The organism is Arthrobacter sp. 05T410 (genome assembly GCF_056396505.1).
This window is the reverse complement of sequence record NZ_JBFTLP010000006.1, coordinates 113253-169501: the sequence shown is the minus strand read 5'-3', so window position 1 is coordinate 169501 and position 56249 is coordinate 113253. Positions and strand designations below refer to the sequence as shown.

The 56249-nt window shown below is 68.0% G+C and carries 56 protein-coding genes and 1 tRNA gene (2 of these 57 cut by a window edge); 33 read left to right on the top strand and 24 right to left on the bottom strand.

The features are described from left to right. A protein-coding gene (locus AC1DFR_RS10980) for an MDR family MFS transporter (RefSeq protein WP_476873313.1) crosses the window boundary here: on the top strand, positions 1–1029 show its 3' portion. Its footprint begins 471 nt before the window's first position; only the last 1029 of its 1500 coding nucleotides appear in the window; the start codon falls outside the window, past its left edge; it ends in the stop codon at positions 1027–1029. A gap of 116 nt (positions 1030–1145) precedes the next feature. Here AC1DFR_RS10980 and AC1DFR_RS10975 read toward each other — a convergent pair whose 3' ends face one another. From AC1DFR_RS10975 to AC1DFR_RS10965, 3 genes are all read right to left on the bottom strand, one after another. Next, complete coding sequence (locus tag AC1DFR_RS10975; protein WP_028276921.1) at positions 1146–1979, bottom strand: alpha/beta fold hydrolase; 834 nt, start codon at positions 1977–1979, stop codon at positions 1146–1148. 138 nt (positions 1980–2117) lie between these two features. Then, complete coding sequence (locus tag AC1DFR_RS10970) at positions 2118–2744, bottom strand: thymidine kinase (protein WP_028276920.1); 627 nt, start codon at positions 2742–2744, stop codon at positions 2118–2120. 56 nt (positions 2745–2800) lie between these two features. Next, complete coding sequence (locus AC1DFR_RS10965) at positions 2801–3778, bottom strand: alpha/beta fold hydrolase (protein WP_476873312.1); 978 nt, start codon at positions 3776–3778, stop codon at positions 2801–2803. 100 nt (positions 3779–3878) lie between these two features. Here AC1DFR_RS10965 and lysS point away from each other — a divergent pair, with 100 nt between their 5' ends. The 10 genes from lysS (at position 3879) to dhaM (ending at position 15075) form a co-directional block, all read left to right on the top strand. Continuing rightward, positions 3879–5411: a lysine--tRNA ligase gene (gene lysS, locus AC1DFR_RS10960; RefSeq protein ID WP_223914694.1), complete on the top strand. Its 1533-nt coding sequence runs from the start codon at positions 3879–3881 to the stop codon at positions 5409–5411. A gap of 2 nt (positions 5412–5413) precedes the next feature. Next, the gene (locus AC1DFR_RS10955; RefSeq protein ID WP_223914693.1) at positions 5414–5584 is read left to right on the top strand and encodes a hypothetical protein; all 171 of its coding nucleotides are present in this window, start codon (positions 5414–5416) and stop codon (positions 5582–5584) included. 152 nt (positions 5585–5736) lie between these two features. Next, the gene (locus AC1DFR_RS10950) at positions 5737–6063 is read left to right on the top strand and encodes a histone-like nucleoid-structuring protein Lsr2 (RefSeq protein WP_028276918.1); all 327 of its coding nucleotides are present in this window, start codon (positions 5737–5739) and stop codon (positions 6061–6063) included. Between the two features lie 590 nt (positions 6064–6653). Continuing rightward, the gene (locus AC1DFR_RS10945; protein ID WP_476856120.1) at positions 6654–9146 is read left to right on the top strand and encodes an ATP-dependent Clp protease ATP-binding subunit; all 2493 of its coding nucleotides are present in this window, start codon (positions 6654–6656) and stop codon (positions 9144–9146) included. 255 nt (positions 9147–9401) lie between these two features. After that, entirely contained in the window at positions 9402–11525 is a 2124-nt protein-coding gene (locus AC1DFR_RS10940; RefSeq protein ID WP_476873311.1) for a S9 family peptidase, read from the top strand. A gap of 60 nt (positions 11526–11585) precedes the next feature. After that, positions 11586–12119: an amino-acid N-acetyltransferase gene (locus AC1DFR_RS10935; RefSeq protein WP_476856122.1), complete on the top strand. Its 534-nt coding sequence runs from the start codon at positions 11586–11588 to the stop codon at positions 12117–12119. 212 nt (positions 12120–12331) lie between these two features. Beyond that, positions 12332–12613 (top strand): hypothetical protein, encoded by a 282-nt coding sequence (locus AC1DFR_RS10930; RefSeq protein ID WP_476849902.1) that lies wholly within the window; start codon positions 12332–12334, stop codon positions 12611–12613. Positions 12614–12770: 157 nt separating this feature from the next. Further along, positions 12771–13772 carry a dihydroxyacetone kinase subunit DhaK gene (gene dhaK, locus AC1DFR_RS10925; RefSeq protein ID WP_476849901.1) on the top strand — a complete coding sequence of 334 codons (1002 nt, stop codon included), beginning with the start codon at positions 12771–12773 and terminating at the stop codon, positions 13770–13772. A gap of 2 nt (positions 13773–13774) precedes the next feature. Further along, a complete protein-coding gene (gene dhaL / locus AC1DFR_RS10920; RefSeq protein WP_223914688.1) occupies positions 13775–14407 on the top strand; it encodes a dihydroxyacetone kinase subunit DhaL in 633 nt (210 codons plus the stop codon). Further along, a complete protein-coding gene (gene dhaM / locus AC1DFR_RS10915) occupies positions 14404–15075 on the top strand; it encodes a dihydroxyacetone kinase phosphoryl donor subunit DhaM (protein ID WP_476849900.1) in 672 nt (223 codons plus the stop codon). Before dhaL ends, dhaM begins: the two co-directional genes overlap by 4 nt. 3 nt (positions 15076–15078) lie before the next feature. On the opposite strand, the gene AC1DFR_RS10910 is transcribed toward dhaM, so the two are convergent. Further along, positions 15079–15576 (bottom strand): hypothetical protein, encoded by a 498-nt coding sequence (locus AC1DFR_RS10910; RefSeq protein ID WP_476873310.1) that lies wholly within the window; start codon positions 15574–15576, stop codon positions 15079–15081. A gap of 16 nt (positions 15577–15592) precedes the next feature. Beyond that, a complete protein-coding gene (locus tag AC1DFR_RS10905) occupies positions 15593–16429 on the bottom strand; it encodes an HhH-GPD family protein (protein WP_476873309.1) in 837 nt (278 codons plus the stop codon). Positions 16430–16704: 275 nt separating this feature from the next. Here AC1DFR_RS10905 and AC1DFR_RS10900 point away from each other — a divergent pair, with 275 nt between their 5' ends. Continuing rightward, on the top strand, positions 16705–17421 hold the full coding sequence (locus AC1DFR_RS10900) for a hypothetical protein (protein WP_476873308.1): 717 nt from the start codon (positions 16705–16707) through the stop codon (positions 17419–17421). Positions 17422–17476: 55 nt separating this feature from the next. On the opposite strand, the gene disA is transcribed toward AC1DFR_RS10900, so the two are convergent. Continuing rightward, on the bottom strand, positions 17477–18553 hold the full coding sequence (disA, locus tag AC1DFR_RS10895) for a DNA integrity scanning diadenylate cyclase DisA (protein ID WP_018774911.1): 1077 nt from the start codon (positions 18551–18553) through the stop codon (positions 17477–17479). Positions 18554–18929: 376 nt separating this feature from the next. Here disA and AC1DFR_RS10890 point away from each other — a divergent pair, with 376 nt between their 5' ends. Together AC1DFR_RS10890 and AC1DFR_RS10885 are read left to right on the top strand one after the other, a co-directional pair. Beyond that, complete coding sequence (locus tag AC1DFR_RS10890) at positions 18930–20543, top strand: peptide chain release factor 3 (RefSeq protein WP_028276909.1); 1614 nt, start codon at positions 18930–18932, stop codon at positions 20541–20543. A gap of 172 nt (positions 20544–20715) precedes the next feature. Next, positions 20716–22074: a protein kinase domain-containing protein gene (locus AC1DFR_RS10885; protein ID WP_476873307.1), complete on the top strand. Its 1359-nt coding sequence runs from the start codon at positions 20716–20718 to the stop codon at positions 22072–22074. Positions 22075–22100: 26 nt separating this feature from the next. On the opposite strand, the gene AC1DFR_RS10880 is transcribed toward AC1DFR_RS10885, so the two are convergent. Further along, on the bottom strand, positions 22101–23309 hold the full coding sequence (locus AC1DFR_RS10880) for a PucR family transcriptional regulator (RefSeq protein WP_476849894.1): 1209 nt from the start codon (positions 23307–23309) through the stop codon (positions 22101–22103). A gap of 97 nt (positions 23310–23406) precedes the next feature. Here AC1DFR_RS10880 and AC1DFR_RS10875 point away from each other — a divergent pair, with 97 nt between their 5' ends. Continuing rightward, a complete protein-coding gene (locus tag AC1DFR_RS10875) occupies positions 23407–24486 on the top strand; it encodes a ferredoxin reductase (RefSeq protein ID WP_028276907.1) in 1080 nt (359 codons plus the stop codon). 13 nt (positions 24487–24499) lie between these two features. Beyond that, positions 24500–25711, top strand: a complete 1212-nt coding sequence (locus AC1DFR_RS10870; protein ID WP_243178328.1) for a fatty acid desaturase family protein — start codon at positions 24500–24502, stop codon at positions 25709–25711. 89 nt (positions 25712–25800) lie between these two features. Here the strand turns inward: AC1DFR_RS10870 and AC1DFR_RS10865 are convergent, their stop codons facing one another. The 4 genes from AC1DFR_RS10865 to AC1DFR_RS10850 form a co-directional block, all read right to left on the bottom strand. After that, a complete protein-coding gene (locus tag AC1DFR_RS10865; protein WP_476849893.1) occupies positions 25801–26436 on the bottom strand; it encodes a class I SAM-dependent methyltransferase in 636 nt (211 codons plus the stop codon). A gap of 16 nt (positions 26437–26452) precedes the next feature. After that, positions 26453–28579, bottom strand: coding sequence for a copper-translocating P-type ATPase (locus tag AC1DFR_RS10860; RefSeq protein ID WP_476873306.1), 2127 nt, complete (start codon positions 28577–28579; stop codon positions 26453–26455). Positions 28580–28736: 157 nt separating this feature from the next. Next, positions 28737–30110, bottom strand: a complete 1374-nt coding sequence (gene radA / locus AC1DFR_RS10855; protein WP_223914678.1) for a DNA repair protein RadA — start codon at positions 30108–30110, stop codon at positions 28737–28739. An 86-nt stretch (positions 30111–30196) separates the two neighbouring features. Next, positions 30197–31324: an FUSC family protein gene (locus AC1DFR_RS10850; protein WP_230007454.1), complete on the bottom strand. Its 1128-nt coding sequence runs from the start codon at positions 31322–31324 to the stop codon at positions 30197–30199. 275 nt (positions 31325–31599) lie between these two features. On the opposite strand from AC1DFR_RS10850, the gene pstS reads away from it, so the two are divergent. The 4 genes from pstS to pstB all read left to right on the top strand — a co-directional run bounded on the left by pstS (position 31600) and on the right by pstB (position 35800). After that, positions 31600–32721 carry a phosphate ABC transporter substrate-binding protein PstS gene (pstS, locus tag AC1DFR_RS10845; RefSeq protein ID WP_476873305.1) on the top strand — a complete coding sequence of 374 codons (1122 nt, stop codon included), beginning with the start codon at positions 31600–31602 and terminating at the stop codon, positions 32719–32721. Positions 32722–32931: 210 nt separating this feature from the next. Further along, entirely contained in the window at positions 32932–33864 is a 933-nt protein-coding gene (gene pstC, locus AC1DFR_RS10840) for a phosphate ABC transporter permease subunit PstC (RefSeq protein ID WP_476873304.1), read from the top strand. Continuing rightward, positions 33865–34974, top strand: coding sequence for a phosphate ABC transporter permease PstA (gene pstA, locus AC1DFR_RS10835; RefSeq protein WP_476849889.1), 1110 nt, complete (start codon positions 33865–33867; stop codon positions 34972–34974). 46 nt (positions 34975–35020) lie between these two features. After that, a complete protein-coding gene (pstB, locus tag AC1DFR_RS10830) occupies positions 35021–35800 on the top strand; it encodes a phosphate ABC transporter ATP-binding protein PstB (protein WP_018774898.1) in 780 nt (259 codons plus the stop codon). Positions 35801–35811: 11 nt separating this feature from the next. On the opposite strand, the gene AC1DFR_RS10825 is transcribed toward pstB, so the two are convergent. The 3 genes from AC1DFR_RS10825 to AC1DFR_RS10815 form a co-directional block, all read right to left on the bottom strand. Then, positions 35812–36828: an inorganic phosphate transporter gene (locus tag AC1DFR_RS10825; protein WP_230008137.1), complete on the bottom strand. Its 1017-nt coding sequence runs from the start codon at positions 36826–36828 to the stop codon at positions 35812–35814. A 1-nt stretch (position 36829) separates the two neighbouring features. Next, the gene (locus AC1DFR_RS10820; RefSeq protein ID WP_028276610.1) at positions 36830–37447 is read right to left on the bottom strand and encodes a DUF47 domain-containing protein; all 618 of its coding nucleotides are present in this window, start codon (positions 37445–37447) and stop codon (positions 36830–36832) included. A 373-nt stretch (positions 37448–37820) separates the two neighbouring features. Then, positions 37821–38474 (bottom strand): hypothetical protein, encoded by a 654-nt coding sequence (locus AC1DFR_RS10815; protein WP_018774895.1) that lies wholly within the window; start codon positions 38472–38474, stop codon positions 37821–37823. A gap of 202 nt (positions 38475–38676) precedes the next feature. Here AC1DFR_RS10815 and AC1DFR_RS10810 point away from each other — a divergent pair. Further along, positions 38677–38749: transfer RNA gene (locus tag AC1DFR_RS10810), tRNA-Lys, on the top strand. 259 nt (positions 38750–39008) lie between these two features. Here AC1DFR_RS10810 and AC1DFR_RS10805 read toward each other — a convergent pair. Together AC1DFR_RS10805 and AC1DFR_RS10800 are read right to left on the bottom strand one after the other, a co-directional pair. Continuing rightward, positions 39009–39365 carry a hypothetical protein gene (locus AC1DFR_RS10805; RefSeq protein WP_476873303.1) on the bottom strand — a complete coding sequence of 119 codons (357 nt, stop codon included), beginning with the start codon at positions 39363–39365 and terminating at the stop codon, positions 39009–39011. Between the two features lie 50 nt (positions 39366–39415). Beyond that, on the bottom strand, positions 39416–39682 hold the full coding sequence (locus AC1DFR_RS10800; RefSeq protein WP_476870193.1) for a hypothetical protein: 267 nt from the start codon (positions 39680–39682) through the stop codon (positions 39416–39418). A 143-nt stretch (positions 39683–39825) separates the two neighbouring features. On the opposite strand from AC1DFR_RS10800, the gene AC1DFR_RS10795 reads away from it, so the two are divergent. Then, positions 39826–40320 (top strand): MarR family winged helix-turn-helix transcriptional regulator, encoded by a 495-nt coding sequence (locus AC1DFR_RS10795; RefSeq protein WP_028276609.1) that lies wholly within the window; start codon positions 39826–39828, stop codon positions 40318–40320. 64 nt (positions 40321–40384) lie between these two features. Next, positions 40385–40732 (top strand): hypothetical protein, encoded by a 348-nt coding sequence (locus tag AC1DFR_RS10790; protein WP_476849886.1) that lies wholly within the window; start codon positions 40385–40387, stop codon positions 40730–40732. A 51-nt stretch (positions 40733–40783) separates the two neighbouring features. Here the strand turns inward: AC1DFR_RS10790 and AC1DFR_RS10785 are convergent, their stop codons facing one another. After that, on the bottom strand, positions 40784–41884 hold the full coding sequence (locus tag AC1DFR_RS10785) for a lactonase family protein (protein ID WP_476873302.1): 1101 nt from the start codon (positions 41882–41884) through the stop codon (positions 40784–40786). Between the two features lie 267 nt (positions 41885–42151). Here AC1DFR_RS10785 and AC1DFR_RS10780 point away from each other — a divergent pair, with 267 nt between their 5' ends. Then, a complete protein-coding gene (locus AC1DFR_RS10780; protein WP_230009174.1) occupies positions 42152–42982 on the top strand; it encodes a putative protein N(5)-glutamine methyltransferase in 831 nt (276 codons plus the stop codon). Positions 42983–43020: 38 nt separating this feature from the next. Here AC1DFR_RS10780 and AC1DFR_RS10775 read toward each other — a convergent pair whose 3' ends face one another. From AC1DFR_RS10775 to AC1DFR_RS10755, 5 genes are all read right to left on the bottom strand, one after another. After that, entirely contained in the window at positions 43021–43476 is a 456-nt protein-coding gene (locus AC1DFR_RS10775) for a hypothetical protein (RefSeq protein ID WP_476873301.1), read from the bottom strand. Between the two features lie 169 nt (positions 43477–43645). Beyond that, positions 43646–43909, bottom strand: a complete 264-nt coding sequence (locus AC1DFR_RS10770) for a GlsB/YeaQ/YmgE family stress response membrane protein (RefSeq protein WP_018774889.1) — start codon at positions 43907–43909, stop codon at positions 43646–43648. A gap of 149 nt (positions 43910–44058) precedes the next feature. Beyond that, positions 44059–45030 carry an aldo/keto reductase gene (locus AC1DFR_RS10765; protein WP_476873300.1) on the bottom strand — a complete coding sequence of 324 codons (972 nt, stop codon included), beginning with the start codon at positions 45028–45030 and terminating at the stop codon, positions 44059–44061. Between the two features lie 96 nt (positions 45031–45126). After that, the gene (locus AC1DFR_RS10760; protein WP_223914666.1) at positions 45127–45336 is read right to left on the bottom strand and encodes a dodecin; all 210 of its coding nucleotides are present in this window, start codon (positions 45334–45336) and stop codon (positions 45127–45129) included. A gap of 52 nt (positions 45337–45388) precedes the next feature. Then, entirely contained in the window at positions 45389–46351 is a 963-nt protein-coding gene (locus AC1DFR_RS10755) for an SGNH/GDSL hydrolase family protein (protein ID WP_476849881.1), read from the bottom strand. Positions 46352–46484: 133 nt separating this feature from the next. Here AC1DFR_RS10755 and AC1DFR_RS10750 point away from each other — a divergent pair, with 133 nt between their 5' ends. Then, complete coding sequence (locus AC1DFR_RS10750) at positions 46485–46742, top strand: metal-sensitive transcriptional regulator (protein ID WP_018774886.1); 258 nt, start codon at positions 46485–46487, stop codon at positions 46740–46742. A gap of 31 nt (positions 46743–46773) precedes the next feature. Here AC1DFR_RS10750 and AC1DFR_RS10745 read toward each other — a convergent pair whose 3' ends face one another. Further along, entirely contained in the window at positions 46774–47484 is a 711-nt protein-coding gene (locus AC1DFR_RS10745; protein ID WP_223914664.1) for a FadR/GntR family transcriptional regulator, read from the bottom strand. Between the two features lie 190 nt (positions 47485–47674). Here AC1DFR_RS10745 and AC1DFR_RS10740 point away from each other — a divergent pair, with 190 nt between their 5' ends. The 8 genes from AC1DFR_RS10740 to AC1DFR_RS10705 all read left to right on the top strand — a co-directional run bounded on the left by AC1DFR_RS10740 (position 47675) and on the right by AC1DFR_RS10705 (position 56107). After that, entirely contained in the window at positions 47675–49162 is a 1488-nt protein-coding gene (locus AC1DFR_RS10740) for a four-carbon acid sugar kinase family protein (RefSeq protein WP_476849880.1), read from the top strand. Positions 49163–49250: 88 nt separating this feature from the next. Beyond that, positions 49251–50150 (top strand): NAD(P)-dependent oxidoreductase, encoded by a 900-nt coding sequence (locus AC1DFR_RS10735; RefSeq protein WP_476849879.1) that lies wholly within the window; start codon positions 49251–49253, stop codon positions 50148–50150. 118 nt (positions 50151–50268) lie between these two features. Further along, positions 50269–51735, top strand: coding sequence for a GntP family transporter (locus tag AC1DFR_RS10730; RefSeq protein WP_223914661.1), 1467 nt, complete (start codon positions 50269–50271; stop codon positions 51733–51735). Further along, positions 51735–52619 carry a class II fructose-bisphosphate aldolase gene (locus tag AC1DFR_RS10725; protein WP_476849877.1) on the top strand — a complete coding sequence of 295 codons (885 nt, stop codon included), beginning with the start codon at positions 51735–51737 and terminating at the stop codon, positions 52617–52619. Before AC1DFR_RS10730 ends, AC1DFR_RS10725 begins: the two co-directional genes overlap by 1 nt. A 122-nt stretch (positions 52620–52741) precedes the next feature. Further along, on the top strand, positions 52742–54082 hold the full coding sequence (locus AC1DFR_RS10720; protein WP_476849876.1) for an acyltransferase family protein: 1341 nt from the start codon (positions 52742–52744) through the stop codon (positions 54080–54082). Next, positions 54079–54423: a GNAT family N-acetyltransferase gene (locus AC1DFR_RS10715; protein ID WP_028276599.1), complete on the top strand. Its 345-nt coding sequence runs from the start codon at positions 54079–54081 to the stop codon at positions 54421–54423. Before AC1DFR_RS10720 ends, AC1DFR_RS10715 begins: the two co-directional genes overlap by 4 nt. A gap of 123 nt (positions 54424–54546) precedes the next feature. After that, complete coding sequence (locus AC1DFR_RS10710; RefSeq protein ID WP_476873299.1) at positions 54547–55299, top strand: hypothetical protein; 753 nt, start codon at positions 54547–54549, stop codon at positions 55297–55299. Between the two features lie 25 nt (positions 55300–55324). Then, on the top strand, positions 55325–56107 hold the full coding sequence (locus tag AC1DFR_RS10705) for an SDR family NAD(P)-dependent oxidoreductase (RefSeq protein ID WP_476873298.1): 783 nt from the start codon (positions 55325–55327) through the stop codon (positions 56105–56107). A 12-nt stretch (positions 56108–56119) separates the two neighbouring features. On the opposite strand, the gene AC1DFR_RS10700 is transcribed toward AC1DFR_RS10705, so the two are convergent. Next, positions 56120–56249, bottom strand: the final stretch of a protein-coding gene (locus AC1DFR_RS10700; protein WP_476873297.1) for an FUSC family protein. 923 nt of this gene lie beyond the right edge of the window; the window shows 130 of its 1053 coding nt (coding positions 924–1053); its start codon lies off the right edge, out of view — the gene reads right to left on this strand; it ends in the stop codon at positions 56120–56122.

The following is a 56249-nucleotide window of genomic DNA, read 5'->3' as shown; positions in this document are numbered from 1 at the left end:
ATCCTTACGCTCGTGCCGCTGGAGCGCCGCGGCGCCGTCATGGGCAACGTCAGCATCGCCATTTCGGTTGCGCCGGCACTGGGCCCGACAGTTTCCGGCCTGATCCTCCAGCATTTTTCCTGGCGGTTCATGTTCGTCTTCGTGCTGCCGATCGCCCTCGCCGCGCTGGCCATCGGGGCCAGGTACCTGACCAACATCGGTGAGACCGAGAAAACCCGGCTCGATGCCCTCTCCGTGGTGCTCACGGTCCCCGCCTTCGGCGGCCTGGTGTACGGCCTGAGCCAGATCGGCGGCGGCCAGGCCGGCTCCCGCACCCCCGCCGTGGTGGCGCTGGCCGTCGGTGTGCTGGCCCTGGCAGCGTTCGTCCTGCGCCAGCTGAAGCTGCAGAAGACCGGCGGCCCCCTGCTGGACCTGCGCGCCTTCACGTTCCGGATGTTCACCGTTTCGGTGCTGCTGCTGGTCGTGGCCATGATCGCGCTCTTCGGCGCGGTGATCCTGCTGCCGTTGTACCTGCAGGAAATCCGCGGCCTGACGTCCCTCGAGACCGGTCTGGTGCTGCTGCCCGGCGGCCTCGCCATGGGCCTGCTGGGGCCCTTCATCGGCCGCGTATTCGACAGGGTCGGGCCCCTGCCGCTGACAGTGACGGGCTCGATCATGATGGTGCTGTCCCTCTGGCAGTTCTCCATGCTGGACGCCACGTCGCCGCTGGGGTGGATCATCGCCCTGCACGTGGCACTGAGCCTGGGCCTGGCGCTGCTGTTCACCCCCGCCTTCACGACCGGGCTGAACCCGCTGCCGCCGCACCTGTACTCCCACGGCTCGGCCATCATGAGCACACTGCAGCAGGTGGCCGGTGCAGCCGGCACGGCGCTGCTGGTCTCGATCTACGCTTTCGTGGCCGTTGCCTCGGGCATGGTCGCCGGCATGCATGCTGCCTTCCTGACGGCGGCCGTCATAGCCATCGCCGCCGTCGTGCTGTCCACCATGATGCGCAAAACCGAAGGCGCGGCACACCCGGCCGCCCACTAGCTGCAATTAACAAACAACGCGGGGTCACTTAGCGCCGGTCTGGACCTCCGGAATGGGCGCTACGTGACCCCGCGTTGCTTGTAGGGCGTTGCTTGTAGGGCGTTGCGTGTTGCGGGTCAGCCTGCGTAAAACGCGCTGAGCTCGGCGATCAGCTTGTCCGGCGCCTTGTTGACACCGTCATGGCCCATGCCCGGCAGGATCGTATAGCTGGAGCCGGAGAGCACATCGTGGATCTGGGCGCAGGCCACGCCGAAATAGGCCGGGCTCTTCTCGCCCACGATGATCAGCGTTTCCAGCGGCAGTTCCAGGAAGGGTTCGGCCGGCATGTCCGCGGCGATGATCGCCTTAATCTCGCGGACGCCGGTCTGCATGAGGTCGCGCAGCTGCTTGCCGATCGGGGTGCCCGCCGAAAGCTTGTTCGCCAGCGTCAGCATGGACAGCGGCATCCGGGACAGGGCGCTGCCGGTCTCCAGGCCCTTGAGCAGGACGGCGAGGGCGCGGTCGTCGTCGCCGGCTGCGGTCGCCCGCTCGTATTCGGGCGTCCAGTCCGCCGTGACGCTGTGGTTGACGGACACGGCGGGGTCGTACACGGCCAGCCGTTCCACCGGCAGGGTGCGGGCCGCGTGCAGGGCCACTGCCCCGCCGAAGCTGTGGCCGAAGACGTCCGTGCTGGCGGTGTGCTTCATGACGGCGTCGAGGTCGTGGATGTCCACGTCGAGGGTGTAATCCTCAGGCTGCGGGGAGGACGAGCCGCGGCCGCGACGGTTGAAGGTGTGCACCGGCCGCCCCAGTGACGCGCTGAGTTTCTGCGCGAAACGGGTGTAGTCGGCGGCCGTCACCATCGAGGCCGGCACGACGACGATGCCCGAACCCGCCGAGGCGAGCTCGGCGCCCGTGCTCAAAAGCTCGATCGTTCCGCCGTTGGGGGTTCTGATGTTCTCGCGGGTCATGCTCCGAGCCTAGCCGAGGCCACGCCCCAGTGCAGTAAGCCGCGGTGCACTATGGCGCCAGTCAAGTAGGGTGCAGTCCACTATGACCGCAGTTCAGTTGTGGTCCCGTCGCAGCGGCGCTGCATGATCGCGCCGGCGCTAGTTGCCCAGCCGGCCGCCGGAGACCTCGAGGTAGCAGGCGCCGCAGAGCGACTCGTACCAGACGTCCTGGCCATCGATCGCAACCTGGTTCCCGTCGAACACCACGTGGTCCCCGATCCGGCGCGTGTTGAAGATGGCCTTCCGTCCGCAGCGGCAGATGGTCTTGAGCTCTTCGAGGGTGTGCGCGATCTCCAGCAGGCGCAGGGAACCGGGGAACGCGCGGGTCCGGAAGTCGGTACGGATGCCGTAGGCGAGGACGGGGACGTTGTCCAGGACCGCGATGCGGAAGAGGTCGTCCACCTGCTCCGGTTCCAGGAACTGGGCCTCGTCCACCAGCAGGCAGGCCACCGGCGGGGTGTCCACGTGCTGCAGCAAGGCGTCGGGATCGTCGCCGTGGGCCTGGGCGGTGAACAGGTCGCGGGCCGACGCGCCGGCGGGGATCAGGAAGTCCACCGAACGGGTCATGCCCAGGCGGGACACGACGTCGGAGTCGCCCTTGGTGTCCACGTCCGGCTTGGCCAGCAGGACCCGCTGGCCGCGTTCCTCATAGTTGAAGGCCGCCTGCAGAAGCCCCGTAGATTTGCCGGAGTTCATGGCGCCGTAGCGGAAGTAGAGCTTGGCCAAGGGGGTCCTTTCGAAAGGGTCGCCCCCGATTCTAGCGGTCGGTCGCGTCGCGGCCCTCAGCGGCCGGGCCCACTGCGCCGCCACCGGGCCGGCACGCCCGCGGCTGCAAGGCTGCCGGCCAGGCTGACGGGCGGCGGGGTCGCTGCCCCGGGCCCGCCGTAGAGGAACCGGGCCGTGCGGAGGGCCAGCCGGCTTCCCGGCCGGATGGGGCCTTCGTGGAGCTGCCCGGGGACCACGGCGAAGCTGACCGCGGGGACGGCATCGGCAAGCTGGTGGCTCGTGTCGGCGAAGTAGCCGGGGCTCCAGCCGCCGCTGAGCATGAGGGTGGGGGTGGTGATGGCGGCAAAATCCTCGAGTTCGGCGTCGGCATCCAGCACGGCGCGCATCTCGGCGACGGCCGTGGGCAGCAGTTGCCGCATTTCGGCGCCGAGCCTGGTCCGGGCCGAGAGGATGCTGAGCATGCGCAGCGCGCCCAGGGGCAGCATGGACACCGGGCCGGCCGTCTCCAGGCCCTGCACCAAATGCGCCCAGGCGTGGTCGAGTTCGCCGGCAGCCACGGACCTTTCCAGTTCGGGCCGCCAGCGCTGGGTGAGGTTCCCGGAGAGGCTCACGGCGGCGTCGTAAGTCACCATCCTGCGGATCGGCAGTCGCCGGGCGGCCTCGAGGGCCACGAACCCGCCATAGCTGTGGGCCACGACGTCGCTGGCGCCGGTCTCGCGGAGCACGGTTGCCAGGTCGGCCACCTCGGTGGCGGCGGAATAGTCGGCCGGCTGGTGCGAGGAACCTGCGCGTCCGCGGCGGTTGTAGCAGTGCACCGGCTGGTCCAGCAGCCGGCAAAGTTTTCGGGCAAAGGACCGGTAGAGCGCATCGGTGATCAGGGTCCCGTGCACGACGACGACGCCGGATCCTTCGCCGCGGGACGCCACGGCGGCGTCGGACGCGGCTGTTCTGCCCGGTGCGTGCCCCGCCGGGCGGATGGTGTGCAGCTCAAGGTGTCCCTTGCCGTCGTCGGTCCTCACTGTCCATGTCTCCACAACTTCGAGTCTATTCCCGCACCCCGTCCGCCTGGCTGCCGCCCGGGCAGAACCGGGCCGGGACCTTCCCGGACGCAAATCGACGGTAAACTTGGGGATTGTGACTTCCCAAAACACCCCCACCCCGAACAACGCCGCCGAGCCGCATGATGCCAGCGAACAGACCCGCATCCGCATGGAGAAGCGCGCCAAGCTGATCGAACGCGGCGTCGAGGCATATCCGGTGGGTGTCGAACGCACGCACTCGCTCACGGAAATCCGGGAGAAATACGCCTACCTGCAGGCCGATGAAACCACTGGCGACGCCGTTGGCGTGACCGGCCGCATCGTCTTCATCCGCAACACGGGCAAACTCTGCTTCGCCACCCTCCAGGAGGGCGGCCTGGACGGGAAGGCCGTGCGGCTGCAGGTCATGCTGAGCCTGGCCAACATCGGTGAGGAGGCGCTCGCGGAGTGGAAGTCTCTCGTGGACCTCGGCGATCACGTCTTCATCAAGGGCGAGGTCATTTCCTCACGCCGCGGCGAACTCTCCGTCATGGCGGATTCCTGGACCATGGCCTCGAAGGCGCTGCGCCCGCTGCCCGTGCTGCACGCCGGGCTGAACGAAGAAACGCGTGTCCGCCAGCGCTACGTGGACCTCATTGTCCGAGACGAAGCCCGCGAGATGGTGTACACCCGCGCCGCGATCACCCGCTCCATCCGCGAAACCCTGCACCGCCAGGGCTACGTTGAGGTGGAAACCCCCATGCTGCAGCTGGTTCACGGCGGCGCCACGGCCCGTCCCTTCGAGACGCACATGAACGCCTTCGACCAGAAGATGACGCTGCGCATCGCTACCGAGCTCTACCTCAAGCGCACGGTGGTCGGCGGGATCGACCGCGTCTACGACATGGGCCGGGTCTTCCGCAACGAGGGCGTGGACTCCACGCACAGCCCCGAGTTCACCACCCTGGAGTCCTACGAGGCGTGGGCGGACCAGTTCGTCATGGCGGACCGGATCAAGGAGATCATCCTGGACGCCGCCGACGCCGCCGGTGTGGGCCGCGTGCTGCAGACCGAAGCCGGGGAGATCAACCTCGACGGCGAATGGACCTGGCTGGCGGTCTACCCGGGACTGTCCGACTTCGTGGGCCAGGAAGTAACCCCCGACACCCCGGTTGCCGAGCTGCTGGAGCTGGCTGCCAAGCACGAGGTCAAGGTCGACGCCGCCTGGGAAGCCGAGAAGCTCGTCGTCGAACTCTTCGGTGAACTGGTGGAGCCGACGTTGCTCAACCCCACGTTCGTCTACGACTATCCGCCGTCCGCGCAGCCGCTGGCCCGCCAGCACCGCGAAGACGGCCGCCTGATCGAGGCCTGGGACCTCATCATCGGCGGCATGGAGCGGGGCACGGCGTTCTCCGAACTGATCGACCCGGTCATCCAGCGCGAACGCCTCACCGAACAGTCCCGCCGTTCCGCCGCGGGTGACGTGGAGGCAATGCAGCTGGACGAAGACTTCCTCCGTGCGCTCGAGTATGGCGCGCCGCCCATGGGCGGGATCGGCCTCGGCATCGACCGGCTCGTGATGCTCTTCACCGGAGCCGGCATCCGCGAAACGATCCTCTTCCCCCTGTTGAAGCCCGAAGGACACTGAGCATGGACTATATCGCCGTATTGCTGCCCCCCATCGTGGTGGGCCTGCTTTTCTGGTTTGCCATGAAATCCATATTCAATGCCGACAAATCAGAGCGGCAGGCAGAAGCCCGCGCCCATGCCGAGGCCGAAACTAGGGCCAAAGGACCGGAATCCGGGACCCTGGGAAGCTAATTACCCGAAAGAAGTAATAGTTCCCTATTGCCGCCTTAGGTTTTCCTTTGGACAGAGTTTTGCGCTTTGACTCCCTGCTGTAACGCGGAGGATACTTATTCCAGATACATCCTGCTTTTCTAAACGCTCGATCTTTGGAAAGAGAGTCCTTTATGGCACAGAAAGTAAAAATCATCCTCGTTGATGATCTGGATGGGGGATCCGCGGACGAAACTGTCCGGTTTGGCCTTGACGGCGTCAGCTACGAAATTGACCTGTCGTCAAGCAATGCATCAGAACTGCGCTCCGCGGTGGACCGATTTGTGACGCACGCGCGCAAAACGTCAAGCGGACGCGCCACGCGCACGAAAATTTCCAGCGGACGGAATCAGGACTCTGCCCAGATCCGCCAGTGGGCACGGGACAACGGCTATGCGGTAAACAGCCGCGGACGCATCCAGGCTGAAATTCAGGAAGCCTACCAAAAGGCTAATTCCTAGCAGGGCCCGGCGTCAGGCCGCAGTGCCGGGCCCGGCATGTGGGCGCAGTATCAAGCCGCAATCACGTTTCATGCCGTCGTAATCGAGCGACTGTCAAATGCCAATGCCCCCGTTATCTGACGGGGGCATTGCCATGCCGGCGTCGGTGCGCCCGTCCGGCAGATCGGCTCGCCCGCCCGGCGATGAACAGGCTCCGCCGCCCATGTTCCTCCGCTGCAGCATTTCCAGGGAGATGTCCCGCACGAGGTGAACAATTTGCCGAAGATGGCCGCTATGGGTCCAGGCTTAGCGGCCATCTTCGTCAATTCGGGCACCTTTGCCATGCCGACGGCGCCCTTCCGTCGGTGCGTCCGTCCATCCGGCCGGCCAGCTTAGCGGCCGGTTGCGCCGATCCGGAAGGGCCGAATGCGCCCTTCCGGATCGGCGGGTTGCGCCCGTCCGGTGGGGTTCCGGGCGGTTCTTGCCCCTTGTCCGGGACCCAGTCCGGGCGCGGTTGCGCAACCCTCCGGTTTCCCCTGTGGCGAACAAGCCCCAAATCTGGAACCCGGCCACGTAGCATCAAAGTACGTCGTAGCTAGGAGTGTGGCGAAATGTTTGAGCGATTTACGGACCGTGCCCGTCGCGTAGTTGTGCTTGCCCAAGAAGAGGCACGCATGCTGAACCACAATTACATTGGTACCGAACACATCCTCTTGGGTCTGATCCATGAGGGTGAAGGTGTTGCCGCAAAAGCCCTTGAATCCTTGAGCATTTCGCTCGACGGTGTCCGCGAGCAGGTCCAGGAGATCATCGGCCAGGGCCAGCAGGCGCCCTCCGGCCACATCCCCTTTACCCCCCGCGCCAAGAAGGTCCTGGAGCTCTCGCTGCGCGAGGCGCTGCAGCTGGGCCATAACTACATTGGTACCGAGCACATCCTCCTCGGCCTTATCCGGGAGGGCGAAGGCGTTGCCGCCCAGGTGCTCGTCAAGCTCGGCGCAGACCTGAACCGGGTCCGCTCGCAGGTCATCCAGCTGCTCTCGGGTTACCAGGGCAAGGAAGCCACGGGCGCCGGTGTCGGCCCCGGGCAGGCTGAGGGGACCCCGGCCGGGTCCGTTGTCCTGGACCAGTTCGGCCGCAACCTGACCCAGGCGGCGCGCGAGAACAAACTGGACCCCGTGATCGGCCGCGAGCAGGAAATGGAACGCGTCATGCAGGTCCTTTCCCGCCGCACCAAGAACAACCCCGTGCTGATCGGTGAGCCCGGCGTCGGCAAGACCGCCGTCGTCGAGGGCTTGGCCCAGGCGATCGTCCGCGGGGACGTCCCGGAGACCATCAAGGACAAGCAGCTTTACACGCTGGACCTCGGGTCCCTCGTGGCCGGCTCCCGCTACCGCGGCGACTTCGAAGAGCGCCTGAAGAAGGTCCTCAAGGAGATCCGCACGCGCGGTGACATCATCCTGTTCATCGATGAGATCCACACCCTGGTGGGTGCCGGTGCCGCCGAAGGCGCCATCGATGCGGCCTCGATCCTGAAGCCCATGCTGGCCCGCGGCGAACTCCAGACCATCGGGGCCACCACGCTGGACGAATACCGCAAGCACATCGAGAAGGATGCCGCGCTGGAGCGCCGCTTCCAGCCGATCCAGGTCAAGGAACCCTCCGTCGCGCACGCGATTGAGATCCTCAAGGGCCTCCGCGACCGGTATGAGGCACACCACCGCGTCACCATCACCGACGGCGCCCTCGCCTCGGCGGCGGCCCTTTCCGAGCGCTACATCTCGGACCGCTTCCTGCCGGACAAGGCGATCGACCTGATCGACGAGGCAGGTGCGCGGCTCCGCATCCGCCGCATGACTGCCCCGCCGGAGCTCAAGATCATGGACGAGAAGATCGCCGCCATGAAGCTGGAGAAGGAATCCGCGATCGACGCGCAGGACTTCGAAGGCGCCGCGTCGCTGCGCGACAAGGAGCAGAAGCTCATTGCCGAGCGCGCCGAAAAGGAACGCCAGTGGAAGACCGGCGGCATGGACGACATCTCCGAAGTTGATGAAGACCTCATCGCTGAAGTGCTGGCGAACTCCACCGGCATCCCGGTCTTCAAGCTGACCGAGGAAGAGTCCTCGCGCCTGCTGAAGATGGAAGACGAGCTCCACAAGCGCGTGGTCGGCCAGAACGAGGCCATCAAGGCCCTGTCCCAGGCGATCCGGCGCACCCGTGCAGGCCTCAAGGACCCCAAGCGTCCGGGCGGCTCGTTCATCTTCGCCGGCCCCACCGGCGTCGGCAAGACCGAACTGGCCAAGGCCCTCGCCGAGTTCCTGTTCGGCGAGGAAGACGCCCTGATCACCCTGGACATGTCCGAGTACTCGGAGAAGCACACGGTGTCGCGGCTCTTCGGTGCCCCTCCGGGCTACGTGGGCTACGAGGAAGGCGGCCAGCTGACCGAGAAGGTCCGCCGTCGTCCGTTCTCCGTGGTCCTGTTCGATGAAGTGGAGAAGGCGCACGCCGATCTCTTCAACTCGCTCCTGCAGATCCTGGAAGACGGCCGCCTGACCGACTCCCAGGGCCGCGTGGTGGACTTCAAGAACACCGTGATCATCATGACCACGAACCTCGGCACCCGGGACATCTCCAAGAGCGTTGCCACCGGCTTCCAGTCCGGCACGGACACGCAGACCGGCTACAACCGGATGCGGGCCCGGGTCACGGAAGAGCTCAAGCAGCACTTCCGCCCCGAGTTCCTGAACCGTGTTGACGATGTTGTGGTCTTCCCGCAGCTGACCCAGGACGAGATCATCGAGATCGTGGACATGTTCGTCGCCCGCCTGGAGAAGCGCCTCAAGGACAAGGACATGGGCATCGAGCTCACGTCCGCGGCCAAGGTGCTCCTGGCGACCCGCGGCTACGACCCCGCCATGGGTGCCCGGCCGCTGCGACGCACCATCCAGCGCGAGATCGAGGACCAGCTCTCCGAGAAGATCCTCTTCGGCGAACTGCACGCCGGCGACATCGTGGTGGTGGACGTTGAAGGCGAAGGCGACGACGCGAAGTTCACCTTCGCCGGCAACGCCAAGCCGCGCATCCCGGAGATCGCTCCGAGCGTCTAAGCACCATCAACAACGGCCCCGCTGCCCCGAAAGGGACGGCGGGGCCTTTGCGTTGCCCGCCGCCGTCGTGAACCATTTGCCAGAGATGGCCGCTATGGGAGCTGGCTTAGCGGCCATCTTCGGCGAACGGTGGGCGGTGTCCGTGCTAAAGCGCCAGGGCCCGTCCCGCATGATTCGGGAGCCCTATCTGAAAGCAATGTTTCACTCTTAGTGAACGTTTTGTGATCGATGCCACATTCGGTGTTGAATCGGTGCATGGCTGCTAAGGACTCAGAGACCCTGAGCGAACAACCCGAGACCCCCTTCCACGATCTGGACCACTACCTCGCGATCCCCAGAGTGAGCGGTTTGACGCTGAGCCCGGACGGCACCCGGCTGGTGACCACAGTGGCGACCCTCGGCGCGAAGGGCACCGAATACTGCACCGCGCTGTGGGAGGTGGATCCGGGCGGGGCCAAACAGGCCCGCCGGATCACGCGCAGCGCCAAGGGGGAGGCCGGTGCGGTGTTTGCCGCCAACGGCGACCTGTACTTCACCTCGGCCCGTCCCGATCCGGAGAGCCCCGAGGCAGACCCGGTGAACGCCCTATGGATCCTGCCGTCCGACGGCGGCGAAGCCCGGGTGGCCTTGTCCCGGGCCGGCGGAATCGGCGGGGTCCACGCCGCCAAGGACGCCGACACCGTGGTGGTCGCGGCCTCGGTCCTGGCAGGCTCCACGGACGAGGACAATGACGAGGAACGCCGGAAAGCGCGCAAGGACAACAAGGTCGCGGCCATCCTGCACAGCGGCTACCCAGTCCGCTACTGGGACGCGGACCTGGGCCCGGCGCAGCCGCGGCTGTTCGCCGTCGAACCCGGAGACCCGTTGGAGGCCGGAAAGCCGGCCACCGTCGACGCCGCGCCGCCGCTGAAGCTGCGCAACCTGACGCCCGACGCCGGAACGCGGCTCAGGGACGCCGAATCGGTGCTCAGTCCGGACGGCACGACGATCTACAGCAGCTTCGCCAAGCCCCTCGCCAACGCCGATTCACGTTCCGTGCTGGTCGCCATCGACGTCGCCACCGGCACCCGCACGGTCCTGCTGGACACGGAAGGCCTGAGCTACTTCCCGGGCCCGGTCAGCCCGGACGGCCGGAGCCTGGTGGTGGTCAGCGAAAGCGACACCACGCCGCTGGCGGCGCCGCAGGTCAAGCTGCACCTCCTCCACGTCACTGGCCTGGCGGCAGGGGGCAGCGCCCTGACGCCGCTCGCCCATGACTGGGACCGCTGGGCCCGCCCCGCCGCATGGCTGCCGGACGGATCGGCCCTGCTGGTCACCGCCGACGAGGACGGCGCATCGCCGGTATTCCGGATCGGTGTGGCCGGAGACCCGGACGGGGCGGCCCAGGTGCTACGCCTGACGGCCGACGCCGCGGCGTACACCGACGTCGTCGTCGCACCGGACGGACGCAGCGCCTACGCCCTGCGCAGCTCCTACGAATTCCCCGCCGAACCTGTGCGGATCGACCTCGCCTCCGGTGACGTCGTCCGCCTGCCCGCGCCCGCGGAACGCCCGCACTTCAAGGGCACGCTGGAGCGCGTGGAGACGACGGCGGCCGACGGCGCCCGTGTGCCCGCGTACCTGGCCCTGCCCGAGGGCGCGTCCGCCGCGGCCCCGGCCCCGCTGCTGCTCTGGATCCATGGCGGCCCGCTGGGATCCTGGAACGCCTGGACGTGGCGCTGGAACCCGTGGCTGCTGGTGGCGCGCGGCTACGCGGTGCTGCTCCCGGACCCTGCCCTTTCCACCGGCTACGGTCAGGACCACATCCAGCGGGGCTGGGGGGAATGGGGCAAGGCTCCGTTCACCGACCTGATGGCCATCACCGACGCCGTCGTGCAGCGCTCCGACATCGACCAGACGCGCACGGCCGCCATGGGCGGCTCGTTCGGCGGGTACATGGCCAACTGGGTGGCCGGGCAGACGGACCGCTTCAAGGCAATCGTCACGCACGCCAGCCTCTGGGCCCTGGACCAGTTCGGCCCCACCACCGACGCCGCGCAGTACTGGCTCAAGGAGATGACGGCAGAGATGGCGCTGGAGAACTCCCCGCACCTGCACGTGGAGAACATCCGCACTCCCATGCTGGTCATCCATGGCGACAAGGACTACCGCGTACCGATCGGCGAGGGACTCCGGCTCTGGTACGAGCTGCTCGCCAAGTCGCAGCTGGCGGCGGACGGAAACGGCGAAACGGACCACCGTTTCCTGTATTTCCCGGACGAGAACCACTGGATCCTTCAGCCGCAGCACGCCAAGGTCTGGTACGGCGTCGTGGAGCACTTCCTGGCCAGGAACCTGCTGGACAAGGACGTTCCCGTCCCCGACGAACTAGGTCTCTGACGGCCCGGGGCCGTGCCGGCAGGGAGCCGGCCGCGCCCGGGGCACCCGTAAGATTGGGCTGTGACTGAGACCGTGACTGAGACCGCCACTGAGACGATCCGCATCCGCCCCGCCCGCACCGACGACGTTGGCGCCATCAAGACCCTCGTGGCGCCGCTGGCTGACCAGCGGATCCTCATGGCCAAGGAAACCGTGGCCTATTACGAAAGCCTGCAGGAGTTCCGGATCGCAGAATCCGAAGACGGCGAGGTGATCGGCTGCGGGGCGCTGCACGTCATGTGGGAGGACCTCGCCGAGGTCCGCACCCTCGCGGCCTCGGACGCCTGGCGCGGCAAGGGCGTGGGCCACGCGCTGGTGGAGCGCCTGCTGGAGGATGCCCGCGCGCTGGGAGTCTCCCGGGTCTTCTGCCTGACGTTCGAAGTGGAGTTCTTCAAGAAGCACGGCTTTGAAGTCATGGCTGACCAGACCGCCGTCGACCCCGTGGTGTATTCCGAGCTCCTGCGCTCGCACGACGAAGGCGTGGCCGAGTTCCTGGACCTGGCGCGGGTTAAACCGAACACGCTGGGCAACACCAGGATGATCAAGGAGCTGTAGCCCCCGCCGGGGTGCGGCTGCGCCCGGGCCAGCGAGGGCTGCGCCCCGGCCGGCGAGGGCGGCCCCGGCCGGCGAAGGCGGCGCCGGCATCGGCGGCCGCCAGGAACTCGACGTCCACGCAGGGCTTCCCTTCAATAAATTTGATGGATAAACTGATGCCGGCCCAGGGGGTGGGCCGCCATACTTCCGGAGGCAAAAAATTGCACAAAGCCGTGATTTTTCCCGATCTCTCCGCAATCCACAGGTCAATCGCCAGCGCTCCGGCAGGGCCGCCGGACCAGCCGCTGGAAGCGCTGCCGCCCGAGCCCGCCAACCACTCCTCGCCCGGCGCCGGCGCCGGCGTGACGGGGCAGACCGCCGGGGCGGTATCTGCCGCGTCAGGACCGCCGGCCGCGTCCCGCGCCCGCAAGGGCCGGCTCGCCGCGCCGCCGTTCTCATGGCTGGGCGTCGATGCCTGGCCGCATTCTCCGGCGTGGGCCGACCAACAAGCCTGAAGCGCGTGGGTTCGGAACGCACGGCCACAACCCCGCCGCCCCGGGATTCGCAGCCCGCCAGGGAGCCCGGGCCGGGGGAACGGGGAGCCTACCGCCGGCCGTGCCCCGGTAGTAGGGTCTAAGCAAGCAGCCAGGACACCATCCAGGGAGCACCGCCATGAAGAAACTCATCAATGATCCCAAAGCCGTGGTCGACGAGTCAGTGGAAGGGTTCGGGCTTGCTCACGCCGACCTCGTGACCGTCTTCCCGGACCCGAAATACATCGTGCGCAAGGACGCTCCCGTCGCAGGGAAAGTCGGGCTCGTCTCCGGCGGCGGCAGCGGACACGAGCCGCTGCACGGCGGGTACGTGGGCCTGGGCATGCTCGACGCCGCCGTCCCGGGCGCCGTGTTCACCTCTCCCACTCCGGACCAGATCCTGCCGGCCACGCTGGCCGTAAGCTCCGGCGCCGGCGTCGTGCACATCGTGAAGAACTACACCGGTGACGTCCTGAACTTCGAAACCGCCGCCGAACTCGCGCAGGCCGAAGGCGTCGAGATCCGCACCGTGCTCGTCAACGACGACGTCGCCGTGGAGGATTCGCTGTACACGGCCGGGCGCCGGGGCGTCGGCGGCACCGTCCTGGTCGAGAAAATTGCCGGTGCGGCCGCCGAGCGCGGTGACAACCTGGACGCCGTCGCCGCGATCGGTGACCGCGTCAACCAGAACGTGCGCAGCATGGGCGTGGCGTTGTCCGCCTGCACCGTTCCTCATGCCGGGGTGCCCAGTTTTGAGCTCGAGGAAAACGAGATCGAGATCGGCATCGGCATCCACGGCGAACCGGGACGGCACCGCATCCCGATGGAAAACGCCGACGGCATCACCGACCGGCTCCTGGACCCGGTGGTCAGCGACCTCGGCCTTGCTTCCGGGGACCAGGTGCTCCTGTTCGTCAACGGCATGGGCGGCACCCCGCAAAGCGAGCTGTACATCGTCTACCGCAGGGCCGCGCAGAAACTGGCCGAGCAGGGCGTCACCGTGGCCCGCTCCCTGGTGGGCAACTTCATCACCTCCCTCGAAATGCAGGGCTGCTCCATCACTGTCCTGCGCCTCGATGACGAGATGACAACGCTCTGGGACGCTCCAGTGCACACTCCGGCCCTTCGCTGGGGCGTCTGACCGTGGGCTTGGACGTCGGCTGGGCGGTGCGGTGGCTGACGCTTTCGGCGCAGGCCATGGCGGAACACCGGGTGGAACTGATCGAGCTGGACCGGCCCATCGGGGACTCGGACCACGGCGAGAACATGGACCGCGGCTTCAGGGCCGTGATGGACAAACTTGCCGAGGCGCCGCCGGAAACCCCGGCCGCGGCGCTGAAACTGACGGCCATGACCCTGATGTCCAAGGTCGGCGGGGCGGCCGGCCCGCTTTACGGCACGGCGTTCCTGCGGGCCGCCACGGCCCTGGGTGAGAGCTCCGACGTCGACGCCGCCACCCTCGCCGCCGCGCTGCAGGCCGCCCGCGACGGGATCGTCGCCCGCGGCAAGGCCGAATCCGGCGACAAGACCATGGTGGACGCCTGGACTCCCGCGATCGAGGCGGCCGCCGCAGCGGCTGGCGACGGCGACGGGGACGTCAGAAAGGTGCTGCTTGCCGCGGCGGAAGCCGCCGAAGCCGGCGCCGTGTCCACGGATCCGATGCTCGCCCGCAAGGGCCGGGCCAGCTACCTGGGGGAGCGCAGCATCGGCCACCGCGACCCCGGAGCGGTCTCCAGCGCGCTGATTCTGCGCGCCGCGGCCGGAGCGGCCGAATGACAGTCCGGCTGGTGGTCGTCTCGCACAGCTCCAAGATCGCGGACGGCGCCGTCGAACTCGCCGCGCAGATGGCTCCCGACGTCCTGATCCTCCCCGCCGGCGGCACCGACGACGGCCGCATCGGCACGAGCCTGGACAAGGTCATGGCGGCCCTGGAGCAGGCTGCCGGTGACGGTGTGGTGGTGCTCGCCGACCTCGGCTCCGCGGTGATGACGGCCGAGTCCGCTGCGGAGTTTGCAGCCGATCCAGGCTCGGTGCTGATTGCTGACGCGCCCATCGTCGAAGGACTCGTCGCGGCCGCGGTGGCTGCCCAGGCAGGGGCCGAAGCGGCAGCGGTGAAGGACGCGGCCGAGGCCGTCTACCGGCCCCCCGCCCATCCCGCGGAGGCGGGGCATGTGCACCAGCAGCCGCCGGACGCCACCGGTGACTTTGTGCTCGTCAACCAGACCGGCATGCATGCCCGGCCGGCAGCGAAGATCGCCGGAGGCCTGTCCGCCATGGACGCCGAGGTGACCGTGAACGGCGCCGATGGCGCCTCCATGACCGAGCTCATGATGCTTGCCGCCGGCAAGGGAACCGTCCTGCACGTGGAGGCCAGCGGCCCGGACGCCGCCAAGGCGGTCGACTACCTTGAACGCCTGGTCGGCTCGGGGTTCGGAGAACCGTAAGCGCTAGGGTGTCTGGCGGAGGCCGGCCGCGTCGAGCACCACGCTGGCGGTGATGAAGGTTCCGCACTGCTCACCAAACGGGTGTGCCGCCCGGGGCGTGAACGCCGCGGTCCTGGCCGGCAGCGGGTTCCCGGCGGTGTCCGTGCCCGTGGCCGTCACCTCGATCCGGCTGGCGCTCAGCGTCTCCATCATCAGCATTCCGGTCAGGGTGCCGTCGGGCGAAGAAGTGGCCGAGCAGACGCCGTCGCCGCCGTAGGGGCCCGGCTCGCAGCCTTGGTCCACGGCCGTGCTCCCGGGAACCAGTTCGAGGTCCGCCTCCTTGCAGCGGCCGTCCTGGCACGCGGCCAGATGGATGGTCCGCACTGACGGGGCGTACTCCCGGTCCACCGTGAGCGACACAACGGGCGCCTGGGCGATCGCCGGGCAGGCGGCCTCCGGCCGGCACGCGACAGCCACGACTGCGGTGAGGACCAGCACGGCCGCGGCCGCCAGCTTGCGCATGCTCCAGCGTAGATCCTCAGCCCGGGAGCCGGAAGCCGCCCTGGTGCAGTTCGGCGAGGCCGTCGCCCAGCAGCCCTGCCAGCGCCCGTTCCAGCTGCTCGGGGGCCGCGTTGAGCCGGTGCAGGGCCGCGAGCGGAATGCCGATGCCCTGCGGTTCGAAGCCCAGGTCCGCGGGAGCCTGGTGGAACAGGACCGGCGCCACGGGCTCCTCGGCTGCCCGCAGGACGGCCATCACGGCGCCGCGCACCTGCCGGTCCGTGCCGTGCCAGGCCTGTCCCTTGGGCGTGTACGTCGGCGCCGGCTCCCCGGCCGCCAACCAGGCGCAGGACTCCCGGACAGGGCACTGGCCGCACTTGGGGGACCGCGCAGTGCAGACCAGGGCGCCGAGTTCCATGACCGCGGCGTTCCAGCGCACCGAGGCGCCGGGGCGTTCCGGAAGCAGCGATGCCGCCAGCCGCATTTCGGCGGCGGTCAGGGCCTGCGCCGGCAGGGCAGAGCCGGTGACCAGCCGCGCGTGGACCCGGCGGATGTTCGTGTCCACCACCGTTTCGCGGCATCCGTAGGCGAACGCGGCGACGGCCGCGGCCGTGTAGCTGCCCACGCCCGGCAGGTCCAGGAGCTCGGTGTAGGTGCCGGGGACGGCCCCGCCGTGGCTGTCCCTGATGGCGACGGCGGCAGCATGAAGGCGCAGGGCGCGCCGGGGATATCCCAGCCGGCCCCAGGACCGGACGGCCTCCCCGGCGGGTTCGCCGGCCAGATCTGCCGGTTCCGGCCAGCGGCGCAGCCACTCCTCCCAGACCGGCAGGACCCGGACCACCGGCGTCTGCTGGAGCATCACTTCGCTGACCAGCACACCCCAGGGCGAGCAGTCCGCGGCCCGCCACGGCAGATCCCTGGCGTTGGACGCGAACCAGTCATCCAGGGCCGCATGGAGCGCTGGGAGATTGTCGGCACGGCCGGGCGCCCTGGCGGGCAGGGGGCCCCGCGGTGCCGCGGCGGATACGGGGGGCGTGGGGGCTAGAGTTTCGATCCATTCAGCGTAATAGATCGGGGTAACGGATCGGGACGGCGTCAGGTCCCGCGGCGTGGTCGGGCGCCATAGCCCGCGCGGTTCTCTAGGCTAGAAGAATGGTCAGGCAAGGCACTTCAGGTACGGGCGGTTCGCGGCCGAAAGGTTTGGCCCCGGGGCAATCCGGGCGCAAATCCGGACGGCCCCCGCTGCGCCGGGTCTACCGCCGCCGCCGGCTGTTTGCAGGGGTGGTCCTGCTGCTCGTCATCGCAGTGGCCTTCGGCGGCTTTGTGGCGGTCTCGAATGCCATGGGCGGGGGCCCGTCTTCCGGCGCCCAGCCGTCCGGGGCAGGAGCGTCGCCGGCGGCCAGCCCGGCTGGCTCCGCGTCGGGGAGCCCGACGGCGTCCGGGGAGGCTTCCGCCTCACCCACGGCCACATCGGGGGAGGGCTGCGAGCAGAATCTGATCACCGTTACGGCCGCCACCGACAAACAGGCTTACGCCGCCGGTGAGAAGCCGCTGCTGAGCCTCACGGTGACCAACAACAACAAGGTCCCGTGCGAGGTCAACATCGGGACGTCGCAGATGGAGTACATGATCACCAGCGGCTCGGACCGGATCTTCTCCTCCAAGGACTGCCAGGCGGAGAGCGCGGACCTGATGAAGACCATTGCTCCGGGCAAGAGCGAGACGGCGAACTTCCCGTGGCAGCGCAACCGCACGGTGCAGGGCTGCGAGCCCGTCGAGGCCACGCCCGGTGCCGGCGGCGCCTACTACGTCTTCACCGCGCGCCTGGCGAACAAGAACAGCCCCAAGGCCGTGTTCCAGCTCAGCTGACCCGCATAACTCCTGTTACCCCCCCGATTACCCCCCGGTGGGCTTGTGGAGGGGATTAGAGGAAGCGGTCCAGCAGGCTGGCCTCGGCCATGCGGCTCAGGCCCTCCCTGACGGTCCTGGCACGCTGGTCACCGATCCCGTCGACGGTCATGAGGTCATCGATTGTTGCCGCCATCAGGAACTGCAGGCCGCCGAAGTGGTCGACGAGCCGGTCGGCGACGGCCTTCGGCACGGCCTTGAGCCCGGAGAGCAGGCGGTAGCCGCGCGGCTGCACGACGGCGTCGAGGTTGGCCTCGCCGCCGGCGAAGCCGACGATCCCGGCGATCTTGCCCAGGTCGATCAGCTCGGTTGGGCCCAGGCTGACGAGGGCCTTGACCGCTTTGTCGATGTCCTCCGCTGTTGCGGCCGGCCCGGAGTAGTCGCGGATGATGACGTCGCTGCCCGGGCCGCGGCCGACGGTGAGCTCGTCCAGCTGCAGCGAGAGCAGGCGGCCGTCCTCGCCCAGTTCCAGGACGTACTGGGAGATTTCCTCGGAGATCCTGCGCACCATTTCCTGGCGCTGCAGGGTGACCGCGACGTCACGGACCGTCACCATGGCCTCGATTTCCAGGGCCGAGAGCGAGCTGGTGACCTGGTCCAGGCGCGAGCGGTAGCGTTCCAGGGTTGCCAGGGCCTGGTTGGCGCGGGCCAGTACCTTTTCGGAGCCCTCCAGGACGTGGCGCAGCCCGTGCACGTACAGCGCGATGATCTGCATTGACTGGCTGACCGAAATGACCGGGACGCCCGTCTGGATGGCCACGCGTTCCGCGGTCCGGTGCCTGGTGCCCGATTCCTGCGTTTCGATGCTCGAATCCGGGACGAGCTGGACCGCCGCGCGCAGGATGTTGCTGGCATCCTTGTCGCAGACGATGGCGCCGTCCATCTTCGCCAGTTCCCGCAGCCGGGTGGGGGAGAAGTCGATGCCGATCTCGAAGCCGCCCGAACAGATGGACTCGATGGTCCTGTCGATGCCCAGCACGATCAGCGCGCCGGTCCGGCCGCGGAGGATGCGTTCCAGGCCGTCGCGGAGGGCTGTGCCCGGTGCCACCCTGGCCAGGGTCGCCTTGAGCGCATCTTCAGGGCTCCGAGCCATAGATTTCCCTTCAAAGGTGCAGGGACGAGCCTGCAAGTGCGCCGGATTCCAGGGTCTCCCGGCAGGATCAAAGTACTCAGTTCCCCGCTCTCCCCATGATAGGGGTAAAGCAAGGCCACTTCCGCACAGGCAAGCCTTAAAGTGGTCCATTGCGGCGTGCCGCCGCGGGCCTCCTGAAGGGCTGCCCCGGGCGCCGTCCGTGACGGCATTTTGGTGCCCCAAGGCCGCAGCTTTGTGCCCGGGCCTCGCGCAGCTTCATGCGCGGTCGGGACGCAGCTTCGACCGTGGTCCGCGGCCTGCGATAAACTTGGATCCTTGGGTGTACCGCGGGCTCTCCGCGCCGTGACCCGTCCACTGCCGCAGCGAAAGTAGCATCGTGTCTCAAGAAGTCCTCAGCCCCGCCCGAGTCCAGGAGATTCACAAGCAGGCGGCCCGGCGCCGGACTTTCGCGGTCATTTCGCACCCCGACGCCGGCAAATCCACCCTGACGGAGGCCCTGGCGCTGCACGCAAAGGTGATCGGCACGGCCGGCGCCTCCAGCGGAAAGGCCAACCGCAAGGAGACGGTCTCGGACTGGATGCAGATGGAAAAGGACCGCGGCATCTCCATCAGCTCTGCCGCTCTGCAGTTCGCCTACCGGGACACCGTCATCAACCTCCTGGACACCCCGGGCCACGCCGACTTCTCCGAGGACACCTACCGCGTGCTCGCGGCCGTGGACTGTGCCGTCATGCTGGTCGACGCAGCGAAGGGCCTGGAAACCCAGACCATGAAGCTCTTCGAGGTCTGCAAGCAGCGCAACCTGCCCATCATCACGGTCATCAACAAGTGGGACCGGCCCGGCCTGGACGCCCTGGCGCTGATGGACGAGATCACCGAGCGCACCGGCCTGCAGCCGATGCCGCTGACCTGGGCTGTTGGCATCTCCGGCGACTTCCGCGGCGTCTGGGACCTGCGCAACGACCGCTTCGCGCAGTTCAAGCGCAACAACGCCGGCGCCAACATCGCCCTCACCGAATACTTCACCCCCGACGAGGCCGCCGCCAGCCAGGGCGACGATTGGTCCAACGCCGTGGACGAGGCCGGGCTGGTCATCGAATCCAACCTGGCGTTCGACGTCGCGGCCTTCCACGCCGGCAAGGCGACGCCGATCCTGTTCAGCTCGGCCGCGCTGAACTTCGGCGTCAAGGAAATCCTCGACGCCCTCGTTGACTTCGCCCCGCCCGCTGCCCCGCGGCCCGACGTCGACGGCGACCCCCGCCCCGTGGATGCCCCGTTCGCCGGGTTCGTCTTCAAGGTCCAGGCCGGCATGAACAAGGCCCACCGCGACCACGTTGCCTTCATCCGTGTCTGCTCCGGCATGTTCGAGCGCGGCATGGTGGTCACCCAGACCCGGACGGGGAAATCCTTCGCCACCAAGTACGCCCAGCAGGTTTTCGGCCGCGAACGCGAGGTGATCGACGAGGCCTTCCCGGGCGATGTGGTGGGGCTCGTGAACGCCTCCTCCCTCCGGGTGGGGGACAGCCTGTTCCTGGACCAGCCCGTGGAGTTCCCGGCGATCCCGCTGTTCGCCCCGGAACACTTCCAGGTGGCGCGCTCCAAGGACCCGAGCCGGTTCAAGCAGTTCCGCCGCGGCATCGAACAACTAGAGCACGAGGGTGTCATCCAGGTGCTCCGCTCCGACATCCGCGGTGACCAGGCGCCCGTTCTTGCCGCCGTCGGCCCCATGCAGTTCGAAGTGGTCGAGGACCGCATGGCGCACGACTTCAGCGCCCCGATGCGGCTGGAGCGGCTCCCGTATTCCATGGCCCGGATCTCGACCGCCGACGCCATGCCGGCGCTGGCCAACGTCCCCGGCGCCGAAGTCCTGTTGCGCTCCGACGGGGAATACCTGGCCCTGTTCAACGACGTCTGGGCCCTGCGCCGGATCGAAAAGAACCACCCTGATCTCACCCTGGTGCCGATCGGGACCCACAACCCCGCAAAATAGCCCAAGGCGGCGGACCGAAAGACTCCAGGGAAGTCTTCCGGAATCCGGTTTCCGCGTTATGATAAGTAAGCTTGCTTATGGTGCGGGTGCCGGGATTTGTCCCGGCTTTGGACTGATCCGCCCGCTTCCAGCGGCGGCCCCATTAGAGGGACCACGTAGACCTTTGACAACCATGGACCCCGGTTTCCTGCTCAGCGGGCGCTACCGGATCGAAGAACTCATTGGCAGGGGCAGCCAATCGAGCGTGTACCGTGCCACGGACGAGGTCCTGGGGCGTGAAGTGGCAGTCAAACTCTTCCGCGAGGGGACAGTGGACGAAGAGCGGACCCGCAGGCAGGCCGATGAAGTGCGGATCCTGGCGGGGATGGCCCACCACGCCCTCGTGACACTGTTCGACGCCGGCACGGACCTCAGTGACCCGACCCGCCGGCTCAGTTATCTGGTGATGGAACTCGTCCGCGGCCCCGACCTGCGCCGCCGCTCGGCCGAGGGTCCGCTGTCGGCGGCCCACATGGCGCTGATCGGACACGATCTCGCCGACGGTCTTGCGCACATCCACCACCACGGCATCATCCACCGGGACGTCAAGCCGGCCAACATCCTGCTCGTGGACTACAGCGTCGAGGACCGGCGCGCCCGCGCCAAACTCAGCGACTTCGGTGTGGCCATCACCATCCGCGAAGGCCACCACGGCGACCCCGATGACAGCTCCGGCACCCCGGCCTACCTCAGCCCTGAACAGGCGGCCGGCGAACCGGCTGGCCCCGCCAGCGACGTCTATTCGCTGGGGCTGGTCCTGCTGGAAGGCCTGACAGGGAAAGTGGCTTATCCGGGCGCGCCGGTGCAGTCCGCCCTGGCCCGGCTGCTCCACGACCCGGACGTCCCCGAAGACATCGCGCCCATGTGGGCGGCCCTGCTGACCTCCATGCTGGACAGGGATCCGGCCGCCCGCCCGCCGGCCCGGGAAGTGTCCCTGGCCCTGCGCCAGGAAGTCATCAACGGCACAGGGCGCCGCCGCCGGGACCCGGCCGCGCTGTTGACCGACGAAGAAGGGCGCATGCGTGCGGTCGAGCGGTACCGGATCCTGGACACTCCCGCGGACGGCGTCTTTGACCGGATCGCGGCGCTGGCCGCACGCATGTTCTCGGTGCCCGTGGCGATTGTCAGTGTTGTGGACCATGACCGCATCTGGTTCAAGTCCCACCACGGCACGGATGTCACCGAAATCGGCCGGGACCCCGGATTGTGCGCCTCCGCCGTCCTGCAGGGCGATGCCTGGATTGTCCGGGACGCTGTCAACGATCCCCGGACGCTGGCCAACCCCCTCGTGGCAGGCGAGTTCGGCCTGCAGTTCTATGCCGGGGTGCCGCTGCGCACTCCGGACGGCTACAACCTGGGCACCTTCTGCATCCTGGACCGTGAGCCCCGCGAGTTTAGCGATGAGGACACTGCCGCGCTGGAGGACCTGGCGGCGCTCGTGATGCACGACCTGGAGCTGCGGCTCCACAGCCGGCGGGCGCTCGCCGGGTAACCTGCGGTCCGCCCGACGGGCTTGGCCTACCGCCGGCCGGCGTGCAGGGCCAGTTCGAGTTCGAAGCGCGCCGTTGGGTCCTCGAGGGCGTCGCCAAAGAGCTCGCGCAGCTGGGCCGCCCGGTAGCCCACGGTCTGCGGGTGGATCCCGAGCTCGGCGGCCACGGGCGCCCGCTGGCCCCAGTGGCGCAACCAGGAGAGCAGGGTTTCGGCGAGCCGGTCGCGCTGTGCGGGCCGGAGCCCTTCCAGCGGCGCGAGCCGGCGGTTGGCGAGTTCGGTGATCGCCGAGGGTTCTGCACCGAGAATCACCTGCGCCAAGTGCTCGTCGGCCCAGATCGGGGGGTCATCCGGTCCCTCCCGCGGAGGCAGTGCTGCGGCGGCCAGCACGGCCAGCCGCAGCGAATCCGGAACCCTCTCCCAGCCCCCGGCCGGTCCCACGGAAGCGCCGCGCCCCTTCAGGGCACGGTCCAGGTCGTCCCGGGCGGAGCGCGACATCCGCGCCGGCACCAGGGCGACAACATCGGTCTCGCGCTCAATCACAAGGGTGCCCGGGCCCAGGCGCAGCCGCAGCCCGGCCGCGCGGTCCAGCGGCAGCGTCACCACCGCCATGCGCTGGGGCAGGGACCAGTCCGCCATCGCCGCCGTCTGGCGCAGGGCCGCCTCGTCGGCCTGGCCGAGCAGGAGCAGGTCCAGCAGTTCGGTGCGCCGCCGGTCCACTGCTCCGGCCCGTTCGGACTGCTCAAAGGCGTAGGCCTCGGCGCTGACCGCCGACAGCTCATCGATGTACGCGAGGATCGATTCGCCCAGATCCACCACGACGCCCTGGCCCAGATGGTGTTCGACTGAGACTTTGGACATCTCCCGGAACGTCACGCGGGCGCCCATCCGGTAGGCGCTCAGGAGCGCGTCCATGCTCCGCCCCTGCCGGAACTCGCCGCTGCCCAGCCCGGCCACCAGCTCCCGGCTTTCCTCGGACAGCGCTGGCAGCCGGGTCCCGGGCAGTTGCAGGAAGCGGTCCAGTGCCGCGGCCACGCCCCTGCGCAGCCCCCTGCCAAAGCGCCCCTCGATCGGCCTGGCGTATGCCGGGACGAGCTGCGGGACGGCTTCGATGATGGCCTCCACAATGCCGGGCATCCGCGGCCGCAGCATGTCGCTGACCTCCCGCGGCAGGGCCAGCCAGGGAGGATCGTAGGCGGGGGTGGGGCCGGCAGGCTCCCGGGCAGGGGATGTGTTCATGAACAGTCCGATGAGTTGTTGCGGCGGGATAGTTTTCTTGAGTCGATCGTATGCCTTGGGTGAAGAAGTATGGCGCAATCTGACATAAGCTTGATGAATGATCCGGCTCCGTAAGCTGGCGCGCGCCGCATCTCTACTGACCACCCCACTAGCTCCAGAAGACATTCTGTCGCTGTTCAATCCTGTGTTTTCCGCCCGCCAATTGCGCGGCGTAGTCACCAGGGTGGTTCCAGAAACGGCCGATTCCGCCACCATTTTCTTCCGTCCCGGCCGCGGCTGGCAAGCACATCTTGCCGGCCAGTGGGCCCGTATTGGCGTCGAGCTCGACGGTGTCCGCCACTGGCGGTCCTACTCGCTCAGCGCCCCCGCCGGACAGGACCCGGCAATCACCGTGACCGACATGGGCGCCGTCTCCGGGGCCCTCGTGCGCGGCACCAAGCCCGGCGACGTCCTGTTCCTGGCGCCCCCGCAGGGCGATTTCGTCCTGCCCGAGCATCCGCGGCCGCTGCTCATGCTCACGGCCGGCAGCGGGATCACCCCGGTGATGTCGATGATCCGCACGCTCGTTCCGCACCGCCCGGATTCGGACGTCGTCCTGATCCACACCGCCCGCACCGCCGCGGACACCATCTTCCGTGAAGAACTCGCCGAGCTCGCCGACCAGTTCCCCAACCTGCGCGTCACGCACTGGTTCACCGGTGAGAGCGGACGGCTGGACTTCACCTCGGCCGCCGACCTGGACCGGCTCTGCCCGGACTGGCGCCAGCGCGCCGCCTACGCATGCGGTCCGGAAGGGTTCCTCAACGACGCCGAGGCGCTGTGGGAGGCCGAAGCGGAGGACGCCCAGCAGGCCGCGGCCAGCTCGGGCACCCTGACCATCGAACGCTTCAGCACCAGCCTCGCCGGCGGCGCCGGGCACGACGGCGGCCTGGTCACCTTCGAGGCCTCCGACCGTGAAGTCGAGGCCGATGGCGACACCCCGCTGCTCGATGTCGGCGAGGACGCCGGCATCCTCATGCCCAGCGGCTGCCGGATGGGTATCTGCCACAGCTGCCTCATCCCGCTGCGGGCAGGCCACGTCCGTGACCTGCGCACCAACGAAGTGCACGGCGAGCCCGGCCAACTAATCCAGACGTGCGTGTCGGCAGCCGCCGGCCCCGTTAACCTCGACCTCTGAGGAGTATCACCGCATGACGATTGTTTCCAACAAACCGGACCTTTCCGACGCCGACACCCCCGCCACCAGCGGTTCAGCCGACACAGCGAAGGTCGTCACGGTCGCGAAGACGCGGCCCGGCGCCCTCGCCGAGACCGGCAGCCCGCTGCTGCGTCCGCCCGCGGCCGCCCACCTCTCCGACGAGCAGGTGGCGGAGCTGGGGCGCGAACTCGACGCCATCAAGGATGACATCCTCGCCAAGCGCGGGTCCGCCGATGCCGCCTACATCCGCCGCATGATCAAGATCCAGCGCGGCCTGGAGCTCTCCGGCCGTGCCCTGCTCCTTGTCAGCAAGAAGAAGCCCGCCTGGTTCGCCGGCACCGCGCTGCTGAGCTTCGCCAAGATCCTGGAAAACATGGAACTTGGGCACAACATCCTGCACGGGCAGTGGGACTGGATGCGGGACCCGGACATCCACTCCACCACCTGGGAATGGGACTTCGTCACCCCCGCGCGCTCCTGGCAGCACACCCACAACGATCTCCACCACCGCTGGACAAATGTGGTCGGCAAGGACAACGACATCGGATACAACCTGCTGCGGATGGATCCGGACCAGAAATGGACGCCCTTCAACCTGGGCAACCCGCTGTACAACGCGCTGCTGGCACCGGTCTTCGAGTGGGGCATCGCGATCTACGACCTCGAACTGGTGGACTACAAAGAGGGCCGGAAGTCCAAGGAAGCCCTGACCAAGGACCTGAAGGCCCTCGGCCGCAAGGCACTGACGCAGTTCACCAAGGACTACGCCGCCACTCCCGCCGTCGCCATGCTGACCGGTTCCGGCAAGCAGGCCCTCTACGGCACGCTGACCGCCAACGCCGTCCGCAACGTGTGGGCGCACGCAGTGATCTTCTGCGGCCACTTCCCCGAAGGCACCGACACCTTCACCGAGGAAATGGTGGAGGGCGAGACCCGCGGTGACTGGTATGTGCGGCAGATGATCGGCTCGGCCAACATCTCCGGCTCCAAGTTCATGCACCTCATGACCGGCAACCTCTCGCACCAGATTGAGCACCACCTGTTCCCGGACCTGCCCTCGAACCGCTACGCGGAGGTGCAGCCGAAGGTGCAGGAGATCTGCAAGCGCTACGGACTGCCGTACACCACGGGTCCGCTGCTGAAGCAGGTCGGCTCCACGTGGGCGAAGATCTTCAAGCTGGCCCTGCCGCCCAAGAAGGCCTAGCAAATCCAGGCCGGCTCAGCCGGAGCGAAATCATGAGAGGGGTTTCTGCCATCGGGGCAGGCGCCCCTCTTCGTTGTGCCGGGGCGGGGTCAGGATTTGCCCGCCATGCCGAGGACGTGGGCCAGCCGCGGATTGCCGGGAAGCACCGAAAAGCCGAAGCGCTCGATGCCCTGCACGCTCAGGCCTGCCGCGGCGATCATGGCTGCGGTGTCACGGTTCGGGTGGCATCCGCCTGCCATCCGGCCCCACAGCGGTGTGAGCAGGTCTTCGGCGGCCCCCAACAGGCGGTGCGCTGAGCGGACATGTTCGTAGAACAGCAGCAGGCCGCCGGGGCGCAGGACCCGGACCACCTCCGCCAGGGCGAGGGGCGGGTCCGCCACGCTGCAAAGCACCAAACTGGAGACGACGACGTCGGCCGAGTCATCCGCCGCCGGCAGCGCTTCCGCCACGCCGTCCCTCACCGTGACGGGCACAGGCGCCTTGCCGGCGGCGGCGAGGGCCAGCGCACGGAGCGTGGGGTCCGGTTCGAGGGCCAGCACGCCGGACACCGTGGAAGGGTAGAACGGGAAGGTGGCCCCGTAGCCCGCCCCGATTTCGATGACGAAGCCGTGCGCCGGCGCGACGAGCCGGCGGCGGTGCTCTGCTGCGCCGCGGGCGTCCATCCGCGGACCCACCCGGGCATACGATCTCCCGAATGATGACTCACGGCGGGTGGTTTCCGGCATCGGGGCCTCCACCAGGTCAGCTGACCGCGGCCGGGTTGAGCTTGAGCCCGCGCAGCAACTGGGCGTTCAGGGCAACCACAATGGTCGACGCCGACATCATCACGGCGCCCGCGGCGGGGGACAGGACAATTCCGGCGAAGGCGAGGACACCGGCAGCCAGCGGCACCGAGATGATGTTGTATCCGGTGGCCCACACGAGGTTTTGCCACATCTTCCGGTAGCTCGCCCTGGAAAGATCGAGCATTGACAGCACAGCCCGCGGATCGTTGCCGGCCAGGACCACGCCGGCGGATTCCACGGCCACGTCCGTGCCGCCGCCAATCGCGATCCCCACCTCCGCCCGTGCCAGCGCGGGGGAGTCGTTGACGCCGTCGCCCACCATGGCCACCTTCAGCCCGCGGCCCTGGAGCTCCGCCACTTTCTTGTCCTTGTCGGCGGGGAGGACCTCGGCGAACACTTCGTCGATGCCGAGCTCGGCGGCGACGGCGTGCGCCACCTGCCGGGCGTCGCCGGTGACCATGGCCACCTTGATGCCGCGTGCCTGCAGGGCCCGGACGGCCTGGCGGGACTCGGGCCGTACAGCGTCCTCGAGGCTGACAGCACCCAGGACCCTGCCGCCGTCCACGACATGGAGCACCGCCGCGCCGCGCTCCAGCCAGGTGCCGGTCGTGGCGGCCAACTCCGGCGGCTCCTGCAGACCCAGCTCCCGGAGCAGGGCCGGACCGCCCACCTGGACCGTGCGGCCATCGACCGTGGCGCGGACCCCGCGACCGGTCAGCGACGTGAACCCGTCCGCCGTCGGAAGATTCAGTCCCCGTTCCCGGGCGGCGGCAACGATTGAGCGGGCCAGGGGATGTTCGCTGTCGGCCTCCACGGCGGCCGCGAGTGCCAGCACCGTATCCTGCGCAGCGTCTTGGCCGGTTGTTCCCGCGTCTGCGGCGGCGACTTCCTTGAGTTCCGGTTCGCCCCTGGTCAGGGTTCCGGTCTTGTCGAACAGCACGACATCGACTGTCCGCATGCGCTCCAGCGCCATCCGGTTCTTGATCAGGACGCCCGCCCGGGCGGCGCGCTCGGTGGAAATGGCGATGACGAGCGGGATGGCAAGGCCGAGGGCGTGGGGGCAGGCGATCACCAGGACCGTCACGGTGCGGGTGACCGCGTCTCCTATGCTGCCCATCAGGGTCCAGAAGATGAACGTCAGGACGCCGGTGCCGGCTGCGAAGTAGAAGAGGAAGGCCGCAGCCCGGTCGGCCAGGGCCTGGGCCCGGGAGGAGGACGCCTGCGCCTCGGCCACGAGGCGCCGGATCCCGGCGAGGGCCGTGTCCTCGCCGATGGCCGACACCCGGACCCGCACGGAGTTGTCAGTGGCGATGGTTCCGGCCACCACGGGATCCCCCGGGGCCCGCAGGACGGTTTTTGATTCGCCCGTGATCATGGATTCGTCGAATTCGGCCTGCCCTCCGCTGACGGTGCCGTCGGCCGGCATCCGGCCGCCGGGGCGGACCAGGATAGTGTCCCCGGCGCGGAGTTCGGCGAGGCTGACGGTCTCCGTGCCGGCGGCCGTGACGCGTTCCGCTTCGTCGGGCAGCAGCGCCGCCAGGGCATCCAGCGCACCCTGCGCCGAGCCGAGGGCGCGCATCTCGATCCAGTGGCCCAGCAGCATGATGGGGACCAGCAGCGCCAGCTCCCACCAGAAGTCGAGATCGAAGCCGCCGATGCCGAGGCTGGTCACCCACGAGGCGATAAAGGCGACGCTGATGGCCATGGCAATCAGCAGCATCATCCCCGGTTTTCGCGTCTTCAGTTCATTGAGTCCGCCCTTGAGGAACGGACGGCCGCCGTAGAGGTAGATCGCCGTGCCGAACACCGGCGGGATCCACGCTGAGCCGGGGAAAGCGGGAGGAGCGTAGCCCAGGAGTTCCGCGAACATGGGGCTGAAGAAGACCACCGGCACGGCCAGGGCCAGCGTCAGCCAGAACCTGTCCCTGAACATCGCGACGCTGTGCCCGGCATGCTGGCCGTGGCTGTGTACCGTGTGCTCATCCGCGGCGGAGCCCACGGCATGGTTGCCGTGCGGCGTCCCGCCCGGGCTGTGGTTCCTGAGGCCCTGGTCCGCGCCGGGGCTGCTGTGCCGGTGTTCCATGGTGTGTGCTCCTGACGGATGCTCAGTCATCTGCGGCTACGCCAAACATACCCCCGGGGGGTATCTTTGGCAAGAGGGCATTTCCAGCCTCAGCGGACCTCGATAACGCCCATCATCCCGAGGTCCCAGACCACCAGACCACCCGGCATTCGCGGCGTCAGCTGATCAGCAGTCCCAGGGCCTCGGCCAGGTGGCCGACCTCGCGGACCGAGAAGCCCGCCGGAACCGGTCCGTGCCCGTTGGGGCTGGCCGGTACCACGGCATGGGTGAAGCCGAGCCGGTGCGCCTCCTGGATGCGCTGGTTGATGCCGGGCACCGGGCGGACTTCGCCCGCCAGGCCCACCTCGCCGAAGGCTATGAGCCGCTGGGGGAGCGGCTTCCTGGCCTTGGCGGAGGCCACCGCCAGGGCCACGGCGAGGTCCGTCGCGGGTTCGCTGAGCTTGACCCCGCCGACCGTTGCCACGTATGAGTCGTCCTTGTTCAGCAGGCAGCCGGCGCGCTGCTGCAGGACGGCCAGCAGCATCGCGACGCGCGAGCTGTCGAGCCCGCTGGTGGCGCGGCGGGGCTGGGAGCTGGCGCTCTCGGCGAGCAGCGCCTGCACCTCGGCCAGCAGCGGCCGGCGGCCCTCCAGCGTGACCGTGATGCAGGTTCCCGAAACGGGCTCCTTGGTCCGGGAGACGAACAGCCCACTGGGATCGGCGAGGCCCTCGATGCCGTCCTCGTTCAGATCGAAGCAGCCGACGTCGTCGGTGGGTCCGTAGCGGTTCTTGACCGCGCGCAGCAGCCGCAGCCGCGAGTGCCGTTCGCCTTCGAACTGGCAGACGACGTCCACGAGGTGTTCCAGCAGCCGGGGCCCGGCGATGGAGCCGTCCTTGGTCACGTGCCCGACCAGCAGCGTGGTCATGTTGCGGCGCTTGGCCGCGGCGATCAGGGACGCCGCCACCTCGCGCACCTGGGACACGCCGCCGGCGCTGCCCTCGACGTCGGCGCTGCTGAGGGTCTGCACGGAGTCCACCACCAGCAGGCGCGGCTCCAGCTTCTCCACCTGCCCCAGGGCCTGCCCCAGGTCAGTTTCGGCGGACAGGTACAGGGATTCGGCGACGGCGTCGATCCGGTCCGCGCGGAGCTTGACCTGGGCCGCGGATTCCTCACCGGTGATGTAGAGGACGTCCTGCGCCGTGCGGGCGAACTTGGCCGCAACGTCCAGCAGCAGCGTCGACTTGCCCACCCCGGGCTCGCCCGCCAGCAGGATCACGGCGCCTGGCACCAGCCCGCCGCCGAGCACACGGTCGAGTTCATCCACGCCGGTGGGCAGGAAAGCGGCGGTAGTGGCGTCGACGTCGGCGATCCGGCGGGCCGGTTCCAGGACCGTCGTGGCCGCCGTCGTCCGGGCGACGGCGGTGCCGGTCTCCTCCACGCTGCCCCACGCCTGGCACTCGCCGCAGCGGCCCACCCACTTGGCCGTCGTCCAGCCGCATTCGGCGCATTTATAGCCGGGCGCCTTCGGCCCCCGGGAAGTCTTCGTAGCCATTGGTCCACACTATCGGGGGCCAGCGACAACAAGTGCGCCGGCGGGGGGCCAGTGACAACAAGCGCGCCGTGCGCCAGCTGCAGCAGCTACAGCGGGGGCAGGATGTCCCGGGCTTCCTTGGAATCCAGCCCCGCGGCCTCGAGCAGGTCCACCATGAGCGGGCGGAACAACATGACCACCGTTTCGCCCTCCAGCCGCTGGACGTCCAGTATCCGCGGATGCAGCCGGACGGCGATCTCGCGCAGCTCCGAGCGTGCTGTCCGCAGGTGGGCGCGGCGGGCGCCGTCGTGTACTTCCGCCAGGCCGAGCGAGAGTTCGTCGACGGCGGCGGCCGTCTCCTGCAGGACCTCGGCGATGTTCTGGGTGGCCTCGTCCGAGAGCGCCGCATGGTTGATGGCGCTGGTCAGGCGGCGCGCAAAGACCCGGCTGTTGCGCAGCGCAAGATCGATGTAGTCCAGCGACTGCTCCATCTGGTCCAGCTCGTCCCGGTGCCGCCGGTAGGCTGGGGCCAGGGTTGCCACTTCGCCGGAGGCACGCAGCGACTGGCGCATGGCGTCGACGAGCGGCTGGCAGTTCCGGCCCCTGATGAGGGCATGCCAGGCCTGGGTGGAATCGCTGTAGCTCAGCGCCGAGGCGCATTCCCGCAGCACCTCGGCGAGTTCGTGCAGGAGCTTCTTGACGTCGCTGCGGGGTTCGCGCCGCGGATCCTTGGGAACGAGGACGGTCATCAGCAGCGCGAACACTCCGCCCACCACGGCGTCGATGCTGCGGGTGAACGGGCCCCCGATCGGTGCGGGCAGGAGCACCACGAGGACCGACTGCAGGCCCAGTTGCGTCGTGAAAATCGTCCCGCTGTCCAGGAACCTGGCCAGCAGGATGGAGAAAAGGAGCACGACGGCGGCCTGCCAGATTCCGGAGCCCAGCCAGTGCAGCAGCAGGTCTCCGACCACGATTCCGAGCGTGCAGCCCAAGCCCACCTCGATGACGCGGCGCAGTCTGGGGTCGCGGGAAAAACCGAGCGCAATAAGGGATGACGTGGCCGCAAACAACGGCCCGCTGTGGCCCAGGACGTATTCTGCGAAAGCGTAAGCGCCCACGGCGCATGTGGTCATCTGGATGGCCGGGCCCAGGGAGTTCCGGCTCCGGACAAAGCCGGTGCGGACCCGGCCGCGCAGGAATCGTGCGCTTGCGGAGAGTCCAGTCGCGGAGGCCATGCCCTCCAGTCTATTTGCTGCGCCGGGACGGCCGGCACGGCAGGACACGGCACGGGCCGCGGGCACTGTGTGGCTGATACGACTGTGACGCACAGAACACAATGGCGGCCCGGCATATGTAAGCCAATAGTCCCGCGTCGTTCACCGGCCGTTCACTTTGGTCCGCAATTCTCTTCACCTGGGCCACTTACGGTCGGTAAAGGTACAAACCCGTACGCATCCCTGCGGGCCTTCTCCAGGCCCGGCACTCACAGCCCTGGAAGGGGTACAACTCAGTGAAGGCTCTCCGCTTCGGCCGCAACGCGGCTATTGCTGTAATCGCCGTCGGCGCACTTGCGCTGACCGCCTGCGGTTCGGACAACGCAACCAACACGGCCCAGACCGCGGCGCCGTCCGCCTCGGGTCCCGCGGTCACCGGCACCCTGACCGGCATCGGTTCTTCCGCCCAGGGCGCAGCCATGGATGTCTGGAAGACCAACTTCGCTACCGCGAACCAGGGCGCAACTGTGCAGTACTCCCCGGACGGTTCCGGCGCCGGACGCAAGGCGATCCTCGACGGCTCGGCCCAGTTCGCCGGCTCCGATGCCTACCTCAAGGATGACGAACTCGCCAGCTCCAAGGAAAAGTGTGGTCCCGACGGAGCCATTGACATTCCGGTCTACATTTCCCCGATCGCCGTCGCCTTCAACGTCCCTGGCATCACGGACCTGAAGCTCGACGCCGCCACCGTCGCAAAGATCTTCCGCGGCGAGGTCGCCAACTGGAATGACCCCGCCATCGCGGCTATGAACCCGGGCGTCCAGCTGCCGGACCTCAAGGTCACACCGGTGAACCGCTCCGATGACTCGGGCACCACCACCAACTTCACCGACTACCTGTCCGCCGTAGCCCCCTCCGTGTGGACCGACAAGGCAGCCGGCGTCTGGCCCGCCAGCCTGAAGGGCGAGAACGCCAAGGGCACCTCCGGCGTCGTCAAGACTGTCACCGACACCCCCGGCGCCGTGACCTACGCCGACGACTCCGCTGTCAGCGGCAAGCTCGGCACCGCGCAGATCAAGGTCGGCGACTCCTTCACGAAGATCTCCGCCGAGGCAGCTTCCAAGGCAGTCGACCAGGGCAAGCCGGTCGAGGGCCGCAACGCCAACGACCTCGCCATCAAGCTGGACCGCACCACCACGGCCGCGGGTGCCTACCCGATCGTCCTGGTGTCCTACCACATCGTCTGCACCACCTACGACACGCAGGCCACCGCTGACCTGGTCAAGGCCTTCGTCAAGTACGCCGCCTCCGACGCGGGCCAGCAGGCCGCCGCCGACGCCGCCAAGTCGGCGCCGCTGTCCAAGACCCTCCAGGACAAGGCAATGGCTGCCGTCGACTCCGTCAAGGCCAAGGCCTAGGAATACGCTGCGCCGCGAGGCGAAGTGGAAAAGGGCATAGTGGAAACACGGGCCTGATCAAGGTTCCCTGCATCATGGCGGCCGTCACCGGCGGCCGCCATGGAGCAGGGAACTGACGCGTTTGTTCCATACATCAAGATTTGCCGGGCACCGGCCGCGGAGGCCTCCGCACCCGGCGCCCGGATCCCATCCAAACCGAAGGACCGTGAAGTGACCACCACCTCCCTGACCAAGTCCCGGGGCGCAGGCCACGCCGGTGACAAAGTCTTTTCCGCAGCCACCTTGGCAGCAGGGTGTTTGATCCTCGTCGTGCTCTTCGGCGTGGCACTGTTTCTCGTGATCCAGGCGCTCCCCGCCCTCGTGGCTCCGGCGGACAAGATCCAGGGCGGCGAAGGATTCTTCACCTACATCTGGCCGCTCGTCATCGGCACCCTCATCGCCTCGGTGATCGCTCTCGTGATCGCGACGCCGATCGCGATCGGCGTCGCGCTGTTCATTTCGCACTTCGCGCCGCGCCAGCTCGCCTCCGGCCTGGGTTACGTGATTGACCTCCTCGCCGCCATCCCGTCCGTGGTCTACGGCGCCTGGGGCGTCGCGTTCCTGGCCAAGGAAATCTCGCCGTCGTACAACTGGCTGGCCGAGAACATGGGCTGGCTGCCGATCTTCCAGGGCCCCGCCTCCGCCACCGGCAAGACCATCCTGACGGCCGGCATCGTGCTCGCCGTCATGGTCCTGCCGATCATCACCTCCCTGACCCGCGAAATCTTCCTGCAGACCCCCAGGCTGCACGAAGAGGCCGCGCTGGCGCTCGGGGCCACCCGCTGGGAGATGATCCGGATGACCGTGCTGCCGTTCGGCCGGCCGGGAATCATCAGCGCCGTGATGCTGGGACTGGGCCGGGCCCTCGGCGAGACCATGGCCGTCGCGCTGGTGCTGTCCTCCGGAGCCCTGACCGCCAGCCTGATCCAGACCGGCAACCAGACCATCGCCGCCGAAATCGCCCTGAACTTCCCCGAGGCCAGTGGGCTCAAGGTCAGCACGCTGATCGCCGCGGGCCTGGTGCTGTTCGTCATTACCCTCGGAGTGAACATGATTGCCCGGGGAATCATCAGCCGGCACAAAGAATTCTCGGGAGCCAACTAAATGACCTCCACCCTGACTCCGGTACGCAAGCGCTCGGCGCTGACCAGGGGCCAACTGCCCAAGGCCGCGCCGTACATCGTCCTGGCCGTTGCCTTGATCCTCGGCGCCGCGATCCTCGCGCTGATCGGCTTCAATGCCTTCGGCTGGGGAATCGTCTCCGCCATCCTCTTCGCCGCCGGCCTGGTGGGCTGGAGCCTTATTGTGGAAGGCGCCCGCAAAGCCAAGGACAAGCTGGCCACCTGCCTGGTTGTGGGGGCCTTCCTGGTTGCCCTGCTGCCCCTGTTCTCGGTGATCTGGACCGTGCTGATCAATGGGCTCCCCGGGCTCCTGGATCCCGGTTTCCTCACCACCTCCATGAACGGTGTCACCGGCGCCTTTGACAACAAGACGGTCGAGGAAGGTGCCCCCCTGCTGGGCGGCATCTACCACGCGCTCATGGGCACCTTGCTGATCACGGTGCTCGCCACCCTCATCTCGGTCCCCGTGGGCCTGCTGACCGCGATCTACCTCGTGGAATACGGCGAGGACCGCGCACTGGCCCGGGCCATCACCTTCTTCGTGGACGTCATGACCGGCATCCCCTCGATTGTCGCCGGCCTGTTCGCCGCCGCCGCGTTCTTCGCGGTGGTCGGCCCGGGCACCAAGACCGGCGCCGTCGCCGCCGTCGCACTGTCGGTGCTGATGATCCCGGTGGTGGTCCGCTCCAGCGAGGAAATGCTCAAGATCGTGCCCAACGAACTCCGCGAGGCCGCCTACGCCCTCGGCGTCCGCAAGTGGCGGACCATCCTCAAGGTGGTCCTCCCGACGGCGATCTCCGGCATCGCGTCCGGCATCACCCTGGCGATCGCCCGCGTGATCGGCGAAACCGCGCCGATTCTGGTCACCGCCGGATTCGCGACCACCATCAACACCAACGTGTTCAGCGGCTGGATGGCCTCGCTGCCGACCTTCATCTACACCCAGATCCTGAACCCCACCTCGCCGTCCAACCCGGATCCGTCCTCCCAACGGGCCTGGGGGGCGGCCCTGGTGCTCATCATCCTGGTGATGCTGCTCAACCTCGGCGCCCGCCTGATTGCCCGCATCTTCGCCCCCAAGACAGGCCGCTAGGCCATCCGCGCCCGCCGCCCCTACCTCCAGCAAGTGAAGGAACACCATGTCTAAGCGCATCGACGTCAAGGACCTGAACGTCTACTACAGCAAATTCCTGGCCGTCGAAGGCGTCAACATCAACATCGACGCCAAGTCCGTCACGGCCTTCATCGGCCCCTCGGGCTGCGGCAAGTCCACCTTCCTGCGCACCCTGAACCGCATGCACGAGGTCATTCCCGGTGCGAGGGTTGAGGGCGAAGTGCTGCTGGACGGGGACAACCTGTACGGCCCCGGCGTCGATCCGGTCACCGTCCGGTCCCAGATCGGCATGGTGTTCCAGCGCCCCAACCCGTTCCCCACCATGTCCATCCGGGACAACGTGCTGGCCGGCGTGAAGCTGAACAACACGAAGATCTCCAAGGGCGAGGCCGATGTCCTGGTGGAGCGGTCCCTGCAGGGGGCCAACCTCTGGAATGAGGTCAAGGACCGTCTGGCCAAGCCCGGCTCCGGGCTCTCCGGCGGCCAGCAGCAGCGCCTGTGCATTGCGCGCGCGATTGCCGTTGAACCCCAGGTGATCCTCATGGACGAGCCCTGCTCCGCCCTGGACCCGATCTCGACGCTGGCCATTGAGGACCTCATCAACGAGCTCAAGGACCAGTACACGGTGGTGATCGTGACGCACAACATGCAGCAGGCGGCCCGCGTGTCGGACAAGACGGCCTTCTTCAACATTGCCGGCACCGGCAAGCCGGGCAAGCTGATCGAGTTCGGCGACACCCCCACGATCTTCAGCAACCCGACCGAGAAGGCCACCGAGGACTACGTCTCCGGCCGCTTCGGATAACCAACCGAGTCCTACAGGCCGGCCACCGTCGATAGCGCCAACTGCAGGACGAACGCGGCGGCGGCGGTGACAACCGGGGTCGCTACCCAGAACACCAGGATGCGGATCACCAGCCGCCGGTCGGTGCCCGGGAAACTCTGGTTGGCGCCGGCGCCAAGGGTTGCCGCCGTCACCGTGTGCGTGGTGGAGACGGGCCAGTGCAGCCCGATCGCGCCCACCAGCAGCATCACCGCGCTGTACATCTGCGCGACGAATCCGCGCAGGGGATCGACCCGGGTCAGCCGGTAGCCGATGGTGTAGGAAATCCGCCACCCGCCCGCCAGGGTTCCCGCCGACAGCAAGACGGCCGTCAGCAGGGCCACCCACGCCGGCACTGAACCGCCGTCGGAGAGACCGGCCGCCAGCAGCGCCAGGATCACCACGGCGCTGGTGCGTTGGCCGTCCTGCAGCCCGTGCCCGAAGGCGACGGCGCCCGCGGCAATGGCCTGGGCCCGCCGGGAGCGGGTGTTGACGACATTGGGCGGCGTGTACCGGGCCGCCCAGCCCGCGGGCCAGACCAGCAGGAACGACCCCGCATAGGCGATCACCGGTGAGATCAGCAGCGGGAGCACCACCTGGGACAGGAGCGAGGCGTCAACGCCCATGACGGGGTTTCCGCCGACGGCGACGCTCGCGACCCCCGCCCCGGCGAGGCCGCCGACCAGGGCATGGGTGGAGGACGAGGGAATGCCGCGCCACCACAAGTAGACGCCCCAGAGGATGGCGCTCAGCAGCGCGGCCAGCAGAATCGTCAGGCCGTTTGTGCCCGGCGGCAGCGACAGCCACGCCTGGCTGACGGCCAGCGCCAGGACGGCGCTCAGCCCGGCACCGATGAAGTTGAACAGGCTGGCCAGAATCACCGCCACAGTTGGGGTCAGCGCCCGCGTCCGCACGGCCAGCGCCACCGACGAGGACGCGTCCCTGAACCCGTTGAGGAATGCAAAGGCCCCGGCGCAGAGCAGCACCAGGGCAAGGAAGAAGAGCACCACGTCAGGATTCCTTGACGATGATGCTGCCCACCTGGGTGGCGATCCGGCGCATGTCCTTCGTGACTTCCACGAGCTGGTTCGCGACGTCGCGGTTGCGCGCGTACTGCATGGCCTTCATCTCGTGGAGCATGTCCGCGACCCAGACCCGGTGCGTGCGCTCGGCACGCTTGGCCAGGCGCAGGATCTCGATCCAGTAGTCCTCGAGGTCGTCCAGATTGTTTAGCCGCCGCATCGCATCGACCGTTAGTTCGGCCTGGCGGCTGATGATTTCCAGCTGGTCGGCGGCCCGCCTGGGCAGCCGTTCGAGCTTGTAGAGGGAGACGAGCTCGGCGGCGGCGTCGAGCTTCTCCATGGCCTCGTTGAGGAACCGGGACAGCGTGTACATGTCCTCGCGCGGCAGCGGGTTCACGAAGCTGGTGCGCATGTGGGTCAGGAGGGCAAAGTGCAGCTCCGCGGATTTGGCCTCGTGGTTGTGCATGTCCTCCACCAGCCGGGCATGCTCGCTGGCCGGGGCGCCGAGGATCTCCGAGAGTGTTCCGGTCCCCAGCACGATCTGGCGCGCCATTTGGGAGAGCAGGTTCAGTCCGGCGGACTCCTGGGGGAACAGGCGCAGCTTCACGTGGTGTCACCGGTCTTCCGGGAGGAGGTTCGCGGGTGGAGCCGGCCGGCCGTGTGACTTGACGGTGACCAGTGCATACGCATCACTTTACCGTCCGCGGCGGGTCCGGCCGGCCCGACGCGGCGTGTGACGGCGCAGGTGAAAACCGGGCGAACATCAGGGTAAGAAGGCATGAAAATGGTGCCGAACCGGATACGCCTCTCGGCGGTAGGCCGCTCTAGGCGGCTAAATGTTGAAGCCCGGGGGTTTCGCGGTTCGGCACCGCTTTTAGTTTTCTACGTAGGTTCATGCAAGTCAACATTGACAGCCTGCCCGCGTCGTGCGTGTCCTGGGTGCTGCGGGCCCTTCATCCGGGCCCCTGCCGCCAGGCCCCTCAGTCCAGCTCGCCCAGCCGCCACGCGTTGGCGGCGTGCTCGAGGTCCTCGGCCGTCTTGACGAGCAGATGCGAGTTGCGGGTGAGTTTGCTGGCGTGGTTTTCGTTGCTGTGCTCGGCGTTGTCCGCAAGCGTTGCCTGGCCCAGGGCCACCACGCGGCAGAACGCTGCGGAGCGTTCCAGGGCGACGTCGAATTCGCCGTCGAACGCCCCGGAGAGGATGGCGTCCGCCATGGATTTCATCTCATCGGCGCCGGGCGGTTCGGCCGCGCCGGCGACCACATGCGAAACCTGGGCCGTGTCCTTGCCCGCCTTGAAGTAGACGGAGATCCGCTCGGGATCCTGGATGGTGGCGGCCCGCAGGGCGTACAGGCGCCACAGTGCGCCGGGGAGGGACCGGGCGGGGCTTTCGGCCCACATTTCGGCGATTGCTTCCAGGCCCTGCTCATCGGCGAGTTTGACGAGCCGTTTGGTGACTTTGGGGTCGTCGCTGTCCCGGCCGCGGCGCACGAGAGCCTGCGCGGCCAGATGGGCCGCCTCCGAGACGCGGGCAGGATCGGCCCCTCCGGCGAAAGGCTCAAAGTCGATCGGTGCGAAGGGTTTCGGCTTGTGGTGCCGCGGGCCGGGGGCGCTTGATCCTGCTTGCTCGCTCATGCCCCCACGCTACTCCAGTGCCGCAAGGGAATCGAGGATCGGTGCGCGCTGCTGCCGTAGACGCCGGGGGCCGACGCCGCCGGTGCGGCCAACGTGAAAAAAGCCGGCCCGGGTCTGGGGTACAGTGTTAACGTCCAGAAATGGACTGGGCCGAAACGCGCTGCATCAGCGGATTTATCCGCTGATTCGGGGCTGTCGGCTGGGGCCTTTAGCTCAGTTGGTAGAGCATCGGACTTTTAATCCGTGGGTCGTGGGTTCGATCCCCACAGGGCCCACTCTTTTAGCGAAGAGTGGAAAAACCCCGGTTTTCTGCAATTGCAGGGGATCGGGGTTTTTTTTGTGTGCGTTTTCTGATTGTTTTGGAAGATGGGCTAGGCCCTTCGTGGGGACATTTTGGAGACATTGCCCTGGGTGGCCTCCAGACCGGCAGCCCTGGCGGACTCAAATGCGCGCGATACTTTCGTCCAGCCGTTCCGGCCATGAATGCCCGTAAGTGTTCAGTGTCGCCGTGGCATCTTTGTGTCCAAGCAGGGGCTAAACGACGTTGACGTCGGCGCCAGCAACTACGGCGGCGCTTGCCGCGGTGTGCCTGAGCTTGTGGGAAGTTAGCCCGGTTCCGCCCAAACCGACGTCGTGCGTGGCGAGGTTGAACACGCGGTTACGCCAGTTGTGCGCATTCAGAGCCTCCGGCAGCCGCGGCTGGAAAACGGACGCCTCGTGGAAATCCAGAACCGGCCGCGGGGTTGCGGTCAGCAGGGTGTGAATGTGGCCGAGGCTTAGGGTTTCAGCGGGCCGCGCATTGGGGCTGCCTCGACCCTGGCGGACGGCTGCCCCGGGCTCACTCCTGCCAAGGGCTGCTGACCCAGCGGTGCGGATAGTGGGCCCGGCCATCTGCCCCGGCACCTCGACCGATCAGCGCTGTCGATCGTGGCTTTTCGCGCTCAGTCTCTCGGGCCGATCTCGTCCTTCCGGTACCCCAGCGTCTTCAGGGTTTCTATCATCTTGTTGGCCATTTGCACGTCACCGTCTGCCACGCCCTCCCGGGCGTGGATCAGGGACATCCTGTATCCGTCGGGGAGGACGGCCGTGACGATCCACTCGTGCCTGGTCCAACGAAACGTGGAGAAGATCCCAGTTGCGTTATGAACGAGCAATTCCATCCGCTCGGCTAGTTCCATCCCCTGCCTGTCTATTGCAATCCGGGCCATCAGTTTCCCTTGGCGTCCCAGTGCCGTTTATCAGCCGTGAGCAGTCTTTATTGGGTTGTGCGCCTTAGCGTATATAGATTGTGGACGCCGGTATAGGCTCATTTGCACGGCTGGCTAGTTACCAGTTCCGCTAGGCTTGGCGAATGGACTCCCACGGCGCCTCCGGATACTGGTATGGCCCCGATGACAGCCTGGATCCTCCGGCGGCGATCCTGCAGGCCCTCCGCGACTATCGGATCTCGGAGGTGGCGACCAGGCGGTCCACCCGCGATTCGATGGGCATGGGAGAGACGGACCTGCTGGCTTTGCGCTACCTGCTGCGGGCTAAGGCGACAGGCGAACGGGTTGGCCCGAAGGATCTCAGCCGCGTCCTGGGCATCACCACCGCTTCCACAACGTCCCTGATCGACCGGCTGGTAGCAAGCGGGCACGTCCGGCGGGAGCCGCACCCGACGGACCGGCGCTCCCTTGTGATCGTGCCGACGGTGGCGACGGATTCCGAAGTCCGCGCCACGCTTGGACACATGCACCGGCGCATGATGGAGGTGGCAGAGTCCATGAGCGCGGAGGACGCCCGCGTGGTCATTACTTTCCTCCGCCGGATGAGCGCGGCCATCGGCGCCGAGCGGCATAACTAGCTCGTTTAACTAGTTATATGTATGCTTACTACTTGTTTTTTAGATCTCAACGAGAGTAGGCGCCGTGGCTGAATCCGCAACCCTGACCGGGGACCCTGCGACAGTGCTCCCGCCCGGCGCCCCGCTGCACTGCGGCGCACCCATGCAGTGGACCTCGCCGGAGCCGGCGATGCCCTCCTACTCGTTCGGGCCCGCGGACCCGTCCCTCGATCTTCCGGCCCTGTGGCGCTGTCCCTGTGGCTTCCAGCTCGACGGCGGTATCCAGCCGGGGGACGGACTCCACTTCGCCGACGGTTTCCAGGCGGAGAGCGTGTTCCAGCCGGAGGGAGGGTTTCAGTTGGGCGGGATCCAGTTGGATGGGGGCGAACAGGGCGTCCATCAGGCTGCTGCGGGGCTTGCCGCGGCCTGCTGACCCGGCGGCCTGCTCTTCGCCGCAGCACCGCGTCAGCCGGGCGCCGGCTCCTCACCCCCGGTGCGCCAGCCGGGGCCGGGCCGGCACCAGCGCCGTGGGGGAGGCCACCTGCAGCCGGTCCGCAGGGATACCCGGCAACCCTGATGCCGCGTCCAGAGGAAACGTCACGATGTCGCCGGAGCGTTCGTGGGCGACGTGCAGCAAGCCGTCGCGGACCACGTGGTGCCGGGGCCAGTCGCCGCCGCTGGGGACGTCGGCCACCGGACGCAGCGCCGCGCCCCCGGCCTCCACCTCCAGCACGCAGACCCGGTTCGAACCGCGGACGCCCACATAGGCGTACCTGCCGTCGGCCGCCAACGCGATCTCTGCCGCCGAATCATCCGGCTGCGCCCCGGCGGCGCCGGCGGGCCCGACGAATCCGAGCCGGAAGTCCCCGGAGTCCGGCGACAACCCGGCCACAGCCACCTCGATTGAATACTCGGTCACCACAAAGACATGGCCGCCCTGATGCTGGACCAGGTGCCGGGGGCCGCTGCCCCGCGGCAGGACCACCTCGTGGTCCAGGGCCGGCCCCAGAGCCAGCCCCGGTCCGGATCCGACATTCCAGATCCGCAGCAGGTCGTGGCCGAGGTCGGTGGTCATCACCCTGCCGTCGGCCAGCATAAGTGCCGCATGAGCGCGGCTCGGCCGTTTTTCCCGTTCGCCGGGGCCGCCGCCGGGAGTCTCACCGTACGGGTCGCGCGATTCGACGCCGGCCGTCCGGTCAACAATGCCGCCGTCGGCGTCGAGCTCATAGAACAGCACCCGGCCGTCGCCCCAGCAGCAGACAACGAGGAAACGGCCGGAAGGCTCGACGGCGACATGGCAGGCCGCGTCACCGGCCGGCCACGCCGGGCCCGCGGGCTCCAGTCCAAACGCGCCGGCCCGGCGGTAGGCCCGGACGGTCCTGGCCTGCTCGGCCACGGCATAGACCACAGGGAGAGACGGGTGGACCGCCAGGAAGGACGGCGAGTCGGCCGCCGCCGCAACACCCAACCAGCGCAATGTGCCGTCGGCCGCCGCGGCAACCGCGCCGATCCCCGTGCCGCGGCCGCCGGAATCTGCCGTGTAGGAGCCGGTCCAGATGAGATCGTGGGCAGGGAGGGAGTCCATGCTGCCATCCTGCCAGCCGCCGCCGCCAAGGCATCCCAAGCAGGCGTCACAATCCGCCGCCGCAGTCCGCCGCAAAACCCGGACTAATCACAGCAGACCCAATCACAGCTGGCCGCGGGCGGCTTCGGTAGCATGGGGCAATCGAGCAACTGCAGCAAAAGGAGGTGGGTCCCGTTCACGCAAGTCCAGAAAGGATGCCCGCCCAGCAGTGCCGGCCTCGGCCAGCTCACGGTGAGGGCGTCTGACACCCGACCGAAAGGCGCACCCATGCCAGTAATCCGCCATCTTTCCCCGCACGAGATACTCACGGCCAGGCTCCGGGCAGCCGGCTGCGTGTTTGCCGAAGACGAGGCCCGCCTGCTGATCGACGCGGCCCCGACCCCGGAGGCGCTCGAACGGATGGCCGGCCGGAGGGTCGCCGGCCTTCCCCTTGAACACATTCTCGGTTGGGCGGAATTCTGCGGACTCCGCATCGCGGTCGACGCCGGAGTCTTCGTGCCCCGCCGCCGGACGGAATTCCTCGTCCGGCAGGCCGCTGCGTTCCTGGACGCAAGCCGCATGGCGCGGGGCGACGCCCCGGCACCGGTCGTTGTCGATCTGTGCTGCGGGTCCGGCGCTGTCGGTGCGGCGCTCGCGGCCCTCGCCGGCCCCGCCGAACTCCACTGCGCCGATATCGACCCCGCGGCCGTGTCCTGTGCACGCACCAACGTCCTGCCCCTGGGCGGGGAGGTCCACGAGGGTGATCTCTATGCTCCCCTCCCGGCGGCCCTCCGGGGCCGGGTCCGGCTGCTGGCCGTCAACGCCCCCTACGTTCCCTCGGCAGACATCGAAACCATGCCGCAGGAAGCGCGCGTCCACGAGCCGCGGGCCTGCCTCGACGGCGGCGCCGACGGGCTTCAGGTGCAGCGGCGGGTCGCCGCCGGCGCGCGGCAGTGGCTGGCGCCCGGCGGCCACGTGCTGATAGAGACCAGCCGCCGGCAGTCCGCGCAGACGGCCGGAATCCTCCGCGGGCACGGACTGGCGGCCCGGGTGCTGCGCTCGGAGGAACTGGGGGCCACCGTGGTGGCCGGCGTGCTGCTGCCCTCCGGCGGGCGGTAGCCGGCAGGGGCGGCGACGGTGGCCCCTCAAAGAAACTCCTAGGGCAGTTTGTCCCCGTCCACGTTGGTGGCGGGGCCCGCCGGGGTGGCGCCGCCCTCGTCCGACCAGTCCTGGCCCGTCTGGTCGGTGAGCGCAGGGTCGGAATGGACATCGCGGGCCGCGGGTGTCGGCGTTCCGGGCGTGGCTGCTCCCTGTTTTCCTGGCGTGGCCGTTCCGGGCGTGGCCGCGGACGTGCTTCCGTGGCCGGCGTCGCGGTGGACAGCGGAGCTTAGGACGGTACCGGCGCGGCGGGCGGCTTCGCCGAGATGCTCGGAGACCTCGGGGGCTTTGTCTTTGACCGTTTCTGCTGCCGCGGCCACCTTGTCCTGGACCGGCTTGCTGTGCCAGAGCTCTGCCGACCTGGCCTTGAGCTTGTCATAGGCTGCGCGGCCTGACCGCGATCCCAGGACGTACCCTGCTGCCAGTCCGGTGGCGAAAAGAAATTTGCCCTTCATGCTGTGCTCCTGCTCCCTGACGTAGGTGAAAAGTAGACGTTGTTGAACAGTTCCTGGACAGTGGGTGGCAGTGCCGGCCCGTGCGGCCGGCAGGCCGCCTTGCTGTCAAAATAGTGCAAAAAACCGGCCCCGGGAACAACCCAGGGCCGGTTTCCGGTCAGCTTCCGTGTTAGCGGGCTGAGCGCTTGCTGATCATGCCGTAAACGAGCAGGACGATGATCGCACCGCCGATGGCCAGCAGCCAAGTCGACAGCGAGAAGAACTCGTTGATGCCCACGCCGAACAGTGCGCTGCCAATGAATCCGCCGAGCAGGGCGCCGACGACGCCCAGGATCAGAGTGATGATGATGCCACCGCCCTGACGTCCCGGGAGGATAGCCTTAGCGATGGCGCCGGCGATGAGGCCCAGAATCAGAAATGCGAGAAAACCCATTTTTCGTTCCTTCTTCTTTCATAGAGGAGGCACCCGGATCGCCGGGTGCGCTACATCCTTCTGCCCTAATACTAATCATGCTTAGTATCAAAGAGCCACCCGACACCCGTGGGTTCGCCGGGCGGGGTGCCAAAACAGCCGACTGCGCCCTACCATGCGTAGTCTTCCGGAGCCGTCCTGTGGCCCGGGAAGATCTCGTCGAGGCGCTTGAGCGCATCGGTGTCGAGCTTCAATTTGTGCGCCCTGACGGAGGCTTCGAGCTGCTCGAGGGTACGCGGGCCGATGATCGGGGCGGTGACTGCCGGCTGGTGGAGCAGCCACGCGAGTGCCACGTCCGCGGGTTCCTGACCCAGTTCGGCGGCGAATTCCTCGTATCGTCGGATCTGTTTCTGGTGCGACTTGAGCGCCTCGAGGGCACGGCCCGCGATGCGGCGGACGCCGTCGTTCTCCTTTTTCAGCACTCCGCCGAGCAGGCCGCCGTGCAACGGCGACCATGGCAGGATCCCCAGGCCATACTGCTGGGCGGCCGGGATGACCTCCAGTTCCACGTCCCGGGTCAGCAGGTTGTAAATCGACTGTTCGCTGACCAGCCCGTTGTAGTTGCGGCGGCCGGCGGTTTCCTGGGCCCGGGCGATGTGCCAGCCGGCGAAGTTGCTGCTGCCGGAGTACAGGATCTTGCCTTGCTGGACGGCGACCTCGATAGCCTGCCAGATCTCATCCCAGGGCGTGTTCCGGTCCACGTGATGGAACTGGTACAGATCGATGTAGTCCGTCTGCAGCCGTTTCAGGCTGGCATCGAGCGCCCGGCGGATGTGCAGTGCCGAGAGTTTGGACTCGTTGGGCCGGTCGGTCATGGTGCCGAACAACTTGGTGGCAAGCACCGTGCGCTCGCGGCGCTCGCCCCCCTGGGCGAACCAGCGGCCAAGTATTTCCTCCGTCCAGCCGCGGTGGCTGGACCCGCCATACACATTGGCCGTGTCGACGAAGTTGATGCCGGCGGCCTGCGCGGTGTCCAGGATGGCGAAGGCCTGCGTCTCCTCGGTCTGCGGGCCAAAGTTCATGGTGCCCAGGCAAAGGCGCGAGACTGTCAGGCCCGAGCGGCCCAGATGCGTATAGCGCATGAAGTTTTCCTCTCCGCCCTGGCCTCCTCTGCCCTGACGGGTTGCGGGTTTCTCCGGAGCGGGACGGTGCGTGCCGGCCCGCTCCGGAGTCTGGCGTCAACGCTCCAGGCGGAACCCGAGCTTGATGGTGACCTGCCAGTCGGCGACCTGCCCGTTTTCAAGGTGGCCGCGGATCTCCTTGACTTCGAACCAGTCAAGGTTCCGGAGGGTCTTGGCGGCCTCGGCGATGCCGTTCCGGACGGCCGCATCGACGCCCTCGTTCGAGGTTCCGACAATTTCAGAAATGCTGTAAGTGTGATTAGGCAACTTCGCTCCTCGTGATCGCCATCGATGCCCGGCTGTGGGCCGTTCCTGCAGACTAGCCGACCGAACCCGGCCGGACTAGGGGTTTGTGCCCGGAGTCCGGGACCCCGGGGGGCGGTCCGGGCAGCGGGCGTTTGGCCTGCCGGGGCGGGGTGTCTGCGCGCGGCCTGATCCGGCTCACCATCCAGGGCAGCATGTAGTGCGCCATCCATGCCAGGTCACCGGCCCGGGTCTCCCGCCAGTTGCCCGGCGGCATCGGCTTCGGTTCCAGCGGCCGCAGACGGTGTGGCACGCTGAGCGTGTCCAGGACCATGGCCGCAATGGTGTGGTGTCCCAGCGGCGAGAAGTGCAGGCGGTCCGGATCCCACATCCGCGGATCGCTCAGTTGCCGCAGGGCCCACAAATCGGCGATGACGACATCACGCCGGGCGGCGATGACACGGATGTTCTCGTTGAATACCGCGACCTTCCCCCGGATGTGTCCGAACACGGCGGTTTCGCCCCAGTCCGGCCCGGTGAACAGGACCACCGTGGCCCCGGTGGCAGAGAGGGCTGCCACGGCGTCGTCCAGGGCCGCGGCCATCCGGTCCGGATCGCCGCGATGAAACACGAGATCGTTCCCGCCGGCGGAGAGCGAGACGAGGTCAGGCTTCAGGTTCAGGGCCGGTCCGAGTTGCTGGTCGAGTATTTCGCGCAGGACCAGGCCGCTGATGGCAAGGTTTGCGTACCCGAACTCGCGGCGGCCCTCGCCGAGTTCCTCGGCGATGCGGTCCGCCCACCCCCGAATGCCCCCGGGGCTCAGCGGTTCCGGGTCGCCGACGCCTGCCGTGAACGAGTCGCCCAAAGCGACATACCGGCTCCAGGGCCGGGAACGCAGGTCACCGGCACGGCCGCGTGCGGAGCTCTGATCCCCTGGATGCCACGGCCCCGCGGCGGGGAGGTTGACGCCGGTACCGCCGGCGTCCGGCTCTAGGAACCTGGCGGCGTTCACATCACCAGCAATACGCCGATATTCCATGCCTCGCTAGGTACTTATGCCCCTAGCGGGGCGGCATGCGGCCGCGAGGCCACCCCCGGCCGTCCGCCACCCGGGAGGCGGAATACTCAGGGGGGTATAATGTGGAGCCTGACGCATCGAACCGGAGGAACCAATGGAACTCGATCCCACCGACATGAAGCCTGTCATTAACCGGCTTCGCCGCGCCCAGGGCCAGCTCGCGGCCGTCACCAGGATGATCGAGGAGGGCCGTGACTGCAAGAGTGTCGTGACCCAGCTGGCGGCCGTGTCGAGTGCCCTGGACAAGGCTGGGTTCTCCATCATTGCCACGGGCCTGCAGCAGTGCATGCAGCAGGAAGACCCCAGCCTGGACCGCGCCGAACTCGAGAAGCTCTTCCTCTCGCTCGCCTGAGCTCATTATCCGGGCAAAGTGCGGGTCCGCGTCAGGCGGGGCCCCCGGCCAGCACGAAGGTCTTCAGATCGTCAAGGGTCTGCTGCATGTGGGCGTCCATGGCGTCGCGGGCGCGGTGCGGGTCGCGGGAGGCCAGGGCGTCAGCGATGTTCTGATGGTGCCCGATGGCGTGCTCCTGGATCTCCGGCACCTTGGAAGTTTCCGTCCGCCGTTTTTCCAGCACGCGGTGCAAGGGTTCGAATAACACGGCGACGAAGACGTTTTCCGAGGCCTGCAGGATGAGGTCGTGGAAAGCGAGGTCTTCCTCCACGAATGCCGCGAGATCATTCCTCTCGTGGGCCAGCCGCATCCTGTCGACGTGCGCGCGGAGGGCCTGGATGTCCGTGTCCGACATTCGCCCGGCAGCCAGTTCGCAGGCGCCCGTCTCCAGCATCCGCCGGAGCTCAATGAGCTGGATGGCGGCCGAGGCGTCGTTTGTGCCCTCCGAGGCTGCCCGCAGCACGGCGTCTAGGGAGCCCCAGCGGTTCACCGGGTTCACGAACGTGCCCCGGCCCCGTTCCACGCTGAGGATCCGCTGGGCTTCAAGGGTTTTCATGGCTTCGCGCACGGTCATGCGGCTGACTTCGTGCCGGGAGCTGAGCTCCAGTTCGCCGGGGACGCTCGCGCCGGGCGGGAACTCGCCGCCAATAATCCGGTCCAGCAGTTCGTCGGCCACAACGCCGACCAGCGATTTCCTAGCCAATTCTCCCCGTCCAGCGACTTGTTGCCTGATGGCGTGCTCCGTGATGGCCAAGTCTACTTGCGCGTCGTTGTGCCATATGCCACACTAGCATTCATATGCAAGATGTCTGACATCTTACATTTTGTTCCTGCTGCGGCTCGCGGAGAACCGCAGTTTTCCACTGAAAGATCCACACACAATGGAGTGCATAGTGCCCCTCGAAGCAGACGTGCTGGCCGCTTTCCCCGCGGAAGTACAGATCCCCGCCCGGCTGGTGGCAGACAGCGTGGCCGCCTCCTCCGAGGCATCCCCCCGTGTCCTGGTCGTACTCGACGACGACCCCACCGGCACCCAGTCCGTGGCGAACCTGCCGGTCCTCACCCGCTGGGAAGTGGCGGACTTTGCCTGGGCGTTCGCCTACGAAGTCGACGGCCAGCGCCAGCGCGCGGTCTACGTGCTCACCAACACCCGCAGCCTTGACCCTGCCGAGGCGGCTGCCCGCAACGAGGAGATCGTCCGCAACGCACTCGCGGCCGCAGCGTCCGCTGAACCCGCGCTTCGGCTCAGCTTTGTCAGCCGCAGCGACTCCACCCTCCGCGGACACTACCCGCTCGAACCGGACGTCATCGCAGCCACCGTCACCGCCGTCAACGGCGAGAAGACGGACGGCGTCGTGATTGTTCCCGCGTTCCCCGACGCCGGCCGCGTCACGGTCGGCGGCGTGCACTTCACCCGCGGCACAGGCCCGGACGCCGGGCAGCTCACCCCCGTGGCCGAGACCGAATTCGCCCGGGACGCCAGCTTCGGCTTCGCCAACTCGGAGATGGCCAAGTATGTCGAGGAGAAGTCGAACGGCCGGTTCCCCGCGGATTCGGTGATCGTGCTGGATCTGGACATCATCCGGGCGTCCGCCGATCCGATGATCTCCGCCAAGGCCATTGCCGATGCCATCGACGCCGCCACGGATTCGACTCCGATCGTGGCGGACATCGTCACCGAAAACGACCTGCGGGCGCTGGCCCTGGGCCTGGAAGAAGCGGAAAGCCGCGGCAAGAAGCTGCTCTACCGCGTGGGCCCGCCGTTTGTTCGGGCACGGATCGGCCAGGAAATCCGCACCGAACTCAGCGGCGAGGAAGCCTATGCGGGCAACATCCCCTCGGAAGCCGGTGGCCTGATCGTGGTCGGTTCGCACGTCGGTGTCACCACCCGCCAGCTCAACGCCCTCACCGAGCAGCACAGCGCGGCCCGGATCGTGGAGATCGACGTCGAGAAGCTCCTCGGCGACAACGCGGGGGAGTACCTGGACGAAACCGTGGACACGGTCGTCGCTGCCCTCCGCGGCGGCGACGTGATCGTGCACACGAGCCGGCTCCTGATCAAGACCTCCGACGCCGCCGAAAGCCTGCGGATCGCCCGCACCGTCTCTGCCGCCGTCGTTGCCGTGGTGAACCGCACGCTAAAGACCTTCCCGCCCCGCTTCGTGATCGCCAAGGGCGGCATCACGTCCTCGGACGTGGCCGCACACGGCCTGGAAATCCGGCACGCGATAGTCCGCGGGCCCATGCTGCCGGGCATCGTCAGCCTGTGGGAACCGGTGGACGGTCCCGCCAAGGGCATCCCGTACATCGTCTTCGCCGGCAACGTGGGCGACGACCAGTCCCTCGCCGATGTCACGCGCAAGCTCAGCAACACCTTCTAATCCCCGACGGCTCCCAGCCTTCACAACCTCAGGCAGGGCCCCTCGCCGGTATGGGCCCAGCACCACACGTCATTCGATGGAGAACACCATGACCAGCAACTACACCATCACCGTCCTTGGCCTTGGCGCCATGGGCCTGCCCATGGCCACGCGCCTGGCAAGCGAGCTCACCGTCCACGGCTTCGACATCGCCGAACCGCGCCTGAAGCTGGCTGAAGAGGCCGGCATCCGCACCTTCGCCTCCGCACGGGAAGCCTCGAAAGGCGCCGACGCGCTGCTGCTGGCAGTGCGCAACGGTGAACAGCTAAACGATGTCCTGTTCGGCGAGAACGGCGTGGCCTCCGTGCTCAAGCCGGGCGCCGTCGTGATCCTGGGCAGCACCGTGGGCACCGAGGCCATCCCGGCCGCCGTCGACCGCCTGGCCGAATACGGCGTCGAACTGGTTGATGCCCCGCTGTCCGGCGGCCCCAAGCGTGCCGGCGAGGGCGACCTCCTGATCGTGGTGGGCGCCTCGCCCGAGGCCCAGGAAAAGGCCCGCCCGGCCCTTGAGCTGCTGGCCTCCACCCTGACCGTGGTCGGCGACAAGCCCGGCGACGGCCAGGCCCTCAAGACCGTCAACCAGCTGCTCTGCGGCATCCACATCGCCGCCGCCGCCGAGGCGATGGCCCTGGCCGACGCCCTCGGCCTGGACCAGGCCAAGACCCTCGCCGCCCTTGAAGCCGGCGCGGCGGGTTCCTTCATGCTTTCCAACCGCGGACCGCGCATCCTGGAGGCCTACACCGAGGACGGCGCCGAAGTCCTCAGCCGGCTGGACATCTTCGTCAAGGACATGGGGATCGTCGGCAAGGCCACCCGCGCCGCCGGCCTCGCCGCCCCGGTGGCCGCCGCCGCCGAGCAGCTCTACCTCCTTGGCCAGGCCCAGGGCCTCGCCGCCGCCGATGACTCCGCCGTCATCAAGGTCGTCGCGCCCACCAGGCGCACCGCCTAACCAGCCACCCCCATCCCCGACGACGGCGGTCCCCCCTCCGCCGTCGCCGGGTCCCCACCCCACTGTTCCCGGCGACTGACTCGCTGGGCGACCTTCCTGTCAAAGGAGACACCTCTTCATGACCCCCCTGCTCAATTCCCTGATGGTGCGCGCAGCCGACGCGCCCGTCATCAAGCCGGCCGTGGAGCTGGGAACTCCGCTGCTGCTGACAATCGCGGCGGCCGGCGTCGCCCTGCTGCTGGTGATGATCATCCGCTTCAAGATCCAGGCCTTCGTGGCCCTGCTGACCGTCAGCATCCTGGTGGCCGTGGCCGCGCAGATCCCGCTCAAGGACGTGTTCACTGTGGTGGCCGCCGGGGTGGGAGGCACCATGGGCAAGGTCGCCCTCCTGATTGCGCTCGGCGCGATCCTGGGGCGGATGATCGAGGTCTCCGGCGGCGTCCAGTCCCTCGCCGACCACTTCACCGCCAAGCTCGGGGCCACCCGGGTGGCCGTCGCCCTCACCGCAGTCGGCTTCCTGGTGGCGATTCCGGTGTTCTTCGAGGTCGGCATCATTGTCCTGGTACCGGTCGTCTACGCCTTCGCTAAAATTGCCAACGTCCACCCGGTGAAGTTCGGCCTGCCCATGGCCGGCATCATGCTGGCCATCCACGTGGCCGTGCCCCCGCACCCGGGGATTGTTGCCGGTGCCGGCGTGCTCGGCGCCGACATCGGACTGATCGCCCTGATCTCGCTGACGATCTGCGTGCCGCTGGGCTTCCTGTCCTACTGGGTCGCGTCCATCATGAACCGCAAGACCTACGAACTGCTGCCGGCCGTCAAAACCCAGGTGGACGAGTTCGGCTCCGCCACCATGGTCCGCGTCGGCCACGAGGGCCCGGGCAGCAAAGCCATCGCCCCGCCCCGTCCGGGACTGATCATCTTCCTCATCGCCACCCCGATCGTGCTGATCCTCCTCGGCACCGTCGGCACCCTGGTGATCGACAAGAACGACTTCTGGTACGGCGTCGCGGCGTTCGTGGGCAACCCCGTCTTCGCCCTGCTGGTGGCCGTTGCGCTCTGCTTCTTCCTTCTGGCCGTCCGCCGGCAGTGGTCGCTGACGGAAACCGGCGAAATCTTCGAAGGCGCGCTGCCTCCGATCGCGTCCATCCTGATGGTTGTTGCGGCAGGCGGCGTGTTCGGCAGCGTCCTGCAGGTGAGCGGAATCGGCAAGGCTCTCTCCGAATCCCTCGACACGCTCGGCGTTCCGCTGCTGCTGCTTGGCTTCATCATCTCCCTCGCCCTCCGCGCAGCCCAGGGCTCGGCCACCGTCGCGATCGTCACCACGGCCGGCCTGCTCTCCTCCGCCGTCGCCGGCGGCGGCTACACGCCGGCGCAGACCGCCGTGATCGTGATCGCCATCGGATTCGGCGCTCTCGGCCTCTCCCACGTGACCGACGCCGGTTTCTGGGTGGTTGTGCGCTACTACGGACTGACCGTCGCCGACGGCCTCAGGACCTGGACCGTGCTCACCACCGTGCTGGGACTGGCAGGCTTCGCCCTGACATTCGTCGCCTGGATGCTGGTGGGGGGACTGAGCGCCTGATGCGTACCCAACTGGACACCCTGGTGACCGGCGCCCTGCAGCAAGGCTCTGCCGTTCCGGCGTTCACCTGTTACGACTTCACCACCGCGCTCGCCGTTGTGGGGGCGGCCGAGGAATCCGGCCGGGGCGCCATCCTGCTGGTCGCACCGAAGACCGCGGCAACGCCCAACGGGCTGCGGCTGATCGCCGCCCTTCGCGGACTTGCCGACGCAGCCTCCGTGCCGATTGCGGTGCAGCTGGATCATGCCACCGACCCGCAGGTGATCGCCGACGCCGTCAGTGCCGGGGCCGACTCGGTGCTGGTCGACGGGTCCTCGCTGCCGTACGAGGACAACATCGCCCTGGTCCGGAACGTCCGCGCGGCCTTGGCAGCGCAGGGCCGGGCCGACGTCGTCATTGAAGCAGAACTCGGCGGACTCGCCGGCGACGAGGACCGGGCCTTCGGGACCGACGCCGCGGATAACGCAGGCAGCACAGTGGCGGACGCCCCCGCCGGGCTCACCGACTCCGCCCAGGTGGAGGACTTCGTGGCCCGCACCGGGGCGCAGCTTCTCGCCGTGGCTGTGGGCAATGTCCATGGCAAGTACAAAGGGGAGCCCCGGCTGCGCTGGGACGTGCTGCAGGACATCGCCGTGCGGACCCGGATCCCGCTGGTCCTGCACGGCGCCTCCGGCATTCCGGCCGAGGAACTGGTCAAGGCCGCCGCGATGAACGTGGGCAAGGTCAACTTCAACACGGAGCTGCGCACCGGCGTCCTGGCGGTCCTTGAGGAACAGACCACAGCGCACCGGGCCGACGGCGAGAACCTCCAGGCACTGCTGGGCCTGTGGAATGCCTCGGCCAGGACCTTCGCGGCCACCGCCCTGGCCACACTCTCGCGCTGACACTGTGACTGCCAGAGCAGTATGGCCCGCAGCCGGCGCGCATCCGGGCCATACTGCTCTGGCAGCCAGGGCGCCGCGGCCCGACAATGATGGCAACACAGCCTGTCTTCCCGAGGGGTGCCATGCTTGCGCAGCAGCGGCCAACCGGCGACCCGGCGCCGATGCCGGACCGAGACCCGGTGATCGACCTTGTCCGGTTCTTTTGCCTGGCATTGGTGGTGGTCGCGCACACCATGATGGTGAGTCCCGTACTGCACCCGGACGGCACCGTGACGTCCGAGAACACCTTGGGCGATCAGCACTGGTTTGAACCAGTGGTGTGGGTCTTCCAGATCATGCCGCTGTTCTTTGTGGCCGGAGGCATCACCGGGCTGCAGTCCTGGCGCCGGCTCCGCGCCAGGGGCGGCAACGCCTTCGATTTCATGCAGGCCCGGCTGCTGCGCCTGATCCGGCCGGCCGCCGTCCTGCTGGCGGTCATGTTCGTTGGCCTGTCGGCGGCCCGCCTCGCAGGGGTTGACCCTCAGGTCATCGAGCTGCTCACCAGCGGAGCCGGCATGCCGCTGTGGTTCCTGGCCGCGTACCTCGCCGCGCAACTCAACCTTCCCTGGCTGGCGGCCCTCCACACCCGCGCGCCATGGCTGACCTTCGCCGGCCTCACCGCCCTGGTGGTGACGGTCGATTGCCTGCGGGGAGTGCTGCCGCTGCTGGCATACCTGAACATGCTGTTCCTGTGGTGCGCCGTGCAGCAGCTCGGATTCATCGTGGCGGATGGCCCGCGGCTGCTGCCGGGCCGGCCGGCGCACCTGGGCATCATGGTTGCCAGCAACATGCTGCTGGGGCTGATAGTCCTGCTGGGGCTGTATTCGGGGAACATGCTGGTGAACCTCAATCCGCCCAATGTGACGCTGCTGCTCCTGGGCATCTCGCAGGCCGCCGCCCTCCAGCTCTTCCGGCCGGTGCTGTCCCGGATCGCGTCCGTGGCCGGGGTGCGCCGGATGATGGGCGTGGCCGGCCGGCGGTCCATGACTGTTTATCTGTGGCATCTGCCCCTGCTGGCGGCGATGTCCGGTGTGCTGCTGCTGACGGATTTCCCGCAGCCCCCCGGGGGTAGTGCGGCCTGGTGGTGGGGGCGGCCCCTGGTGCTGTTGGGGGTCATCGCCCTGCTGCTGCCGGTGGTGGCATTGTTTGGCAGGCTGGAGGAGCGGCCGACGGCGTCCGGCCCGTCGCCGAGCCGGCCGGCGGCCGCCGTGCTGCTGGCCGCAGTCGCCGTTTTTGTCCCGGCAGTCAACGCCGCGCTCACCGGGCTCACGCCCGGGCTCCTCGGCGGGGGTGCCGCCTGCTTCGCGCTCGCCGTCGTGCTCCTGGGCCGGATTCCGGTTCGGCTCACGACGCCACCTGACGGGCAGGGCGGATCGGAACCGCCATTGCCACGCCCGCCATTAAGTGCCAATGTCGAACCATGACGGAGAACTCGGCAACCACGGAAGACACCTTCACCCCGGACGTCTCCACCACCCGGAACGACGAGCTGCACCGTTACGAACTCCGTGTCGGCGACAAGCTGGCCGTCCAGGTGCGCTTCATCGACAGGCCGGGCCATATCGACTTTATCCACACGGATACCGCAGAGCAGTTCCAGGGCCAAGGGCTCGCCAAAGTGCTGGCGCACTTCGCCCTCGATGACGTGGTTGCCTCCGGCAAGCGGATCATCCCGAATTGCCCGTTCATGTACCGCTACCTGCGCAAACATGAGTCGTACCACCAGTATGTGGATTGGCCGGAGCGGGTCCCAGAGGGAGCCTGAGCGCCTGGCGCGGGGGCCGGAACGGAGTCATCGGCCTGCCCGCTTGTGGGCAGCGGACCAACCTCGTAAAGTTTGACCAGAGTTATGCAGTTGGCTCTTGGACAGGTGACTTTGGAGTACCCCATGAACCATAAACTGCGTGTGCTTGTCCGGGTGGACGTCGATCCCGCACAGGTCACCCTCGAAATTACCGGCTGCGTTACCCAGTCTGACTCAGCAACCCTCCTGCACATCGTGCGCCGCGCCTGCCGCCTCGAACCGGGCGCCGCCGTGGTCATCGATCTCCACGGCGCCTCCCACCTGGACCCTGAGGTGCTGCTGGACCTCCGGCGTCTCGCTGATGCCGGACACCTGCACTCTCCCGATGCCGGGGGCTCCGCAGAGGCCGGACCGCTTCGTTTCGCCCTCGACGAGCCGGCGGTGCTGCCAATCTGCCTCGTGCACGTCGGTGCCGACGCCGAAGTCCTCGCCGGACTCGACACCGACGACCGCCCGGCCCCCGTCGCCGTCGCCGGGGGCCGGGACAGCGAAGCTGCCGGGCTGCTTGACGTCGGACCCGGCTCCGGGCTGGGGGAGGCCAACAGCCCGCTGGCCGCGGAAACCGGCGGCGCCAGCGACCTTGGCTCCATCGGCGGGCTGGCGCTTTCGGAGTACTTCGAGGGAACGCTGGATCCTGTGGCCACGGTCCGGGCACTGTCCGACACGGCGTTGTGCCGGCTCGCGGACGCTCTCTACCGCCACCTCGACACCAGCAGCCCCTCTTTCGGGGCGCACACCTGGTACGAGCTTGCGGCCGAAGAGCTTCAAAACCGCCACCTGCTCGATGACGGTGACCCGGCAGGGGACGAACTGGCGCAGGACACGGCCCTGGCCTGAGCCGGGACGAGACTAGGCTGTCGCTATGAACCCTCAAACAGCCTCTACATCCGGCAGCACAGCCCTGGTCACGGGCGCGACGGCAGGCCTTGGCGCCGAGTTCGCCCGCCAGCTCGCCGAGCAGGGCCACCGCGTGGTGCTCGTGGCCCGCGACGCCGGCCGCCTCGCGGCCACCGCTGCGGAGCTGGAGAACAGCTACGGGACCGCGACGGAGACGATCGCCGCGGACCTGACCGACGACGCAGGGATTGCCGCCGTCGTCGCGCGCCTGACCGACCCCGCGCGGCCGGTGGAGATCCTGGTCAACAACGCGGGAATCGGCCTGCTGCGGCCCTTCGAGGACAACGACATTGCCGAGGAGAAGAAACACCTGAAGCTCCATGTCGAAACCGCCATGGAGCTCAGCCACGCCGCCCTGCAAGGCATGCTCGGGCGCCAGTCCGGCAGGATCATCAACGTCGCCAGCGTGGCGGCCTTCCTGCCCCGCGGCACGTACTCCGCAGCGAAGGCCTGGCTGCTGAGTTTCTCGCGCTCGGCCAACATGGCCTATGCGGCGCGGGGGGTGAAGGTCACCGCCGTGTGCCCCGGTTTCACCCACACCGAGTTCCACGACCGGATGGGGATGGACAAGTCGGCGACGCCGCGCTGGATGTGGCTCGAGGCCCGGCAAGTGGTCAGCGAGGGACTGGCGGACAACGCCAAGGGCAAGGCCGTCTCGATCCCCAGCAAGCGCTACAAAGTCCTGACCTCGGTTTCGCGGGTGCTGCCCTCAAAGCTCATCGCCGGGCCGGCGCGGCGCGCCAAGTAGCCGCCGGGTACATCAGCGGACGGCCAGGCGCCGTCGGCGGATCAGTACGACGACGGCGATCCCGACGGCGGCGCCCACCAGTGTTTCGACGGCCCGTTCGGTCACCAGCACGGCGGGATCGGCCGGCGCGGCGAGCTGTCCG

Bases quoted from the DNA above. Each gene is read 5' to 3' on its own strand.
- AC1DFR_RS10710 (WP_476873299.1), top strand. From the start codon at position 54,547: ATGAACCATAAACTGCGTGTGCTTGTCCGGGTGGACGTCGATCCCGCA.
- dhaK (WP_476849901.1), top strand. From the start codon at position 12,771: ATGAAGAAACTCATCAATGATCCCAAAGCCGTGGTCGACGAGTCAGTG.
- AC1DFR_RS10870 (WP_243178328.1), top strand. From the start codon at position 24,500: ATGACGATTGTTTCCAACAAACCGGACCTTTCCGACGCCGACACCCCC.
- AC1DFR_RS10775 (WP_476873301.1), bottom strand. From the start codon at position 43,476: ATGAAGGGCAAATTTCTTTTCGCCACCGGACTGGCAGCAGGGTACGTC.
- pstA (WP_476849889.1), top strand. From the start codon at position 33,865: ATGACCTCCACCCTGACTCCGGTACGCAAGCGCTCGGCGCTGACCAGG.
- AC1DFR_RS10910 (WP_476873310.1), bottom strand. From the start codon at position 15,576: ATGCGCAAGCTGGCGGCCGCGGCCGTGCTGGTCCTCACCGCAGTCGTG.
- AC1DFR_RS10885 (WP_476873307.1), top strand. From the start codon at position 20,716: ATGGACCCCGGTTTCCTGCTCAGCGGGCGCTACCGGATCGAAGAACTC.
- AC1DFR_RS10865 (WP_476849893.1), bottom strand. From the start codon at position 26,436: ATGCCGGAAACCACCCGCCGTGAGTCATCATTCGGGAGATCGTATGCC.
- AC1DFR_RS10900 (WP_476873308.1), top strand. From the start codon at position 16,705: ATGGTCAGGCAAGGCACTTCAGGTACGGGCGGTTCGCGGCCGAAAGGT.
- AC1DFR_RS10875 (WP_028276907.1), top strand. From the start codon at position 23,407: ATGATCCGGCTCCGTAAGCTGGCGCGCGCCGCATCTCTACTGACCACC.
- AC1DFR_RS10720 (WP_476849876.1), top strand. From the start codon at position 52,742: ATGCTTGCGCAGCAGCGGCCAACCGGCGACCCGGCGCCGATGCCGGAC.
- AC1DFR_RS10785 (WP_476873302.1), bottom strand. From the start codon at position 41,884: ATGGACTCCCTCCCTGCCCACGATCTCATCTGGACCGGCTCCTACACG.
- AC1DFR_RS10750 (WP_018774886.1), top strand. From the start codon at position 46,485: ATGGAACTCGATCCCACCGACATGAAGCCTGTCATTAACCGGCTTCGC.
- AC1DFR_RS10725 (WP_476849877.1), top strand. From the start codon at position 51,735: ATGCGTACCCAACTGGACACCCTGGTGACCGGCGCCCTGCAGCAAGGC.
- AC1DFR_RS10780 (WP_230009174.1), top strand. From the start codon at position 42,152: ATGCCAGTAATCCGCCATCTTTCCCCGCACGAGATACTCACGGCCAGG.
- AC1DFR_RS10850 (WP_230007454.1), bottom strand. From the start codon at position 31,324: ATGGCCTCCGCGACTGGACTCTCCGCAAGCGCACGATTCCTGCGCGGC.
- AC1DFR_RS10945 (WP_476856120.1), top strand. From the start codon at position 6,654: ATGTTTGAGCGATTTACGGACCGTGCCCGTCGCGTAGTTGTGCTTGCC.
- AC1DFR_RS10805 (WP_476873303.1), bottom strand. From the start codon at position 39,365: ATGGCCGGGCCCACTATCCGCACCGCTGGGTCAGCAGCCCTTGGCAGG.
- AC1DFR_RS10735 (WP_476849879.1), top strand. From the start codon at position 49,251: ATGACCAGCAACTACACCATCACCGTCCTTGGCCTTGGCGCCATGGGC.
- AC1DFR_RS10765 (WP_476873300.1), bottom strand. From the start codon at position 45,030: ATGCGCTATACGCATCTGGGCCGCTCGGGCCTGACAGTCTCGCGCCTT.
- disA (WP_018774911.1), bottom strand. From the start codon at position 18,553: ATGGCTCGGAGCCCTGAAGATGCGCTCAAGGCGACCCTGGCCAGGGTG.
- AC1DFR_RS10880 (WP_476849894.1), bottom strand. From the start codon at position 23,309: ATGAACACATCCCCTGCCCGGGAGCCTGCCGGCCCCACCCCCGCCTAC.
- AC1DFR_RS10795 (WP_028276609.1), top strand. From the start codon at position 39,826: ATGGACTCCCACGGCGCCTCCGGATACTGGTATGGCCCCGATGACAGC.
- AC1DFR_RS10950 (WP_028276918.1), top strand. From the start codon at position 5,737: ATGGCACAGAAAGTAAAAATCATCCTCGTTGATGATCTGGATGGGGGA.
- AC1DFR_RS10715 (WP_028276599.1), top strand. From the start codon at position 54,079: ATGACGGAGAACTCGGCAACCACGGAAGACACCTTCACCCCGGACGTC.
- AC1DFR_RS10800 (WP_476870193.1), bottom strand. From the start codon at position 39,682: ATGGCCCGGATTGCAATAGACAGGCAGGGGATGGAACTAGCCGAGCGG.
- AC1DFR_RS10955 (WP_223914693.1), top strand. From the start codon at position 5,414: ATGGACTATATCGCCGTATTGCTGCCCCCCATCGTGGTGGGCCTGCTT.
- pstB (WP_018774898.1), top strand. From the start codon at position 35,021: ATGTCTAAGCGCATCGACGTCAAGGACCTGAACGTCTACTACAGCAAA.
- dhaM (WP_476849900.1), top strand. From the start codon at position 14,404: ATGACAGTCCGGCTGGTGGTCGTCTCGCACAGCTCCAAGATCGCGGAC.
- radA (WP_223914678.1), bottom strand. From the start codon at position 30,110: ATGGCTACGAAGACTTCCCGGGGGCCGAAGGCGCCCGGCTATAAATGC.
- AC1DFR_RS10860 (WP_476873306.1), bottom strand. From the start codon at position 28,579: ATGGAACACCGGCACAGCAGCCCCGGCGCGGACCAGGGCCTCAGGAAC.
- AC1DFR_RS10770 (WP_018774889.1), bottom strand. From the start codon at position 43,909: ATGGGTTTTCTCGCATTTCTGATTCTGGGCCTCATCGCCGGCGCCATC.
- AC1DFR_RS10730 (WP_223914661.1), top strand. From the start codon at position 50,269: ATGACCCCCCTGCTCAATTCCCTGATGGTGCGCGCAGCCGACGCGCCC.
- AC1DFR_RS10940 (WP_476873311.1), top strand. From the start codon at position 9,402: ATGGCTGCTAAGGACTCAGAGACCCTGAGCGAACAACCCGAGACCCCC.
- AC1DFR_RS10975 (WP_028276921.1), bottom strand. From the start codon at position 1,979: ATGACCCGCGAGAACATCAGAACCCCCAACGGCGGAACGATCGAGCTT.
- AC1DFR_RS10705 (WP_476873298.1), top strand. From the start codon at position 55,325: ATGAACCCTCAAACAGCCTCTACATCCGGCAGCACAGCCCTGGTCACG.
- AC1DFR_RS10755 (WP_476849881.1), bottom strand. From the start codon at position 46,351: ATGGAATATCGGCGTATTGCTGGTGATGTGAACGCCGCCAGGTTCCTA.
- AC1DFR_RS10815 (WP_018774895.1), bottom strand. From the start codon at position 38,474: ATGAGCGAGCAAGCAGGATCAAGCGCCCCCGGCCCGCGGCACCACAAG.